The sequence below is a fragment of the uncultured Paraglaciecola sp. genome, assembly GCF_963977085.1.
Lineage (GTDB): Bacteria > Pseudomonadota > Gammaproteobacteria > Enterobacterales > Alteromonadaceae > Paraglaciecola.
Genome location: NZ_CAXBNC010000004.1, coordinates 1 through 57671 on the forward strand (window position 1 = coordinate 1; position 57671 = coordinate 57671).

The 57671-nt window shown below is 40.8% G+C and carries 44 protein-coding genes and 1 tRNA gene; 24 read left to right on the top strand and 21 right to left on the bottom strand.

Features of this window, described 5'->3' with window-relative positions:
• Window positions 1–54: 54 nt before the first annotated feature.
• The 5 genes from AAC000_RS05860 to ccoG form a co-directional block, all read right to left on the bottom strand.
• Window positions 55–678: a thiol:disulfide interchange protein DsbA/DsbL gene (locus tag AAC000_RS05860; RefSeq protein WP_339720930.1), complete on the bottom strand. Its 624-nt coding sequence runs from the start codon at window positions 676–678 to the stop codon at window positions 55–57.
• A gap of 158 nt (window positions 679–836) precedes the next feature.
• Window positions 837–2108, bottom strand: a complete 1272-nt coding sequence (locus AAC000_RS05865) for a porin (RefSeq protein WP_339720932.1) — start codon at window positions 2106–2108, stop codon at window positions 837–839.
• Window positions 2109–2122: 14 nt separating this feature from the next.
• Window positions 2123–2551 (bottom strand): phosphate ABC transporter substrate-binding protein, encoded by a 429-nt coding sequence (locus AAC000_RS05870; protein ID WP_339720934.1) that lies wholly within the window; start codon window positions 2549–2551, stop codon window positions 2123–2125.
• Between the two features lie 439 nt (window positions 2552–2990).
• On the bottom strand, window positions 2991–3956 hold the full coding sequence (locus tag AAC000_RS05875; RefSeq protein ID WP_339720936.1) for a serine/threonine protein kinase: 966 nt from the start codon (window positions 3954–3956) through the stop codon (window positions 2991–2993).
• Window positions 3953–5392 carry a cytochrome c oxidase accessory protein CcoG gene (ccoG, locus tag AAC000_RS05880; RefSeq protein ID WP_339720938.1) on the bottom strand — a complete coding sequence of 480 codons (1440 nt, stop codon included), beginning with the start codon at window positions 5390–5392 and terminating at the stop codon, window positions 3953–3955. Before ccoG ends, AAC000_RS05875 begins: the two co-directional genes overlap by 4 nt.
• Before the next feature lie 235 nt (window positions 5393–5627).
• On the opposite strand from ccoG, the gene AAC000_RS05885 reads away from it, so the two are divergent.
• Window positions 5628–5987, top strand: a complete 360-nt coding sequence (locus AAC000_RS05885) for a hypothetical protein (protein WP_339720939.1) — start codon at window positions 5628–5630, stop codon at window positions 5985–5987.
• Window positions 5988–6003: 16 nt separating this feature from the next.
• Here AAC000_RS05885 and AAC000_RS05890 read toward each other — a convergent pair whose 3' ends face one another.
• From AAC000_RS05890 to AAC000_RS05905, 4 genes are read right to left on the bottom strand one after another with little or no spacing between them, the layout of a single operon-like run.
• On the bottom strand, window positions 6004–7233 hold the full coding sequence (locus AAC000_RS05890) for an ATP-binding protein (protein WP_339720941.1): 1230 nt from the start codon (window positions 7231–7233) through the stop codon (window positions 6004–6006).
• Between the two features lie 6 nt (window positions 7234–7239).
• Entirely contained in the window at window positions 7240–7941 is a 702-nt protein-coding gene (locus tag AAC000_RS05895; protein ID WP_339720943.1) for a response regulator, read from the bottom strand.
• Window positions 7941–8306 carry a DUF3019 domain-containing protein gene (locus AAC000_RS05900; protein WP_339720945.1) on the bottom strand — a complete coding sequence of 122 codons (366 nt, stop codon included), beginning with the start codon at window positions 8304–8306 and terminating at the stop codon, window positions 7941–7943. Before AAC000_RS05900 ends, AAC000_RS05895 begins: the two co-directional genes overlap by 1 nt.
• Window positions 8307–8318: 12 nt before the next feature.
• Entirely contained in the window at window positions 8319–9086 is a 768-nt protein-coding gene (locus AAC000_RS05905; RefSeq protein WP_339720946.1) for a MipA/OmpV family protein, read from the bottom strand.
• 299 nt (window positions 9087–9385) lie between these two features.
• Between AAC000_RS05905 and AAC000_RS05910 the strand changes: the two genes are divergently transcribed.
• The gene (locus AAC000_RS05910) at window positions 9386–11395 is read left to right on the top strand and encodes a beta-propeller domain-containing protein (protein WP_339720947.1); all 2010 of its coding nucleotides are present in this window, start codon (window positions 9386–9388) and stop codon (window positions 11393–11395) included.
• Window positions 11396–11592: 197 nt separating this feature from the next.
• On the top strand, window positions 11593–12150 hold the full coding sequence (locus tag AAC000_RS05915) for a DUF3016 domain-containing protein (RefSeq protein ID WP_339720949.1): 558 nt from the start codon (window positions 11593–11595) through the stop codon (window positions 12148–12150).
• Here AAC000_RS05915 and AAC000_RS05920 read toward each other — a convergent pair.
• The 5 genes from AAC000_RS05920 to pepA all read right to left on the bottom strand — a co-directional run bounded on the left by AAC000_RS05920 (window position 12134) and on the right by pepA (window position 20208).
• Window positions 12134–13768 carry a diguanylate cyclase gene (locus tag AAC000_RS05920; RefSeq protein ID WP_339720951.1) on the bottom strand — a complete coding sequence of 545 codons (1635 nt, stop codon included), beginning with the start codon at window positions 13766–13768 and terminating at the stop codon, window positions 12134–12136. The two genes, AAC000_RS05915 and AAC000_RS05920, sit on opposite strands and share 17 nt — an antisense overlap.
• Window positions 13765–15261, bottom strand: coding sequence for a 5'-nucleotidase C-terminal domain-containing protein (locus tag AAC000_RS05925; RefSeq protein ID WP_339720952.1), 1497 nt, complete (start codon window positions 15259–15261; stop codon window positions 13765–13767). The genes AAC000_RS05920 and AAC000_RS05925 overlap by 4 nt, the downstream gene beginning before the upstream one ends.
• A gap of 101 nt (window positions 15262–15362) precedes the next feature.
• Window positions 15363–18215, bottom strand: coding sequence for a valine--tRNA ligase (locus AAC000_RS05930; protein WP_339720954.1), 2853 nt, complete (start codon window positions 18213–18215; stop codon window positions 15363–15365).
• Window positions 18208–18675 carry a DNA polymerase III subunit chi gene (locus AAC000_RS05935; RefSeq protein ID WP_339720956.1) on the bottom strand — a complete coding sequence of 156 codons (468 nt, stop codon included), beginning with the start codon at window positions 18673–18675 and terminating at the stop codon, window positions 18208–18210. Before AAC000_RS05935 ends, AAC000_RS05930 begins: the two co-directional genes overlap by 8 nt.
• A 27-nt stretch (window positions 18676–18702) precedes the next feature.
• Window positions 18703–20208 carry a leucyl aminopeptidase gene (gene pepA, locus AAC000_RS05940; RefSeq protein WP_339720958.1) on the bottom strand — a complete coding sequence of 502 codons (1506 nt, stop codon included), beginning with the start codon at window positions 20206–20208 and terminating at the stop codon, window positions 18703–18705.
• Between the two features lie 248 nt (window positions 20209–20456).
• Between pepA and lptF the strand changes: the two genes are divergently transcribed.
• Together lptF and lptG are read left to right on the top strand one after the other, a co-directional pair.
• On the top strand, window positions 20457–21566 hold the full coding sequence (gene lptF, locus AAC000_RS05945; protein WP_339720959.1) for an LPS export ABC transporter permease LptF: 1110 nt from the start codon (window positions 20457–20459) through the stop codon (window positions 21564–21566).
• Window positions 21559–22626, top strand: coding sequence for an LPS export ABC transporter permease LptG (gene lptG / locus AAC000_RS05950; RefSeq protein WP_339720961.1), 1068 nt, complete (start codon window positions 21559–21561; stop codon window positions 22624–22626). The genes lptF and lptG overlap by 8 nt, the downstream gene beginning before the upstream one ends.
• 235 nt (window positions 22627–22861) lie before the next feature.
• Here the strand turns inward: lptG and AAC000_RS05955 are convergent, their stop codons facing one another.
• Window positions 22862–23377 (bottom strand): RDD family protein, encoded by a 516-nt coding sequence (locus AAC000_RS05955; RefSeq protein ID WP_339720963.1) that lies wholly within the window; start codon window positions 23375–23377, stop codon window positions 22862–22864.
• 384 nt (window positions 23378–23761) lie between these two features.
• On the opposite strand from AAC000_RS05955, the gene AAC000_RS05960 reads away from it, so the two are divergent.
• Entirely contained in the window at window positions 23762–24508 is a 747-nt protein-coding gene (locus AAC000_RS05960) for an SDR family oxidoreductase (protein WP_339720965.1), read from the top strand.
• 287 nt (window positions 24509–24795) lie between these two features.
• On the opposite strand, the gene AAC000_RS05965 is transcribed toward AAC000_RS05960, so the two are convergent.
• Complete coding sequence (locus AAC000_RS05965) at window positions 24796–25527, bottom strand: FadR/GntR family transcriptional regulator (RefSeq protein ID WP_339720967.1); 732 nt, start codon at window positions 25525–25527, stop codon at window positions 24796–24798.
• A 266-nt stretch (window positions 25528–25793) separates the two neighbouring features.
• Between AAC000_RS05965 and AAC000_RS05970 the strand changes: the two genes are divergently transcribed.
• From AAC000_RS05970 to AAC000_RS06005, 8 genes are all read left to right on the top strand, one after another.
• Window positions 25794–28853 (top strand): TonB-dependent receptor, encoded by a 3060-nt coding sequence (locus AAC000_RS05970; protein ID WP_339720969.1) that lies wholly within the window; start codon window positions 25794–25796, stop codon window positions 28851–28853.
• A gap of 138 nt (window positions 28854–28991) precedes the next feature.
• Window positions 28992–31244: a polysaccharide lyase 6 family protein gene (locus AAC000_RS05975; protein ID WP_339720971.1), complete on the top strand. Its 2253-nt coding sequence runs from the start codon at window positions 28992–28994 to the stop codon at window positions 31242–31244.
• A gap of 241 nt (window positions 31245–31485) precedes the next feature.
• A complete protein-coding gene (locus AAC000_RS05980; RefSeq protein ID WP_339720973.1) occupies window positions 31486–32787 on the top strand; it encodes an MFS transporter in 1302 nt (433 codons plus the stop codon).
• Window positions 32788–32846: 59 nt separating this feature from the next.
• Window positions 32847–33782, top strand: coding sequence for a sugar kinase (locus AAC000_RS05985; protein WP_339720975.1), 936 nt, complete (start codon window positions 32847–32849; stop codon window positions 33780–33782).
• Window positions 33783–33947: 165 nt separating this feature from the next.
• On the top strand, window positions 33948–35120 hold the full coding sequence (locus AAC000_RS05990) for an NAD(P) transhydrogenase subunit alpha (protein WP_339720977.1): 1173 nt from the start codon (window positions 33948–33950) through the stop codon (window positions 35118–35120).
• Complete coding sequence (locus AAC000_RS05995) at window positions 35120–35401, top strand: NAD(P) transhydrogenase subunit alpha (protein ID WP_339720978.1); 282 nt, start codon at window positions 35120–35122, stop codon at window positions 35399–35401. Before AAC000_RS05990 ends, AAC000_RS05995 begins: the two co-directional genes overlap by 1 nt.
• A gap of 9 nt (window positions 35402–35410) precedes the next feature.
• The gene (locus AAC000_RS06000) at window positions 35411–36814 is read left to right on the top strand and encodes an NAD(P)(+) transhydrogenase (Re/Si-specific) subunit beta (RefSeq protein ID WP_339721413.1); all 1404 of its coding nucleotides are present in this window, start codon (window positions 35411–35413) and stop codon (window positions 36812–36814) included.
• A 150-nt stretch (window positions 36815–36964) separates the two neighbouring features.
• A tRNA-Leu gene (locus AAC000_RS06005) sits at window positions 36965–37049 on the top strand.
• A gap of 364 nt (window positions 37050–37413) precedes the next feature.
• Here AAC000_RS06005 and AAC000_RS06010 read toward each other — a convergent pair.
• Complete coding sequence (locus AAC000_RS06010) at window positions 37414–39180, bottom strand: alpha/beta hydrolase-fold protein (protein ID WP_339720980.1); 1767 nt, start codon at window positions 39178–39180, stop codon at window positions 37414–37416.
• A 582-nt stretch (window positions 39181–39762) separates the two neighbouring features.
• Between AAC000_RS06010 and AAC000_RS06015 the strand changes: the two genes are divergently transcribed.
• The 10 genes from AAC000_RS06015 (at window position 39763) to AAC000_RS06060 (ending at window position 55305) form a co-directional block, all read left to right on the top strand.
• Window positions 39763–42033 carry a TonB-dependent receptor gene (locus AAC000_RS06015; RefSeq protein WP_339720982.1) on the top strand — a complete coding sequence of 757 codons (2271 nt, stop codon included), beginning with the start codon at window positions 39763–39765 and terminating at the stop codon, window positions 42031–42033.
• 131 nt (window positions 42034–42164) lie between these two features.
• Complete coding sequence (locus AAC000_RS06020; RefSeq protein ID WP_339720984.1) at window positions 42165–44330, top strand: SUMF1/EgtB/PvdO family nonheme iron enzyme; 2166 nt, start codon at window positions 42165–42167, stop codon at window positions 44328–44330.
• A gap of 149 nt (window positions 44331–44479) precedes the next feature.
• The gene (locus AAC000_RS06025) at window positions 44480–45694 is read left to right on the top strand and encodes a CoA transferase (protein ID WP_339720986.1); all 1215 of its coding nucleotides are present in this window, start codon (window positions 44480–44482) and stop codon (window positions 45692–45694) included.
• An 84-nt stretch (window positions 45695–45778) separates the two neighbouring features.
• A complete protein-coding gene (locus AAC000_RS06030) occupies window positions 45779–47161 on the top strand; it encodes an ADP-ribosylglycohydrolase family protein (protein WP_339720988.1) in 1383 nt (460 codons plus the stop codon).
• Between the two features lie 299 nt (window positions 47162–47460).
• Window positions 47461–48336: a CoA ester lyase gene (locus AAC000_RS06035; RefSeq protein ID WP_339720990.1), complete on the top strand. Its 876-nt coding sequence runs from the start codon at window positions 47461–47463 to the stop codon at window positions 48334–48336.
• A 34-nt stretch (window positions 48337–48370) separates the two neighbouring features.
• Entirely contained in the window at window positions 48371–50842 is a 2472-nt protein-coding gene (locus AAC000_RS06040; RefSeq protein WP_339720992.1) for a sodium:solute symporter, read from the top strand.
• Between the two features lie 52 nt (window positions 50843–50894).
• The gene (locus tag AAC000_RS06045) at window positions 50895–51773 is read left to right on the top strand and encodes a LysR family transcriptional regulator (RefSeq protein ID WP_339720994.1); all 879 of its coding nucleotides are present in this window, start codon (window positions 50895–50897) and stop codon (window positions 51771–51773) included.
• A 117-nt stretch (window positions 51774–51890) separates the two neighbouring features.
• On the top strand, window positions 51891–52862 hold the full coding sequence (gene rbsK / locus AAC000_RS06050) for a ribokinase (RefSeq protein WP_339720996.1): 972 nt from the start codon (window positions 51891–51893) through the stop codon (window positions 52860–52862).
• A 214-nt stretch (window positions 52863–53076) separates the two neighbouring features.
• Window positions 53077–54240, top strand: a complete 1164-nt coding sequence (locus AAC000_RS06055) for an ADP-ribosylglycohydrolase family protein (RefSeq protein WP_339720998.1) — start codon at window positions 53077–53079, stop codon at window positions 54238–54240.
• 87 nt (window positions 54241–54327) lie between these two features.
• Window positions 54328–55305: a calcium/sodium antiporter gene (locus AAC000_RS06060; protein ID WP_339721000.1), complete on the top strand. Its 978-nt coding sequence runs from the start codon at window positions 54328–54330 to the stop codon at window positions 55303–55305.
• Window positions 55306–55417: 112 nt separating this feature from the next.
• Here AAC000_RS06060 and AAC000_RS06065 read toward each other — a convergent pair whose 3' ends face one another.
• The 4 genes from AAC000_RS06065 to AAC000_RS06080 form a co-directional block, all read right to left on the bottom strand.
• Window positions 55418–55642, bottom strand: coding sequence for a hypothetical protein (locus AAC000_RS06065; protein ID WP_339721002.1), 225 nt, complete (start codon window positions 55640–55642; stop codon window positions 55418–55420).
• Window positions 55643–55650: 8 nt separating this feature from the next.
• Window positions 55651–55980 (bottom strand): hypothetical protein, encoded by a 330-nt coding sequence (locus tag AAC000_RS06070; protein ID WP_339721004.1) that lies wholly within the window; start codon window positions 55978–55980, stop codon window positions 55651–55653.
• A gap of 248 nt (window positions 55981–56228) precedes the next feature.
• Window positions 56229–56453 carry a hypothetical protein gene (locus AAC000_RS06075; RefSeq protein WP_339721006.1) on the bottom strand — a complete coding sequence of 75 codons (225 nt, stop codon included), beginning with the start codon at window positions 56451–56453 and terminating at the stop codon, window positions 56229–56231.
• Between the two features lie 12 nt (window positions 56454–56465).
• Window positions 56466–57626 carry a Na/Pi symporter gene (locus AAC000_RS06080; protein ID WP_339721008.1) on the bottom strand — a complete coding sequence of 387 codons (1161 nt, stop codon included), beginning with the start codon at window positions 57624–57626 and terminating at the stop codon, window positions 56466–56468.
• Between the last annotated feature and the right edge of the window lie 45 nt (window positions 57627–57671).

Genomic DNA, 57671 nt, shown 5'->3' on the forward strand with positions numbered 1-57671 from the left:
TAGAAGCTAGAAGCTAGAAGCTAGAAGCTAGAAGCTAGAAGCTAGAAGCTAGAATTATCTTTTATTCGATAAGAATACAATCAAATCAATCATGTCATCTTGTTTCATGTCGCGAGTAAAAGTTGCTTGAAACTTGCCGTTAACAATAAAGGTTGGCACGCTTCTGACGTGTTTACGGTATTCTTGAATCGCCTTATTGTTCATTTTTAGCCTACTATTTACGCCAAAGCTCGACATCATTTTGTCAAAGTCTTCTGGTTCTACACCATTAACAACAAAGATATTTTTTAAGTCTTTAATACCAGATACTGGCGAGCGTGACACGTGAATATACTTAAAAATGGCAGCATTAAGCTCATCACCCTTTTTCAACTCTCTGGCGACCATCATAGCTTTGGTGGCATCGTCTTGTATGGCGGCGCTGGTAAAGCCCATAAAGTTGACGTGAATTTTCTTAAATTCAACATCATCGGCCAATTTGGTTTTGATGTCTTTAACTAAAGGTTCAAAATTAAAACAGTGGGGGCACCAAAAAGAAAAGAACTCTAATACTTCTTTTTTCTCAGTGGCTTGGTCAGCTATCACATTGTAATGTGTACCTTCGCGCCATTTTTCTTGAGCACAGGCTTGAAGTGGAATGAGTAAAGCTAAACTGAGTAACAATAATATTTTTTTCATAACGTCTCACAACTATTTCTAAATATGACCGCAGATTAGCATAGCCAAGAAAAAAATCCGATAGTACTTTGTAAAGTGATGTTAATTAAAAACCTGATTTTCCATCAAGATATAAAAAAAGGCCGCAATAAATGCGACCCTTTATTATTGAACGCAATTTAGAAAACGTAGTTCGCACCAAAACGAATTAATGTGACATCATCGTCGCTTAAATCGTCAGAATATTTAGTTATGTCTACCTTTAGTGCAATGTTGGTATCATAGTCATATCTCAGAGTTGCTGATAGTGTGCTGTTTTCACTCACAGTCGCGCTCAATAATCCTTGAACTACAAAGTCATTTAAGGCCCCAGTCACAAGTGGGCTAGAGGCTTCTGTGGGGAGTGCCGTAAGTGGAGCGCCCAGTTGAGCTTGCACGCCTTGGTCAACTAACATGCCAATGGGTGTACCCGCAAATGCTGCAATTTCTGCTTCTGAGAATTGCGTCGATAACATTTGATTTATCTGAGTTTGAAATTTCGGTTGGTATTCACTTTTAGATTTTTCATAGGTAATAGAAGGGGTCCAAGCCCCTACTCTTAGACCAGCAGTAACATAATATGCATCTGTTTTTGCTATAAATGAATCAGCTACATCTATTTGGGTTATTTCTGCACTAACAAACCAATCAAATTTGTCTATTTGTATGCTTAAGCCTAAAAATTCACCTTTGTCTTCGCTCCATTGAAGAGAGTCAGATAAGTTGCCAAACCCAAATGCATTTAATAACGTTAAGCCTTCAGAGGCCTCTACTAGACTATCAGTTGTAGAGTTACTAATATTTAAAGTTGTTTTACCCGTGCCAGCAACACCACGAATCTTAAACCAGTCGTAGGTTGCTTCACCAGAGAATAGAACGACGTTGTCACCTTGTAGTTCTGATCCAAAGGCTGGTCCAGTAAAGGCTCCTGCAGCAACACTCATTGCGTATTCCCAGTCTCCAGCATAGTTGGAGTAGTCGACGCGAATTCCTTCTATATTATTGAAAGGCACATCGTAAACAGAGCGTGGCGTGTTAATCCAATGATAGGAATAGCCTACATCTTTAGATGCAGAGTAATTAAACAAAGGCATGCGTAAACGACCCGCGGATAGGTTGATATTGTCGGTTGCGGCATAGGTTATATATGCCCATTCGAAATCAGCGTTGTAATCATTGTCTGCACGAGCCACAAGTTGTCCGGTAGCTGTCATTTTATCGTTGACGTCACCACTTACTTGTATGGCAAATAAGCTTTCTTCAGAAAAACTTATATTGTCTTCGTAGCCAAACAATAATTCGTCACTGCTGGCAATTCCGCCAATCAAATTTGCAAAACCGTTAATACGTACTTCTGCTTGAGCAGTCAATGTGGTTGCAGTCAAAGCCGCGAAAGTTAGTAATTTTTTCACAATAATACTCCTAATTAGTTCAACGAAATGACTTTAACTGCGTCAGAAACTGATGCACTGTCTACATAACCAATGGCATTTTGGTTGTCTGCAACAATCGCTAACACCTCTGCATCGTTGTCTAATTCTTTTGGCGGTATGCCTTTGCCAGTAAATACAAGTTTTGACCAGTAAGCTGCAATTTGAGTTGAGCTTCGGCCTAACGTGTCTGTATCGAAGGAGCCCCGAGCGTTTGAAGAGGGAACTTGGTTTATGGGTAATACTTCTTTGCCATTAGAGAACTTCTTCTCTTTACCTAGAAATATTCTTTGGACATCCTTTTGGCTCAGTGCCGCGTCGTTACTCGGATGCACAATGACGACAACATCCGCTAATGAATAAAGTGAAATAGAACAGCCAGCAGCTATGCCTATTAGAGTTTTTAAAAAAGACTTTATGGACATATTATTTACCTATGTGCAAGTTTATTAAGTATGAAAATTTATAGCATTTTAGTGCCAGTAACCAAATCTTACCTATTACAGTTTTTTATTAAAATCTCCAACAACTCCTTTAAAAATAAAGGTTTACATCAAAGTTGCTATAGTGCCGCTGATTTGGACGCGCATATTATGATCTAAAAACTACATCAGTGCTGAATTTTTAGGTATGTTAAGTTATACATGCATATGCAAATCAGATGCTTTTATAAGCAACGACATATCTTCAAAGTACCTTTGATTTTTCAAGTTGAGTGAGTGTTCCTTTATGACTCGCTTAAATTCTAAAAAGCTAACTCTTTGAAGAACTTTGTAAAAGTAGTAGATAAATAGCGACAAAACAATGCGCTTTTTACATCAGGGGAATGGTTTGGAAAGTAAGAGTAAAACACTCAATGGTGGCTTAGAGTGAAAGTGGGGGTTCTTGTAACGCAGCGAGTTGCTCTTTTAGCCCTAATATTTGTTGTTCCCAATATTTACCATCGGCAAACCAAGGAAAGGCCTGAGGAAACGCTGGATCTTGCCATCGTTTTGCTAACCAAGCCATATAATGCACCATACGCATCGCCCGTAAAGGTTCAATTAATGCTAATTGAGACACATCAAAGTCACAAAACTCCTCGTAGGCTTCTACTAGGGTATCCATTTGAATAAATTGTTGTTGCCTATCTCCTGACAACATCATCCATAAGTCTTGGATGGCTGGCCCGCTTCTACAGTCATCTAAATCAACAAAGGTTGGTCCATCGCGCCAAAGTATATTGCCAGGGTGACAATCTCCATGGAGCCTAATGTTATTCGTGCTCCTATAAAGTGATAGCGCTAAATCCACAACCTGCTGCAAAATCGTAAAGAAGGCTTGATGTAAACTTGCAGGTATCAGTGGGCTTTGTAACAGCTCTTGTAAGGGGGTTACCAAAAACGCTTCAACACTTATTGTTGGCCTATGAACAAAATTACTACTTTTGGCAATACCATGAATTCGACCAATAAAACGACCCATCCATTCGAGTTGATTTAGGTTATCGACTTCAAATTGTCTGCCTCCAACCGAAGGGAAAAGCGCAAAGTAGTAGTCGTCATAAAGGTGTAGGCTTTGTTTGTTGCTGACTATCGGAGCGACTACAGGGATTTCGTGAGAAGCTAGCTCAATTGAAAAATCATGTTCTTCTTGAATCTGTGCTTGGCTCCATCGTTGTGGTCGATAAAATTTGGCAACATAACGTTTATTGTCTTCTGCCACAAACTGATAAACGCGGTTTTCATAGCTGTTGAGTGCCAACAGTCCTGACTCAACACGAATATCCTGTGATTCAATGGCGTCGAGTATCAGGTCTGGCGTGAGTCCTGAAAAATCGAAATTACTCACAAATCGGGATACAAAAATTTACTGATTTCTTGCACCTTGACTGGGTTGGTTGCGTCGCCTACAGATTCAACTCTAAATTGAAACTCGGTAGACTCTTGCGTTAATTTATTTGGATTGATTGCAATACTAAGAGGTAGATTAAACACTTCTCCTCCTGCAACTACTGCTTCATTTTCGCCTATGTATGTATGCCCTTCAAGATTATCGACGTATATGTGGTAACGTTGTGTGAGTTGCGATTTATTGAGAATTTTTATGGTAAATACATTCTCTATAAGTCCATTGCCCGTTTCACGATACATTGGGACTCTGTCTTTTATAATGTCGATTTCTACGGGTTTTCGAGCTGCAATTTCATAGACCAGCAGACCCGACATTAGCACTAACACTATGGCGTAACCAATTAACTTAGGTCGAAATATTTTTGTGGTACCGCCTGCCAATTCAGTTTCAGATGTAAAACTTATCAACCCCTTGGGGTAATTCATCTTTTCCATTACGCCATTGCATGCATCTACGCAGGCTCCGCAATTTATGCATTCGTATTGTAAACCGTTGCGAATATCTATGCCCGTTGGACAAACTTGTACACATAAATGGCAATCAATGCAGTCACCTAAACCATTTTGTTTGTTTTCTTCGCGGCTGACCTTTCTAGCTCTTGGGCCTCTTTTTTCTCCTAAGGTCGCGTTATAAGCGACCGTATAAGTGTCTTTGTCAAACATCGCTGATTGAAAACGGGCATAGGGACAAATGTGCGTGCACATGATTTCTCGCATCCACCCAGCATTACCATAAGTACAAAATGTGAAAAACAGCACCCAAAACACCACCCAAAAACTGCTTGAGAAAGTGAAAAACTCAACAAACAACTCATCGATTGGTATGAAGTATCCTACAAAGGTTAAAGAGGTTAATAAAGCGATGCTTACCCATGCAAAATGTTTAAGAGATTTGCGCCAAAACTTATCAAAATCCATTTTTCTTTGATCTAGTTTCATGCGTTTATTGCGGCTACCTTCAATGGCTTCTTCAAACCAGATATAAATAAAGGTCCAGGTTGTTTGTGGACACATAAATCCACACCAAACACGACCCGCAAAGGTCGTTACAAAAAATAGAGCAAAGGCTGCCACTATTAAAATCCATGCTAATAATGTCAAATCTTGTGGCCAAAGCGTTAAGCCGAATATATTAAAACGTTGGGCACCGATATCAAACAATACTGCTTGACTACCATTAAACTGAATCCAAGGTAATACCGCAAAACTGCCTAAAAAAAACAGCCCAAAAAATCGCCGAATATTTTCCAACATGCCGGTAACGGCTCGCACGTATATTCTGCTGCGAGGTGTATATTCATTATCATGTTTAGATTTATCTGGGCGATGTACTTTTACGGGTGAGATGTTTTTAACGGGAATTCGCTCACTCATTAGGGGTCCTTGGTATGTCAAAAAGGCAAAAACTGAGAGTCCAACAGACTCTGATAACTTTACAAGTATACCAGTATGTTAACTGCCATGCTTGATCTCGGTCAGGATTTTTATTGATTCATTGTTGGTTATTCGTTGTTATCAAATCACATAACTATTGACTGTATTTTATTACTGCGTTGTCGCGTAGCATCAGCAATCTTCTAATAGTTGAATGTATTTAGAGTCTCAGGGTATGTTGCGTTTTGTTGTAGTTACGTTTGAAATTTTGGCATTGATAATGATTTTGCGCAGTGCTTTTGTGCAATTTTGGCTGTCTGATATACAAACCACCACTTCCCAGTGGATGCACGGCATTTCTACAACCATAGATAATCAGCAGTTAGCCAAGTTTAGAAATGAGATTTCGGAACATGTGCAAGATTTAAGTGAACCACAAACAGAATATTTGCATAGGATCACTAGTACAAAAACGGAACTCAACAACTTTAATATGCACTATTGTCAAGCACGAGATAAAAATCCTTTTATCTACGGCAACAATTTACATTATGTGTGTGGCGAAATTAGTCGTAAAGGGATCCTTGAAGTCTAACCCGAGTGCAGGTGACCTAAAAATGGTTGGGCAGGCTGATAATAAACTTCGCTCCACCTAATTCCCCTTCGGTTACATAACACTGCCCTTGGTGCCAATCGACAATTCTTTTGACTATGGCTAAACCAAGACCCGCTCCTCCTTGTTGTCTATCACGACTTTCATCTGGTCGGAAAAAAGGTGAAAATATCTTTTTACGCATACTCTTTGCCACGCCAATTCCGTCGTCTTCTATGCATATCTGAATCACCTTCTTTTGTCTAATAACATGGATTTCTAGTGCTTTTTTCGCAAAACGTGCGCCGTTTAACACTAAGTTTTCAATCGCTCTTTCGATAAAGTGTTCATCGGCTAACACATGGGGATCATCACCATATACTCTAATGTTTAGGTGAGCCAGATGGGTTTCTTTCAATCTATGCATTAATTGCTGACACAGTTGTTTAATGGGAATTTCAGATAGGTTCATTTCTGGAATTCGCGCATCTGTGCTGGCGTAATCCAGCATTTCTTGCACCAGATTTTCTAATTCATTGACGTCTTTTTGCATATCCAGCCAAGGGTTACTTTGTGCTGGGGGATTCATTGCTAGCGCAAATTTCAACCGGGCCAGAGGAGTACGAAACTCATGGGTGACCGCGCCACTTAATTCCCGTTGATTTTGCATAAGTTGCGTGATCTGACGACCCATGTTGTTGAGGGATTTTGCAATAGGATAAATCAGAGAGGATTTATTGATCGTATTTTGCTCAATGCTGCCATCGGGCTTAACATTTGAAACTGTTTTTTCAAGACTTGATAGGTCACGCCATAATGGCCGTATCCAAAATGCAATAACCCCACCTAACAACAAAAAAAATAGCACACTGTATAACAAAAACTGACCGGAGCTGGGCCTGCTAATAGGTAATGATATTTCTAGTAACTGGGATTGATTATCGATAATGTATATTTGCTCAGTCACATTAGAGTCACTTAGCACTATAACTTGGCCATTGTGTAACTTTTGTAAATTGTTATCGGACCATGCGATATCGCCTATCGAACGTACTTCAAGTGTGCCTCCTAAACTTTGAATAAAACTTCGCATATCTATGTTTTGTTGCAGGGCTGCTTCAAACACAGGGCCTAATAGTTGCATATTAGATGACTCTGCCTGAGTGAAAAATATACGTTCAAGACCTGCGCTTAGACCCACTAAGGATACGGCAATAAAAAGATATAAACTGATAAACAGGCGCGCCATAAAAGCTTAATCGTCCCACGCGTCAGCGACAAAAAAGAATCCCTTGCCCCAGATTGTCTTAATTTTGTAAGGGTGTTGGGTGTTGTCTTGTAACTTTTTACGAAGCCGAGAAATTCGCACATCGGCACTACGATCTAGCCCATCATATTCACGACCTATAACATCCCTATATAAGGTTGTTCGGTCTACCAAAGTGGAGGGGCTTTCTGCTAACTTCCATAACATGTCAAATTCATGACTGGTTAATTGTACGTCAACACCTTTTAGACATGCCGAGCGAGTTGAACGGTCAATAATGAGATGGCCATATTGCAGTCTTTGATGTGTATTCCCTGTTAACGCCGGCTCTACCTTACGTCGTAATAAGGCGTTAATTCGTGCCAGTAATACCCTAGGCTCTACGGGTTTGATGATGTAATCGTCGGCGCCAATTTCTAACCCAAAGACTTGATCGAAATCATCGTTTTTTGCGGTCATGAATAACAAAGGGCCGGGGTAATAAGGTCTTATTTTATTACACAAGGTAAAACCATTTTCACCCGGAAGCATCACGTCTAACAGTAAGATATCAGGTGGTGACGATTGCACCTGTTTCAGTAAGTTTTCACCACTGGCTAAACGCTGGACGACAAAGTCGTGTTCAGTTAGATATTGGCAAATTAGGCTACTTAGCCTATCGTCATCTTCGACAAGTAATACTTGTTTCATCAAAAAAGACTCCATGGGGGGCGGATTCGCCGGCGTTGTTGTGGTTCAATATATTTAATCTGTAACTTTTTAGAAAGAATAGTTTCTTGGGCTTTATTTTTTAATTCAATCAAGGCATTTTTCTTAATTAAAATAGAAGTTGCATTGTAGAAGTATGCCTGTTGAGAGCAGGCTAATAATTCTCCATCAAGATAAAGACAGAGAGGCTCTGAAGGCATATTTTGTGTCTCAATAGTAAAAGTCAACAAGCACTCGTCACCCACTCTCTGAGCAACACATATATTCGGTTGTATGGTCCATTCAGGCGTTTTTGCAGAGACTTTACTGCAAAAAATGATGCCCGCAATTATTACAACTGCTCTCAATTCCCTTGCCTGCTAAAAACGATACGCTACACCTAAAAATACACTACTAATACTATTCTGTTCTATCAGTGGGCTGTCTGTTAACGAGTTTGGCAGCCTTCGATAAGACATCTTTGCTAACCATGACCAGTTTTCATTGATCGGCTTAAGTACATTGAAAGACAGGTAAGTTTGCCACCCTGATTGACCATCAAAATAATATTCTGAGAGTGTTGTGTCTCTTTTTGAAACGCCATAATAATAGTCTAGTAAACGAGCACTTTTCCAGTCAGCGCCTAAGCGTAATCTCATTTGGACATCACGCCATAGCCACTTTTGGCTGTATTGCAGCGCCACTAACTGGCCTTTGTGTACATCGCTAATATCCTGCAATAATGCTAGTTGCCATTCACCAACAGTTGAAAAATAATGCCCTCGAAGACCACCATGAATCGCCCACTTACGGGTAGCTATATCGTTTATGGAAAGACTGCGTTGATTAATAAGTATATCTTCTTTATCAGAGTCAGTTGGGCCTGAGAAATCTGGTTTATCTGGGGAGCCAGGGGAAGCAATAGAAGAACCTTGTGTAGGAGCAAGGATGTTGGCTGGATGCAAAAAACTAAAAAAAGTACTTTCGCGATCAAGTGTTAGAAAAGTTTCAAATGCAAAATTGGGCTGACTCAGCCATTGATACCCCAATTCACCATTATCAAAATAAGCTTTTTCCCCGTACCAAGCAATGTCGGGTAATATAACAAGTGGAATATCTTCTCCATCCACCAATGGGTTGGTTTTCACACCAATACCTATGGCTATACCAAGATGCCAGCTACTTTCCTCGATACATGTGTCATCCTCAGAGCAAGCTAGTATTGTGCTCGAGACAAACATAGATAACAGAATTAGCAAACGAAAAAACCATAACACTGTGTACAAAAACAAAATCCTCACATCGATAATTTGTGTAGCCTAGCAGAGTTTTTGCGCCGCTTGTTACAGGGTTACAATTATTCACAATTCGATCCAAATTAGCACATATAAAATACACCAGATTCACTACACTAGCTTACATCATTTCAACAAAAAGGTATTTGACTATGCTTCAACCCAAAAAGAATAATATTGGCGATTTGTTGTGTTTAGCTATCATCGTTATGTTGGTTTTTGTATTAGCGGCTTGTACAGATGAAGATGAGATTGATGAGTCTATTATTGAACGCCCTACTGAACCTCCGAAGCTTAATACTGCTACTACTTTTGATGGTCCTTTGGTTAAGGCAGGTCAAGTCCCAGTTAGTCGCTTTATTAAAAATGGTATTTATTCTGCTGCCTTTGACTATGCCAATGGCTATAGAGTGGATGCCCCTGAATATGCAGTGACGCAAGATGCTGCCATTGCAAATACTGATTTCTCTACCACTAACACCCAAGAATCTGGGGTCGATGAAGCAGACCGAATGGAATACGACGGAAACATCTTGTATCTCGCTGCGTACCCACAGTGGTTTGATGGAGAAACTTATCAATCAAAGGTGAGAGTATTAGAAAGACAAAATGACTTTTCGTTAAATTCAGTGGCCGAATTACCATTGGTTGATGAAAATTCAAATATCGAGGGCATGTATCAACATAATGATAGGCTTGCAGTATTGAGTACCAATTTCCAAATTTATACTATGGATATTTTCACCTTTGCTCCAGAACCTTGGTTACCCAGCGAACAAAAACTAACCATAGATATATACGACACTTCTGTACCAAGTAGTCCTTCCACTGTGAGCAATATCAAGATCGATGGCTCTATAATATCGAGTCGAAGAATAGGTGATGAGCTCTATGTCGTCACCAGTTATACCGCTTATGTTGAAGGGCTCAACGCTAACGCCACTACAGAAGAAGAATTGTTGAAAAATTATTTAGCCATTTTGGACACGCCAGATTCTGAGCTTATGCCGAAGATCTATCGAAATGGTGATGAAGGTACACCTTTGAACTTGCCTGAAGATTGTGTTATTCCAGCTCAAGCTACTGACAAAGACGGTTATGCCAAGCTATTAACCGTCAGTAGAATTAACCTAACTGACCCTAATGATGTGCAATCTAGTTGTATCAGTGCTGTGGCAAATATGTTGTATATGTCAGAAGCAAACCTGTATCTAAGTGCAACTGTGGATAATCAAACTGTTTTGCATAAAGTGTCCTTAGACACAAATTTAACCTATCAAGCATCAGGTAAAATAGACGGTATTGTTGGCTGGCGGGGTGCGCCTAATCTGCGTTTAAGTGAACAAAACGAGTATTTAAGGATAGTTACCAGCGATTACACTAAAGAAGGGGCAGAACATAAACTTTCAATCTTAAATCAGCAAAACAATGAATTGTCTATTGTTGCGACACTTCCCAATGACGCCTCTCCAGAGCCTATTGGAAAACCAGGTGAAGATATATTTGCAGTGCGATTTTTGGGAGACAGGGGGTATATAGTCACATTCGAAAGCATCGACCCTCTATACGTACTTGATTTAGCAGATCCCAATAATCCACAGGTGTTAGGTGCACTGGAAATCCCTGGCTTCTCTAGTTATTTGCATCCGTTGGATAATGGTTATCTGCTTGGAGTCGGCCAGCAGGTTAATGTTAATAATATCCCGGAAAATGGTGAAGTGACCGAACAACCAGTAACGGAAGAGGGAATGAAGGTCAGCTTATTTAATGTCTCAGATCCTAGCAATCCTATTGAAGTCAATAGTATCATTAAACCTAGTGCTTTTACGCCAGTTGAGTATGATTATCGCGCCTTGTCTGTGCTAAATAATGCTGGCAGCTACCAATTCGCGTTACCCATTGAAAGTTGGTATACAACTACCGATGAATTGGTGCGTTTTTGGGCGCCTTCTAATAGTCTGCTGTTACTTGAAGTTGATACTACAGCAACCACGCCAGAGTTAATTCTAAGGAGTCAGGTCAGTCCGAAGATGAGTGAGTCTTATGCCAGTGGATGGAATGACAGAAGCGTTATTCATGGCGATAACGTTTACTATATCCATGGCAATCAGGTATGGCATACAAGTTGGGCAGAAGATGCCGCTATATTTGGGCCTTTTTAATCTGAGCAAGTGTGTTTGCTTCAATCTTTTTTGATGACTTGACCATAGTTGTCTAGGTCGGAGCAATCCGACCTTTTTTATTTTTGTGCTATAGAATAGTTGCAAATTAACCAGCACTTTTGCAGCTACTTAGAATTTTATTCAGACTATATTCATGTGTTATGGTGATACTGACAGATAAAGGTAGGGGATTTATTATGAAAATGTTAAACAAACTGATTATTTCTGCAGTGACATTAGGTTTGTCAAATCACGTTTTGGCCGAAGCAAAGGTTGAAATTGAATGGGATAAACCAGAAAAATACCGAGATGTAAGACCTAGCAATGAGTCGCGCAAAAGGTTCAGAGAAACGACCTTTGAGCGTATCGACGAATATATGAATAAACTAGCCTTGGCCTTGCCCGATAACAAAAAATTGCGAATGAAAGTAAGCGACCTTGATCTGGCTGGACAAGTGTTACCTGCTTCCTTTGTCGGCTTAGGACATAGTGCATCTGACGTACGTGTCATTAAGAATATAGATATTCCAAGAATGAAATTTAGTTATCAGCTATTAGATGGTTCTGGAGAGGTGTTACAACAAGGGGATGTGAATCTCAAAGATATGTCTTTTCTCGAACGCAGTAATAGTTTATTTAGAAATGAACCTTTGCGTTTTGAAAAAAACATGTTGAAACGTTGGTTTGAAGAAGAGTTTGAATTGCAGATAGCGCAAAAGGTGGCTAATAAAGAAGCAATTACTTCAAAGGTGTAGTGGATGAATAGTGATGATAGGTGTTTTTACCAGATTTTTTAGCCGTATATAAGGCTGTGTCGGCTTGTCTAATGATAGCTTCTGGCGTTAACAAGTGATTGGACTGAGACGCGGCAATACCGATACTCATAGTGATGTACTCAGCAACTTTGCTGAATTTATGTGGCAGAGCTATGAGTTTCAGTTTTTCAATGATATGTATGGCTAGCTCTTGCGCACCTTTTGCATCAGTGTTGGGTAGCACGCAAACAAATTCCTCTCCTCCATATCGAGCAACAAAGTCGCTGTCTCGGTGCAGTGCTTCACAAATAACCTTTGAGACATCCTTTAAACATTGGTCTCCTGCTGAATGACCATAATTATCGTTATACAGTTTGAAACAGTCTATATCCATAAGCAATACGGCAACGTTAGACTTTTGCCTAATCGATAACTCAATATCATGTTTTAAACGTATGTCTAAGGCTCTTCTATTCGCAATGCCAGTGAGTCCATCTGATAACGATAGCTGTTCAAGTTTTTGGTTTTGCATTTCAATCGTATGTGTAAACTCTTTGAAGGCCTCAACTAAATCAGTAATTTCATCGTTACCTGCTAACACAGTTTGATTTTCGAAGCCCTGAGTTTTGTTGCGGACCATTTGATTAAAAATTCTGATCCTTTTAAGTACTCTTTTTTGAAATAGGACAACAATCATTAGCAACACAACTACACCTCCAATCAAAATATTTCTAATTTGATGGGTTTGCTTTTTCATGTCCGCTACTGAATTGGCGACCTGATTCGTCATGTTTTTTTCTGTTTCGTTGGTCACAAACCCTAATTGAGAAACATAATCTTCAATTAAGTTATGAACAAAATTTGCTCGGCCAATCGCTCTGCCTTCTAACCGTAGGGATTTAATCTTCAAGGCTTGCATCCCATTGTCGCTAAAGAGCAATGTGTTAAGTTGCTTGGACAATGGCTGTTTAACACTTTTATGGCGTTCCTTCGCTGCAAGGGTGTCTAGTTCGAATAGCCGTGTTTTTAATTGGCTGAATAGAAACCTTACTGTTTGCAGTTTTTTTTCGTTCAAAGCCCTGCTAGCACTCACAGACGCTTGTGAAAAAACCAGCATCCAGGGGGACGACCCATTTTCCTCAATATTTACAGCTTGGGCATTCAGCTTATACATTTCGGCGGTTAAAAATTCGATTCTATTTAGTGTCTCTAAGCGAATATTTATAAGAGTGGAAAACTCTTCTAACTCTATAAAAATTGTGTTTAATTGAGTGTCTAAAAATTCATTTTCGAATATTTCTTTTGCCGCTTGGCGAATATTAGTGAGATTAGCTTGGAGTTGTTTTTCAGCTAAGCGTTTTGATGCGTTGGTAGATGATTTTGACAAAAGCTCGGTAGATTCTAATAGTGTCGCCGATTGGCTGTATAGCTGACTTATACGGATTAAGTTCGGCAAAGATCTATCAGATACATCAGTCAGCGTTGATTCGAAACTAAGTAAGCGAGAAAAGGTAAAATAACTGAGTAACACGAAAATAAATAAGATCCCGGCTAACCCAGCACTAAATACTGTTACTAATGAAATGCGGGCGCCTTTTTTGGCCTTTAAAACTGTCATTCAGGCATTCGCTTTATTCTGGATTCAAGCATTGGAAAAATTGTTTTTTGTTGTTGTATTACATGAATCACAATATCCGAAATCAAAGGTGTTTTTTGAGTGTTGTCCTCTTGCTTTACTGCCTTGTTGAAGGTGTCGTAACCGTCACCACCTCTTGCCAGATAATCAGAAGTGGCAACTGAGTATACTTGCTGCGAATTTAACTTGCTGCCATTAACCAGAATCGAGGTGACTCGCTCACCGGCAGGTTGTTTAATCGAATAGGTAAAAGAGAGTCCAGATACTTGTAAGAATCGGCCTTTGGCTAATTCCACTTCACTTACACTCTTTTCTAATAATTGTCTTATTTGATTGCCAGTTAAAGTAACAACATTGAGATGAGTCCTAAATGGTAACTCGGTCATAATGTCACTGCGGCTTATAATGCCTCCTTTGGTATAACTTTTATTACCACGGATAAAGCCTCCATTGATTAACGCAATATCTGTTTGTGCATAGTGTCTCAGTGAGTCGGTAATGAAATTTCCAAAAGGCATTTCTTGGGATCTTACTAGGTTTCTCGACGTGTTTAGTGCATTTCCAAAAAAACCAATTTTTTGATTGAGTAATCGAGTGAGCCTTTGATTATATTCATCAACCAGAGTTGAAGTGGTGTGCTCATTAGGTAAATCTGCATAGTCGATTGATGAGGTTTGTATGGAAAGATTTTTTTCTTGGTTGCTACTTTTCCAGCTGATTTGCAGCAGCTTGAAAGGCTCTTGGTAAGAAATTGCATAGACTTTGTTCAATGGGGAATTGCTACTGTCGCCTGTTGAGCTTAGGCGCAACGCAAAATCTATTTGCTTATCAGAAAGCAGCGTTTGGTAATAATCCCGTTCTTTTGTGTAAACTAACACTACTAGTTCAGCACCTTTTTGCCTGAGTTCAGCATTGAGTTGCCCGATAATCTTGCGTGGTTCAAATACTTTGATCCTTTTAAGTAAATATTCTTCAACCACTTCCTCATCAAGTATCGAAATAAAGCCCACTTTAATGTTGTCTTTTTCAACAATGAGACTGCTTAAAATACCTTCTAGATTATTATTAATCAGTGGATCATAAAGGTTACTGCTAACGATAGGGAAGGCTGCTTCGTAGGAGCGTAAGGTGAGTTCATCTTCGAAAAAGCTAAACTCCCTTTTGTTGAGAGTCATTAAATCGGGTTCTAGGGTATTAAGAATATCAATGATATGAGAACCCCGGTCTAAACTGGATAACGGACTCGGACCTAAACTTCCCCCTACAAAGGTAAAAATTGTCGGAGTGCCTGCTGTCCGCACTTTTTCAAGTAAACCTGCCAGGTCAGCATAACTACCGTAGGTATTGATACCAATATCAGGCATATTACCGGCAAATACTAAGGTAAGTTGTTTTTCATTTGAAGGTGCAGCACTAATGACCATGCTTAATAAAATTGCATGTAGCAAGGTTAAGAGTCGCAAGCGTTTGAACAATTATTCATTTCCTAAAAGATTAATGATTTAATGTAACACAATGACTGCAGTTGTTATGGATGTGTCATCATTATCGATAACACATCCTAGACTCAAGTTTATTATAATGACTCAATGCTGCTGCGCTGTTCGCGCAATTTACTCATCTGCATTGTAAAATCAGCCAATTTTGCCTTTTCTTTGTCAATAACTGCATCAGGTGCATTACTGACAAATTTTTCATTAGAAAGTTTACCTTGAGTTCGCGCAAAGTCTTTTTCTAATTTGTCTAATGCCTTAGTAATCCTAGCTAATTCGGCATTTTTATCAATCAAACCAGCCATGGGGATCATGATTTCAAGTGAGCCTAATAGTGATGTGGCACAAACCGGTGCTTTATCTTCTGCTCTTAACGCTGTTGCCGACTCGAGTTTGGCAATGGCGTTTAAGAACATGGTATTTTCTTGAAGCCGCCTTAAGTCTTCTGTCGATGCATTACGTAATAACACTGGTAAAGGTTTACTTGGGGCAATGTCCATTTCACCGCGAATGGTACGAATGCATAATACAAAACCTTTGACCCATTCCAAATCTTGCATGGCTGTAGCATCAACCTTAGCTGCATCATATTCAGGGTAAGCCTGATTCATGATAGTGGCAGAATGACAGTTGGCCAAAGGCGATACACTTTGCCAAATGGTTTCTGTTATAAAGGGCATAATAGGGTGCATTAATCTAAGCAAAGACTCTAGGACAGTAACAAGTGTATGCCTAGTCGCTCTCTGTTGCTCTGCATTGCCTTGTAATAAGACAGGCTTAGTTAATTCAATATACCAACCACAGAATTGGTCCCATGTGAATTCGTACAATGTATGGGCGGCAATATCAAAGCGATAGGTATCCATAGCACTGCGATAGGCTTTAATGGTGTTTTGGTACTGCCCCATTATCCACTTGTCCGCAAGGGAAAAGCTCATAGTTGAGTCTGCGTTAAATCCACAGTCAAAATCTTGGGTGTTCATGAGTACAAAGTTACTGGCATTCCATAACTTATTGCAGAAGTTTCTGTAGCCTTCTAGGCGTTTCATATCCCAGTTGATATCTCTACCAGTAGAGGCAAGTGCCGCAAGAGTGAAGCGTAATGCATCTGTTCCGTGAGGCTCTATGCCATTTGGAAATTGTTTCGCAGTTTGTTTTTTGATTTTTTCAGCCATTTTGGGCTGCATCATATTACCAGTGCGCTTTTCAAGTAAATCTTCTAAGGATATGCCGTCTATCATATCTAAAGGATCGATAACGTTACCTTTAGACTTAGACATTTTATTGCCGTCGTCGTCGCGAATAAGGCCGGTTACGTACACTGTTTTGAAGGGTACTTGTGGTTTGTTATTTTCGTCTTTAAGAAAGTGCATGGTCATCATGATCATTCTGGCGACCCAGAAGAAAATAATGTCAAAACCTGTAACCAATACATTACTTGGGTGGAAGGTTTTTAAATCTTCGGTATTTTCGGGCCAGCCTAAGGTAGAAAAAGTCCAAAGTGCAGAAGAGAACCAAGTGTCTAATACATCCTCATCTTGTCTTAAGTTAATATCAGCCGCTAAGTTATTTTTTGCACGTACTTCGGCTTCGTCCCGACCCACGTACACATTGCCCTGTTCGTCATACCAAGCAGGTATTCTATGACCCCACCATAATTGTCTGGAGATACACCAATCTTGGATATCATTCATCCAAGAAAAGTACATGTTTTCATATTGTTTAGGGACAAATTCAATTTCACCATTGGTCACTGCGTCTGCGGCAACTTTGGCTAAAGGAGCGGCTCGTACGTACCATTGGTCGGTTAACATAGGTTCAATTACCACACCACCCCTGTCACCATAGGGTACAGTTAGGTCGTGCTCTTTGACTTCTTCCAATAAACCTATTTCTTCAAATTTGGCGACTATGGCTTTGCGGGCGGCAAAACGTTCTAAATTTTGAAATTCTTCAGGCAGTGCTGCACTGAGTGCATCACTTGCTTCACCATTGGTATCGAAAATTTCAGCCTGCTGGCGAATTTCACCAGAGAAGGTCAAAATATTGATCATTGGCAGTTTATGACGTTTACCTACTTCATAATCGTTAAAGTCGTGGGCAGGGGTTATTTTTACGCAACCCGTGCCTTTTTCCATATCCGCGTGTTCGTCGCCCACAATAGGGATGCGACGATTAACCAATGGCAAATCAATAAACTTACCTATCAAATCCTTATATCTAGGATCTTCTGGATTAACGGCAACGCCGGTATCCCCTAATACGGTTTCCGGTCTTGTTGTGGCAACGACAAGATAATCTTTACCGTCTGCAGTTTTGACACCATCTGCCAATGGATAACGGAAGTGCCACATGTGGCCTTTTTTGTCTTTATTTTCGACTTCTAGATCTGAAATGGCAGTCAGTAACTTAGGATCCCAGTTAACTAATCGTTTGCCGCGGTAGAGTAAATCCTCTGAATGCAGGCGCACAAACACTTCATTAACAGCATTTGAAAGACCTTCGTCCATGGTAAAACGTTCACGCTCCCAATCAACAGATGCACCGAGGCGACGCATCTGGTTGGTAATAGTGTTTCCAGATTCGGCTTTCCATTCCCAAATTTTGTCAATAAAAGCGTCTCGGCCTAATTCTTTGCGAGTGGGACCATTCTCTGCCGCTAATTTGCGTTCGACTACCATTTGTGTGGCGATACCGGCGTGGTCAGTACCTACTTGCCATAAGGTATTATTCCCCGACATACGTTTGTAACGCGTTAAGGTATCCATAATGGTTTGTTGAAATGCATGGCCCATATGTAGGCTGCCAGTTACGTTTGGAGGCGGGATCATGATGCTGTAGGGTTCGCCTTCTCCAGACGGTTTAAATTGTCCGCTGTCTTCCCATTTTTGATAAATATCACGTTCTATATTTTGTGGATTAAATGTCTTATCCATTATTTTGTGTCTCGTTAATGCTTGAGGCGGGCAAGGTATCTAATTGATTTCCAGCCGCTCTATATTGTTTATATCGTTCTCTGGCCTGAGGTTTGAGTTGCTCTTTTGCAGGCACAAAATCAATGACTTGTCTAAATCGTTGATGAAAATCGGGGGTGGTATCGGCCAAATTAATGAGGATTGGACGATTAAATTGCTTGGGAGTTTGCCAGCTAATTTCAACAGGCGCGCCACCCATTGGGCCTTCACCTGCCAAATTGTGGGGAACAAATGCATCGTTAGGCAATTGCCATAACAATTCATCAAATTGTTCAGCCTGTTTTTGATCTTGGCAGTACACCAAACATTTTTGTTTTTGTCGATAACTACGGGTTGCCAACAAACAAGCCAGCGCAAAGTGCGCTGGCTGTTGGTGTGTGTCGTTTGTTTCATCAAGTAGATAAAACGTTACATTTGACATAGTTGAAGTGGATCCTTAAAGGCGTAATTAATCTTCTGTTTCAATACCAGCTCGGTTCATTAAGAACTGAGATAACATAGGCACAGGCCGACCAGTTGAACCTTTGTCTTTACCACCCACCCAAGCTGTACCTGCAATATCCATATGGGCCCAATTATATTTACGTGTATAACGAGATAAAAAACAGGCCGCGGTGATAGCACCTGCAGGGCGTCCACCTAGGTTACTCATGTCAGCAAAAGGACTTTCGATTTGATCTTGGTATTCATCCCATAGTGGTAAACGCCAAGCCTTATCACCACTTTGTTCAGAGGCATTGATCAATTCATGAGCCAGTGGATTATGGTTACTAAATACCGCACTGGCATGTTTACCTAATGCTACAACACAGGCGCCAGTTAAGGTAGCAAGGTCTACGACTAATTCAGGGTCAAAACGTTCTACATAGGTTAATGCATCACATAATACTAAACGCCCTTCAGCATCGGTATTGAGCACTTCAACTGTCTGCCCTGACATAGTGGTTAGAATATCACCAGGGCGGTATGCATTAGCGTCGGGCATGTTTTCACAACCGGCGAGTACACCTACTATATTGATGGGAAGGTTGAGTGCACTAATGGTATGCATTGCGCCTAATACGCCCGCTGCGCCGCCCATGTCATATTTCATTTCATCCATGGCTTCACCAGGTTTGATAGAAATACCACCTGAGTCAAAGGTTAATCCTTTACCCACTAAAACGATAGGCGCTTGACCTGAAGGACCACCTTTATGTTCCATGATTGTCATGATTGATTCATTGACAGAGCCACGGCCCACGGCCAAGTAGGTATGCATACCTAATTCAAACATTTGTTTCTCATTCACTGAGCTCACGTGCAGATTGTCGTAAGTCGCAGCTAAACCTTGTGCTTGTTCAAGTAGGTATTTGGGATTACAAATGTTGGGTGGCATATTCGCCACATCTTTTGCCGTTTTTACACCCTGAGCGACGGCTAAACCATGCTCAAGTGCGCGTTCGCCAATCGATAATTCACGGCGAGTGGGTACATTAAATACGATTTTTCGCAGTGGTCTGCGTAACTCGCCTTTTTTTGTTTTTAACTGCAAGAAGGTATACAGGGAGTCTTGCGTAGCTTCAACGGCTTGACGCACTTTCCAATAGGTATCGCGACCTTTAACATGTAATTCAGTTAAGAAACTGACCGCTTCCATAGAACCTGTTTCATTTAAGGTTTTAATGGTTTTGGAGATAATTTGTTTGTATTGACGCTCGTCTAGTTCGCGCTCTTTGCCACATCCTACCAATAAGACTCGCTCACTTAAGATATTAGGCACGTGGTGAAGTAGTAACATTTGGCCGGCTTGACCCTCTAAGTCACCTCTTCTAAGCAGGTTACTGATATAACCATCACTAATAATATCGAGCTGTTCGGCAACAGATGTTAGACGTCTAGGTTCAAATACACCTACCACAATACAGGCACTACGCTGCTTTTCTGGACTGCCACTCTTTACGCTAAATTCCACTTTGACCCCTCGTTACATGATGAGTAATACTGTAACCCGTCGCCCTTTTAATGAATAATCGCAAGGTGATATTGGGTAATACAGCTATATTATTGTAAGATTAACTTCAGCCGGACATAATCTGTAAATAAGATAGAGGCTGAGTGCTTTAAATTCGCACACTTTATAAATTAAACTTGTGAAAACGTTAAGTTTACTTAAAATTTCCCATAGTGCCACTAAAATACTACTTTTCCCTTGGATGTGTTGTGCTGATTTTCCGCTATTTAATGAAAGAAACTTTAAAGTCGCAAGTAGCAATTTTTATGCTGCTGATGGCTATTTTTATCACACAAAAATTTGTGAGAGTCTTGGCTGAAGCGTCTGAAGGTGAAATCCCCGCTGGATTAGTGCTGGGTTTTTTGGCTTTACACATGCCGGTATTAGCATCTTTAGTGTTACCCCTTAGTCTGTTTTTGGGGATCATGTTGGCTCATGGTCGTTTGTATGTAGACAGCGAGATGAGTGTTATGCGAGCCTGTGGCATCAGTGAGTGGTATGTCACTCGTGTTATGTTAATTTTGGCTTTGATTATGTCTGTTTTCACTGCCGGCCTAACCATGTGGCTAACGCCCTTATCTGTGGAAAGTACTTATCAATTAGAAGAAAAGGTCGGTGCCCAAAGCGGCCTAACTAGTCTTATCCCCGGGCGTTTTCAACAAACCGTTAATCAACAAGCGGTAATATTTGTACATGATATTGATAACAGCCCCAATCCATTAAGAAAAGTTTTTCTGGCGCAAAGAGATAGCGACGCTGATTCTGAAAACGTACGCATTGTGTATGCCTCTAGTGGCGGCATACAGGAGCAAGCAAACGGCGCACAAAAACTGATACTTAATCAAGGTAAACAGTATGAAGGTGAGGTGGGGCGTCAAGATTATCGTGTGGTTGAGTTTGAAGAGTATCAAATTCAAATTGCTGAACAACAGGCTGAGAAAAAGCGTAGGAAGTTAAGTGCCTATTCAACTAAAGTCCTGATGGATGACCCCTCTATCTATGCCTTAGCCGAATTACATTGGCGTATTGCTATTCCCTTGTCTTTGCCGTTTTTGGTGCTTATTGCAGTGCCTCTGAGCGCTGCCGATCCTAGGCAAGGTCGTTTCGGAAAAATGTTCCCCGCTTTGATGTTATATCTTGGCTACTTTATGTTATTGATGGCGGGTCGAAAGGCCTTAGAAGATGGCAATATACCCCCACAATTTGGTTTGTGGTGGGTACATGCAGTGTTGTTTTCTATTGGTATCGCCTTGTTACTCAAAGGCAGACCTTTTGGTGTGAAGATGCGGGCGCGATTAAAAGGGGAAGCCCGTGTTTAAAATACTGGATGTTTACATTGCTAAAACATTGTTAGCGACAACGGCACTGAGTTTGAGTGTGTTGGTAGGCTTGAGTGCCTTGATTAAATTTATTGAGCAAATGAAACAAGTTGGTCGTGGCAGTTATGATATGACAGTAGCCGCTGTGTATGTTTTGCTTAGCTTACCCAGAGAATTAGAGCAGTTTTTCCCTATGGCCACATTAATTGGTGGCTTAATAGGTATGGGGATTTTGGCAAGCAATAGTGAATTAGTGGTGATGCAAGCTGCAGGTCAAAGCCGTTGGAATATTATTATATCGGCCATGAAGTCAGCACTACTAATGGTGTTATTTGTTATGTTTATTGGTGAATGGGTCGCTCCTGTCACCGAAACTAAAGCGAAAGAGATCCGTACCCAAGCTATTTCTGGAGGTAGCCTATTTGCTTCTGACAGAATAACCTGGGCAAAAGATGGCGATAACTTCGTGAGTATCGGAGAAGTAGTCGATACTAAAACTTTGCGCAGGGTAAACGTTTACGAATTTGATGAAAATTTAGTACTAAGGCAAATCACCAGCGCCTTAGAGGCCAATTACAGTGAGAGTGGTTGGCAATTAAAGCAAGTGAAATATACCTTTATAGGCGATCAGCGGATCCGCTACCAACAACTTGAAAAAGGTGTATGGCAATCGACACTTACCCCGGATAAATTAGGTGTGGTGACGGTTAAACCCGAAGCTTTGTCTATTCGTGGATTAGCAGAATACGTAAATTATCGCAATAATAACAGCCTAGATCCTAGCCGATACGAGTTAGCCTTATGGCGAAAAGTGCTGCAACCTTTGTCTGTTGGTGTGATGCTGCTAATGGCATTATCGTTTATTTTTGGCCCATTGCGCAGTGTGACTATGGGCGCTAGGGTGATCTTAGGCGTGTTAACAGGCTTTGGTTTCTTTGTCAGTAATGAAGTGTTTGGGGCCGTAAGTTTGGTTTATCAACTTCCGCCTTTTTTGGGGGCTGCCCTGCCAAGTGTTGTTTTTGCAGCTTTCTCAATATTTTTGTTACAAAGGAAAGGTTAGGCTAAACCCGTGTTTTCGCTGTGTACTTTGTGCACACTGTGGTTTAAGTACTCCGTTGTTTGGTTTTTTATCAATAGAGGTTTTGCGTCACGAAGGACGCAGAGTATTGGGTGCTGAACGTTGAGCACCTAAGAGCTCGCAACACAGACACAAACAACTAATATGCTTTGCTGTTATTCCGCTTATTTTACACTCTAAATGAACTCGCGAACTGCGAGGGTAAGAATAGTTAAATCTACTCTTGTAACTTTTTCCATGCTTGATGATGGTTGTCTTCCTTACTCAGCACCAAAATTTCCGTACCAGCAATCCTATCTTGCAATGACTGTTTTGATTTGAAATCGAACAACACTAATAATGTGCCTAAACCTCCAAACGAACACAACAAACGCAAAAAAGCTCTGCCATAGCCAAAGGGTTTGTCATTGGTGCTGAATAAGCGTAATCGCCAGGCTCTCATGCCGATAGTTTGACCACCATTACGCCAAAACCATAAGAAAAAGCCCACAACCCATAAGGAAACCCAAACCTGTACAGCGAGTTGGTAGCTAAAGGAGTGTTGTATTAAATCACTAAAATGCGCATAACCTTGATTATCCAATATATTATTTTCTACTAATAACAACATAGATACCAAGATAACCATTGCCGCACACATACCTACAGCTACGGCTACTAATAGGTCATAAACCATGGCTGCTAGTCTGCGAAAGAAGCTTGCTCGAGAATGTTTTGGGGTTGTAGATGCCACAAATAAACCTTGAAAAATAAATCAGATATTACCAGTAAAACAGCGCCAGTATAAACTTTGAGACAAATATTATTGGTAATACAGTATTGCTTATTTATTGTTACATGGAATGTTAATAAAAGTATGTCTTTAGGCGTGTAAAAAGACGCTAAGGTGGCCCTTCGGGGATATTTTTTTACAGCATCTAATGTTAAAAATTAAATTTTAACGAGGTTATTGGTAATACCAAAAGCAATTAATTGGTTGACAAAGGGTGGGGCGTTGGTTATTTTTGTAAAGTAAACCTGATTGCTTGACCCACTTGATAAGGCTTTCTTCTTTGTCTATTGGTTACGAGTTGTAGGTTAAATGTTAATAATCTAAGTCGATGTAGTGGAGAGCTTTATGACAATGAAAGGCAAAGTGGCCATTGTAGCTGGTGGTGGTAGAGATATAGGTCGTGCTTGCGCAATTGAATTAGCACAACGTGGTGCTAAGGTAGTCATTACCTACCATTCAAGTGAAACGTCAGCCCAAAGTGCAGTAGCTGAAATTGAAGCTCTTGGTGGTAAAGCAATCGCTCTTCAAGCTGACCTGACAGATCAATCAAGTGTTGATGCGACGGTTAAGGCAACCTTAGATACCTTCGGTAAAATCGACTGCCTAGTACATGTTTCTGGTGGTTTATTAGCGCGAATTAAAATTGCAGATATGAGTATTGAACATTGGAACAATGTGATGAACTTGAATTTGACATCTTTGTTTATGATGAGCAAGGCCTGTATCCCTCATTTAGGTGCTGGTAGCTCAATAGTTACTCTTGCATCTCAAGCCGGCCGTGATGGTGGCGGTGGCGGAGCAGTCGCTTATGCAACGTCTAAAGGAGCTGTTATGACCTTCACACGTGGTTTGGCCAAAGAGCTCGGCCCAGATATCCGAGTAAACGGTGTGTGTCCTGGCATGATCAGTACTGGATTCCACGACACATTCACACCTGGAGAAGTACGTGAAAAAGTAGCCGGTATGACCTGTGCGAAACGTGAAGGGACGTCAGAAGAAGTAGCGAAACTTGTGGGGTTCTTGGCCTCAGATGAGTCTTCGTATATGACAGGAAACAATATTGATATCAATGGCGGAATGCTTTTTTCTTAGGATTCGCCATCACAACCAATTAATAATAAAAGTAGAATATTAGCTACTGTACCCTGCAAGGCCATGTTGATACATGGCCTTTTTTATTGGTTAGTTTTTTAATCAGCGTTCAATATATTTGAAATAACAGCAGATATAGCCGCGTGTTTTTTAAATATATAATTGAGATTTAATGTGGGAGTTGCAAAGGAAAACGGATGACTGCTATTACCCTATGGGGATGCAAGGGGATGTTTGAATAACGATTGTAAGGCACGATTTTAAAATCGTGCCTTACAAAACTAAACTTAAGAAACTAAATGACTCAGGGAATATAAGTCACGAGTTTGACTGGTTTGTCTTCTTACTTCTTCTAAGGCTCTTGCTTCGCTGGCTTCAAACAATGCATTAATAAGTCGATTAAAATGTAAGTGCATTGCCGCTCTAGCTGCTTGTGAGTCTCGATTAACCAATGCGCTATAAATAGCTTTGTGTTCGTCTAATCTCTTTGAATCACTCTGGCTGCATACGCCCTTATATGCCATTTTGACTGTTGGACTGGTTTCACGCATCGCCCATAAGCTAGTTACCGCCATCAAAACAGCACTGTTACGGGTCGCTGTTGATATGATCAAATGAAATTCTTTATCAGCCGCTTCAGGGTTGTCACCTTTTTCCATTTCAATCAGAGTTTGATTTAAGCGAACCAGTTCTTCTTCTGAAATGGTGGTAGCTGCAAGCGCAGCCGCTTCACCTTCTATCAATGCTCTGGCCTGAGTCAGTTCAAAGGCACTAATATTATGATGAACATTTTTCTTTTTGGAATTTTCTAATACGTACACACCTGAACCGGTTTTCACTTCAACTTTTTCAAGTACTTCAAGTGCAATAATGGCTTCTCGAATAGTCGGACGGCTTACTTCAAAATTTTCTGCAAGCTCTCTTTCTGGCGGAAGTCTACTGCCGGCAGGGTATTGTCCAGAATCAATAAGTGATTCTATCTTTTCGACAATAGTCCAAAACAGTCGCCTATTTTTCATCCTCTATTCCTCTCGTTATTTATACATACACTTATAATCGTATGATATATCGAACTGGTGTGTCACTTAAGCTTTTTTAACGTTATACCATAATGTTAACTAAATACCAAATTGGTAACATTAAATAAAGCTTAAATGTTATTACCAATAAAAACTATATTGGTAATATATCAAATGTAAAATTGGTTAATATTTGTTTGACAATGTATTTAACTATTGGTTACATTGTGCTGTCTGTACACTAAAAGTATAATGCGAGAGCACACATGATAAAACTAAATAAGATCAGTCGCGCTATGAGAGAAGGCACGTCTAGCCGTCTACTTAGCAAAACCGTATATGCATCAACGTTAGCTTGTATGATGGGGATGCCTGCAATGGCACAACAAACTGACACCGCTCCTGCCGTTGATGATTCAACTGAGGTGATTGAAGTTACCGGTGTTCGTAAAACCATTCAAGATTCTATTAGTATTAAAAAATTATCTACTAGCATAGTTGACGGTTTGTCGGCTGAAGATATTGGTGATCTACCCGCACTTTCAATCGGTGAAGCACTAGAAACGCTAACTGGTGCCTCGTCTCACCGTGAGCAAGGTGGCGCGACTGAAATATCTATTCGTGGATTAGGTCCGTTTTTAGGCAGCACAGTATTTAATGGTCGTGAAGCGGCTAATGGTAGTGGCGACCGATCAGTTAACTTCTCACAATTCCCATCAGAGCTTTTTAATAAAATAGCAATTTACAAAACTCAAGAAGCCAGTTTGATAGAAGGGGGTGTTTCTGGTCAAATTTCATTAGAAACCATGAAACCTCTAGACTACGGGAAGCGCCGTTTCCAAGCTGAAGTCAAAGGTAACTGGAATCCTGCTGAAAGTGATATAGATAATAGTGCCCGTGATTTTGGTTCACGTATTACCCTAAGTTTTGTGGATCAAATTGAAACCGACAAATTGGGTGATATTGGTTTTTCTATCGGCGCTCAAAAGAATTTAGCGACTAACCCTGAACAAGAAGCTCGAACTACAAGTGGTTGGAGAGATTGTCGTGTGGACCCTAGTTCTACAACTGGTGTATATGACGATGGTGGAGATTGTGACAATGGTGGCATAGACAATCAAGTCGACCCAGCTACAGGCGTATCACCTGATGCAGGTGTCCCTTATGTTTTTGTTCCTAGTTCGTATTCTTATCGCCAAAATACGACTGATGATGATAGACAATCTATATTCGGCGCTGTGCAGTGGCGACCAAACGAACAGTTTGAAATGAACATAGACGCTGAATATTCAAACCGTGACTTCAGTGAAATTAGAAATGATTTGGTCTTTGCAAGCAGCAGAAGATTAGATGACCCAACTGTTTCCCGTGATGGACAACTGCCTGTTGATCTGGTTATTACGGATGATGGATCTTTAGTTTCTGGAACATACAGACAAAGAATTGAAACCCTTAGTACTTACTTAGAACGTTTAGAGGAATATAAGGGGGGTGGTGTTTCATTTATTTATGACGCCAGTGACGTTTTGTCCATTAGTGCTGATTTTTCTGTTTCTGAAACAGAACGAGTAGAAAACCTTTATCACACACGTTTACAATCTGAACCAACTGATATTTTGGGAAATCCAGTATTAGGTGCAGCAGACGAAGGTTATATCAACACAGCCGTTGAAATTGGCCAAAATGGTTCGCTGATCCCCATTATGACAGTGCGAAATTTTGATGTGTCGAATCCTAATAATTTTGCAGATGCTGCTCGCACACGAGTAGACCTTAATCAATTCCGTAATAATAAAATAACCGCTTTTAGAACTGATTTTGAGTATTTAGCTGATAGTGAATTCATCAGTCAGTTAAAAGGTGGCCTACGATTTTCAAAATTGGAATTTGATAGCGCGCCGCGAGCTCGTGATGAATATACCAATAATGATGACACCGTGATGTATGAAGCCATCGCCAATTGTCAAAATAGTAGTTTTCCTGAGAGCGGGTTTTTATCTGCTGTTACTGGTGGCCAACCTTTGATCACTAACGTTGATTCACAAGGTAACGTCATCGCGCAAGGAACGGGTAATGCTTTTGCTTCTTTTGACCCCTTATGTATTGCCACTGCGGTTATAGGTGGCACGCCTGTGATTCCGGAACCAGAGCAGACGGTTGCCAATGTAGATGTACAAGAAGAAACATTCGCTGCTTATATACAAGCTGACTACGATACTGTCATTGGCGATTACCCTGTACGTGGTAATTTTGGGGTGCGTTATGTTAAGACAGACGTTACGTCAATTGGCCTAAGAGGACCTTTAGAAACGACCATTACCGATGTTGATGGTGTGCCTAGTATCACTAGCATTGATTTAGTGAGTGGAGCTGACTTGATTGCGGTTTCTGGCGGTAGTAGTTACTCAGAATTGTTACCTAGCCTCAATGTTGTCATGGAGTTGAATGATGATGTCTTATTAAGAGGGGCTTTATTTAGAGCATTGTCTCGCCCTTCTCCGTCAGATATGGGTTTTGGACGCACATTTACTGGTCTTACCGACGAAAGCGAAGGGGTTGAGTCAATTGATGTTGCCATAGGTACTGCCGTCGCTAACGGTAATCCAAACATCAAACCATTTACTTCTTGGAATGCTGATTTAGCCATTGAGTGGTATCCCAACGACGATACTATCCTAGCGTTTGGTGGTTATTACAAAACCTTTGAAGGCGGTTTTGAAAATGTTTCAACTAATGAAACCTTTACTGTAGATGGTCAAGCATTAGATACCTTAGTGACTGTGCAACAAACCACTAAAGACACTAGCACCATATACGGTGTCGAAATGACAGCGAGTCACGCATTTACTTACCTGCCAAGCTTTTGGAGTAACTTTGGGGTTAAGTTAAGTTATAACTGGGCTGATTCTGATTTCGAAGTAGAAGATGCGATTTTCGGTGCGTCTAATATTGTCGGTGCAGATGGGTCGGTTACAGAACGCATTGGACTAGTAGATTCTGCTGAGATCTTTGGCTTTTCAGATACAGTCATGTCAGGTCAGTTTTATTATCAAGATGGCGGATTTAACGCGCAGTTAATATACAAATACCGTAGTGAATATTTCCAACAATATGTCTCAACGCCAGGTAACTTGAGATATGTAGGTGACACAGGTGTGTATGAAGCGCGCGTTAGCTATAAGCTGAATAAAAACATTAAATTGTCTCTTGCGGGCATTAATTTGTTCGATGAACCTAAAAGACAATTCATCCCATCTCGAGAAAACTTCGGTGAGATCAATGTTTACGGACCTCGCATTTTTGCAGGGATCCAATACAAGCTATAACAAATGGCTAAACACGCTCTGATAGTCAGAATTTGTTTAGCCTAGTTATTAAACAACATGAGCTCTCTGTAATATTGAGAGCTCATTTTATTATTTTCACTATCTAATATTTAATTTATTAGTCACAAGAGCAATATTATGCCACGCAGTTTTTCCTATATCGTTTTTACCTATGTAGTTATTGTTTTATTCAGTCAAAATACATTTGCTAAAGAATATTTAGTAAAAACGCCTGACGAATATAAAAAAGTCACTTCAGACCTAGACGCTGGCGACGAAGTCGTTTTAGCAAATGGTGTTTGGACAGACTTTGAAGTTTTATTTAAAGCAAAAGGCACTGCACAAGCACCTATTACTTTGCGTGCTGAAACCCCAGGGCAGGTTTTCTTAACTGGTTTGTCTAACTTACGTTTAGCCGGTGAATATTTAGTGGTATCGGGTCTAGTGTTTAAAGACGGTTATACCCCAACTGGCGAAGTTATTTCTTTTAAGCAAAATGACGATAACTTGGCCAATCACAGCCGTGTCACCCAAGTGGTCATCGATAACTTTAGTAATCCAGAAAAGTTCGAACAAGATAAGTGGGTGGTCATGTATGGTAAACATAACCGATTTGACCATAGTAATTTGGTAGGAAAACGTAATGCAGGTGTCACCATGGCCGTGCGTCTACCCAATGAAAACAGTCAACAAAATTACCATCAAATAGACCATAACTATTTTGGTCCTCGACCAATATTAGGCTCAAATGGTGGCGAGACCTTACGAATTGGCACCAGCCATTATTCTTTAACTGATTCTTTTACCACTATCGAAAATAACTACTTTGACCGTTGTAATGGTGAAGTTGAAATTATTTCTAACAAGTCGGGCAAAAACCGCATTTTAAATAATGTGTTTTTTGAATCTCGCGGCACACTGACACTTCGTCACGGCAATGGTAACTTAGTCGAAGGCAATGTCTTTTTTGGTAATGGCGTAGATCATACGGGTGGCATTCGGGTCATTAATCGCGATCAAATTATTCGAAATAACTATATGGAAGGGTTAACCGGTTACCGTTTTGGCAGTGGCTTTACTATTATGAACGGTGTGCCTAATTCTACTATCAATCGCTATCATCAAGTTGATAACGCATTAATTGAAAATAATACCTTAGTTGATGTTGATCATATTCATTTTGCAGCAGGTAGTGATGCTGAACGAACTGCGGCCCCTATCAATAGTCAATTTCAAAATAACTTGATTTTTAACAGTAAAAACACTGATGGAATTAGTATCTTTGATGATATCAGTGGTGTGAAGTTTACGGGGAATTTAGTCTCAAAGGGTATCGAACCTTCAATTAATAATGGTTTTAAAGTGACTGACTTGACCATGGAACGGGCTGAAAATGGCTTGTTATATCCAGTAGGTAAAATGCCAAAAGTAGGCAGCTCTGAGACATTAAAGCCAATACAAAAAGACCAAGTCGGCGCTAGTTATTACCCAAAAACGGAACCTGATATAGATTTTGATTCTGGAAAAGTTATCGAAGTCACAGCCACTGAAAATGCACTGTTTAATGCTATCAATAATGCCAATTCTGGTGATGTACTCTTATTAGAAAATGGTGATTACTATATTGGTAAAGTTATCAAGTTGAATAAAACTATCACTATAAAGGCCAAAAATAGAAAACACGTTACTTTATATCCCGAACGTTCAACTTTTGTTGATATCAATAATTTTGGTAGTTTGAAGTTAGTTAACTTAGTTATCAGTGGAAAACGTGCACCGGACTCTGCAGGCAACACTTTAATACGTACGTCTAGAATTCCTATGCAACGCAATTATCGTTTAGAAATTGCAGGGAGTATTATTAAAGATCTGAATGTTAATCATTCATACCACCTTTTTGACGCTGGTCACAGAAGCCTTGCCGATTATATAAAAATTACCAATACAACAATGAGCCAAATCACCGGTGATATCATGCGCCTAAACAAAGAAACCGATGATTTAGGGATTTATAACGCAGAGTACATCTACTTCAACAATAATTTACTTGAAAATGTAGAGGGTGCTGTTGCTAAAGTGTACCGAGGTGGCACAGATGAAAGTACCTTTGGACCGCACTTTATAATGAAAGGCAATGTGCTTAAAAATGTTGGTAAAGGTAAGCGTAATAAAAATGCGGCATCGGTATCTCTGCACGGTGTACAAGTTGCACAAATCAGTGAAAACAAATGGTTTGATTCAGCCCCGGTAGACATTGAGCATACAGTAGGTGAACCGATAACAGCTGTGGCTAACAATGAGTTTACCGCTACGCTTGCGCCTAAAGTGGTTGAGCTGCGCGCCAGTGGGCCGCACACTGCCACCTTAGATAACAATATTATTAACAAGTAACAGCAAAGTTAGTTGCTAAATGAAAAGACACGAGTAGTGTTGAGTTAGGTTAATCGTTTAGCCAAATGAAAGTTGCTGTTATCACCAAAGAACAAACCCGATGTGATTCATATATGGTGAATGTGAAGAATTTGAAGTGTAAATAAGATTTGAGTGTTAATTGATAAAAACAGTAGTTTTTAACTAATTGTTTAATTCTCATAGATAAGATTTTTTAGCCAAATAATACGAGTAGAAGTATATGAAAATGAAAAATTTACGCTGGTGGGTAATAGCGTTAATCGCACTAGCCACAGTTATAAACTACATTGACAGGCAAGCGCTGAGTGTTCTTTGGCCTTATATGGGCAGTGAAATTTATCCTGAGAAAAATGCCGACCAACTAAAACAAGTTTTAGGAACCGTAAGCGTAGTCTTTTTATTCTCTTATGCGATAGGTCAGGCAGTATTCGGCAAAATTTTTGATTGGATTGGTACCCGTCTAGGTTTTGTTTTATCCATTGGTGTATGGTCTTTAGCAACAGCATTACATGCATTTGCTCAAGGCATTTTAACCTTTAGTATTTTCCGTGCACTCCTAGGTATGTCAGAAGCAGGTAACTGGCCCGGTGCAGCAAAAGCTAACGCCGAGTGGTTTCCAAGTAAAGAGCGTGCTTTAGCTCAGGGGATTTTTAATTCGGGCGCAGCAATCGGTGGTATTATCTCAGTGCCACTCATTGCGTATTTAGCATTATTCTTCAGTTGGAAGATTATTTTTGTCTTAATAGGTCTTGTGGGGCTTCTATGGTTAATTCCATGGTTAGTGTTAGTGAAAGCGCCACCCATTAAGCATCCTTGGATAACCGATGAAGAGCGTGAATATATCTTATCAGGCCAGAAAGCGGTTTCTGCTGATGGAAGTGAAGAAAAAGCAAATGAATACGTACCTACTTATGGAGAGATGTTGCGCCGTAAAGAAAGTTGGGGCGTAATTATTGCTACAGCTGCTATTGATCCCATTTGGTGGTTATTTATTGTGTGGATCCCCACCTATCTTGTAGAAGTTTACAATATGGACGTTAAAGGTTTAGCCATTATTGGTTGGGTGCCGTATGTAGGCGCCATGTTTGGCGCTTGGTTTGGTGGTCTATTATCTCAAAACCGAATTAAAGCCGGTTGGAGCGTTAACAAAACCCGAAAAGCTGTGATTGTGCTGGGGTGTTTAATCATGCTGCCTTCATTGTTATTGTTATCTAATCCAGGAAGTGCTAACAGTGCAGTTCTTATTATGGCTGCAATATTATTTGGTTTTCAAACGTCCATTGGTAGTATTCAAACATTACCTAGTGATATGTTAGGTAAAGACAGTGTGGGTTCGTTAGCGGGTTTCGCGGGTATGGCTGCGAAATTTTCAGCTGCAGGTTTAACTGCAACGGTTCCATTTTTGACCGCTGGGGCAAACTACCACAACGTTTTCATTCTTGGTGCGGCGTTGGCTACTATAGTCATGCTAAGTATTTTGTTCCTTTGCCCTAAAATAGAGCCTCTAAAAAGTAATAAGTAAAAACTAATTTTAATTAAGGTTCGCAAGTTTTTACTTGCGAACAATATCCAAGGTTTACCATGCAAAAAATAGTATTAATGGGCGAATGTATGCTTGAACTTCGCCAAGCAAAAGATGGGGTAATGAATCAGTCATTTGCTGGTGATACTTTTAATACAGCAGTCTACATGAAGCGACTATTTGCACAGCAAGACATCGCTTTTATGACAGCAGTTGGGCAAGACACTATTAGTCAACAAATGGTCGCTGCATGTAGTGCAGAAGATCTTAATAACCAGTATGTGCTTGCTAAAAGCGACAGAAATCCTGGCATTTATTTAGTGCAAACAGATGAGCAGGGTGAGCGTTCATTTTTATATTGGCGCGATAGTTCTGCCGCTAAACAAGTGATGCAATATGTCGATCAAGGCGTTATCGATGCGCTTTGTAAAACTGATTTGTTTTTCTTTTCGGGTATCTCTATAGCGATTTTAGAGCCCCAAGATAGAGATGCGTTTTGGGCGATGTTAGCGCAGCTAAAAGCAGCGGGTGTAAAAATTGGTTTTGATCCCAATTATCGCCCTCGTCTTTGGAATGGCCCAGACGAAGCCAAAGCAGAATTTGCCAAAGCCTATGCTGCAAGCGATATCATGCTGCCGGGTGTGGATGATTTTAAACAGCTTTACAACATAGAAACATTAGAAGACATCCTAGCGTTTTGTAAGCCGTTTGATATCACTGAATTGGTGCTTAAAAATGGTCCAGAGAGTGTTTATTGCCAGTTAGCGGATGAGCTCACACATGTGGCCATTACACCAGTAACCAATGTTGTTGATACGACCTCTGCCGGTGATTCCTTTAATGGTGTTTATTTGGGAGCCAGATTAGCAGGGCATGATGTTACCGCCTCTGTTGAACTTGCAGCTGCCTCGGCGGCCATTGTGATCCAGCACCCTGGTGCTATTGCGCCAAGTAATGCATTCGATACTATCCATTCAGCCTTAGTTCAAAACTAGCATTAACAAAATTAAACCAGCCACCATGCTGTAAATACAGCTGGTGGCTTTTTTTTGCCTCATTAAAAATCCTGTCATTATCATATTGAACATAAATACTGTGAATTTACATTCTATTCTTAAATAAGACATATTTATTATAGTGCATTTAATTTTGAGGTATTTATGACGATTTTGGTGTTCCCTGCTGAACTAAAGCCACAGGAAAAGCGCTGTGCTGTGTTACCCGCTAACGTTAAGGCGTACAAGTTATTAGGTGCGACCGTGCAGGTGCAGGCGGGTATAGGCGCGTCTCTCCATGTGAGTGATGAAGACTATGTGGCAGCAGGTGCCGACGTTGTGGCAAGTCGCAGTGAGTTATTAACCCATGCTGACATAGTGCTGAGTTTGCATAAGCTTAGTGAGGACGACTTAGAACATCTAAAGCCCCACACCGTCATTGTCAGTTACTTAGACCCTTTCAATGAGAAGGCGTTTGTGACGCGCTTATGTGACAAAAACATTACTAGCGTTAGCATGGAAATGGTCCCCCGCATTAGTCGCTGTCAAAAAATGGATGCCCTTAGTTCTCAGGCCAGCTTGGCGGGTTATGTAATGGTGATGCAAGCGGTGAATCACCTAGCCAGTGTGTTACCTATGATGATGACTCCGGCTGGCACACTTAAACCCGCAAAGGTCTTTGTTATTGGAGCTGGGGTCGCTGGTTTACAAGCCATTGCCACAGCAAAACGTTTAGGTGCCAGCGTAACTGCTTTCGATACTCGAACTGTGGTTGCCGAGCAGGTGCAATCCCTAGGGGCAAAGTTTTTACATATAGATTTAGGCGAAACCGGTGAAACCGGGCAGGGATATGCGCAAGCTTTGACCCCAGAGCAGATGCAAATTCAGCAGCGAGAACAAGCCAAATGTATTGCCGATTCAGACATAGTGATCACCACTGCACAATTGTTTGGACGTAAACCGCCACAGCTTATTGATCTGCAAACAGTGGAGTCTATGCAGGCTGGCAGCGTGATCGTGGATATGGCTGCCGAAAATGGCGGTAATGTTGAAGGCAGCGTGTCGGGTGAAGTTGTTAAACACCAAGGGGTGACCATTATTGGCACAGGCAGTTGGGCTAATGGTGTGGCTAAACATGCTACCCAGATGTATGCCAACAACCTGTTTAATCTGATCAGCGAATTTTGGCACCAAGAAGATAATATTTTCACCTTGCATCTTGAAGACGAAGTGCAGTCTGGCTGCATCATTACCCATAAAGGGCAAGTGGTGAATGCCATGCTTCAGTCTATTTATGCCGCAAATGTTTCATCCACAAAAGAAAAAGAGGAAGCCTAATGGACGCCGTATATTTACTGTTTATTTTATTATTGTCGATTTTTGTTGGTTTTGAACTGATCCAAAAAGTCCCTGCGACCTTGCATACACCTTTAATGTCGGGAGCAAATGCCATTTCTGGTATCACAGTTGTGGGTGCACTGGCCTTGGCTGGCAGCGACAACATGGCCGACTATTCCACATACTTAGGTGCATTCGCCGTCTTTTTGGCAACCATAAACGTTGTGGGTGGCTATTTAGTTACCGACCGAATGCTCGCCATGTTTAAGAAAAAGCACTAGGAAAATATGATGATTGAAACCAACACCACTGATCTGATAATTAACTTCAGCTATGTGCTTGCCGCGGCTTTATTTATTTTTGGTCTAAAGTTACTGGGCCATCCTTCGTCAGCTCGCAAAGGCAACTTACTCTCTGCCGTAGCCATGCTAATTGCCATTGTTGTGACTATGTTCGACAACAATATTGTGAGTTTTCAGGTGATAGCCATTGCGATGTTAGCGGGCAGCGTATTAGGTGTGCTTGCTGCGAGGATAGTAGCCATGACCGCCATGCCTGAAATGGTGTCTTTATTAAATGGTATAGGTGGATTGGCCAGTTTATTTGTAGCTTGGGCGACAGTTGCAGGTAACAATGAGATCTCTGCTTTTACTATGATAGTGACTTTTTTGGCCTTGTTAATTGGCGGCGTGACGTTTTCTGGAAGCCTGATTGCATGGGCCAAACTCAGTGAACGTATTACCGGCCGCTCAGTCACTTTTACTGGACAAGCTGTGTTTAATAGCCTGCTAGTATTGACCATTATTTTTACTGCTTACCTCTTTGTGGCGCAACCTACAATGTTAAGGGGGCTGAACATTGATTTTAATCTGGTGTTGTATGTGGCTATAGGATTAGCTTTGTTATTTGGCATTATGCTGGTATTACCCATAGGTGGGGCTGACATGCCAGTGGTTATATCACTGCTTAATTCCTACTCGGGACTGGCCGCCTGTGCCGCCGGGTTTGCCTTGCACAATAACATCCTAATAGTTGCCGGTTCATTAGTGGGGGCCAGCGGTATTATCTTGACCAATATTATGTGTAAAGCCATGAATCGCTCGTTAACTAATGTGTTATTCAGTGGTTTTATGCCTGTGACCAAAACAGACATGGTGATAGAAGGAGAGGTGAAACCCCTCTCAGCCGAAGATGCCTATTACGTGCTCGAAGCCGCTCAGTCTGTGGTTGTTATCCCTGGTTACGGCATGGCAGTGGCACAAGCGCAACACGCCATGAAAGAGTTACAACAACTGTTAGAAGAAAACGGCGCCGAAGTGGCCTATGCCATTCACCCTGTCGCGGGCCGAATGCCAGGACACATGAACGTACTCTTAGCCGAGGCCGATGTATCGTATGAGCAGTTATTTGAAATGGACGAAATCAACAAACGTATTCAAAACTTTGATGTCGCTATGGTGATTGGTGCCAACGATGTGGTCAATCCCGCCGCCCGAGAAATGAAAGGCAGTCCCATTTACGGCATGCCAGTCATTAATGCGGATCTTGCGAAAAACGTCTTTGTACTAAAACGCGGCATGGCCTCGGGTTTTGCAGGTATCGATAACCCACTGTTTTTCAAACCCAACTGTCGCATGATATTTGGTGATGCCAAAGAAACATTAGGCTCGATGATTAGGCAATTTTCCGATTGAGTCAGCCGCAATAGCGTGATGACACCTTGGCTGATTAAAAAGTCAGCAATGAGTCATGATAATGTCACAAAAAACTTGCAAGGCAGGCGCTGCTCGCTATAATGCTCGCCTCTTGTCGTTTGGTTCAACCAAACGACAGATGTTTGCAAAGCCAGTGTGATGGAATTGGTAGACATGACGGATTCAAAATCCGTTGCAGCAATGCGTGGCGGTTCGAGTCCGCCCACTGGTACCACTTTGCAAATAACAATAAACCGACTTATGTCGGTTTTTTTGTGTTTGGGGTTTGGGTAAATAGGAAAGCTTGGATTACCCGATTATAGGGATTAATAGCATAGCCTGTCTGGCACCTGCATCTATGCAGGTTTTGACTCGAATCCTTTCGAACTATATTGTGCTGTTTTTAAGACTGCTCGTAATATTAATTGCTGCAAAATAGGCTCCCAGCCTACCAGGTTTCAAAGTATATTTGTCGCATTCCAACTAGAATTTCTGTTGGAAGAAAAAAAGTTAATTCGGCTTTTAGAGCAACTTTATGGGCGAATTAGCTATCTGCTTCATTTTGTTTAAAGCGAATGCAAAAATTGAGTTACTCGTTGTTAAAAAGATCGAGATAATCCATTCGCAAACATAAATTGTATACCTTGTTGAAAACCTACAGCCCAAACATCAAGGTCATGGCCACCATTCAGAATACTTAATTGCACTTGGCTGGGTATGCAATGGGCTTTTTCTTGCTCGGCACATTGGGTGAGTTGCTGCTGCAAAGTGACTGCCTGTACTTCCATATTATAACGATGTGCATCTTTTGGCAGATCATCTTTTTCACTTATATGGTTCCAATCGTCATCTCCAGTAATAAGGTAAATTGGGACTCTATGTTTTTGTGATAGATAAGACCGCAGCGCAACTGGGTAGTTGAGTGTGTTCCATTTGGATAGGCTAAAAGGTTCGCCAAATGCTCCCCGTGTCACTGCCCCAGATGTGATGGGCGCATCGTCATGCTGAATTGCTGGACTTAATAACACGGCAGAGCTAAACAGTTTTGGATAAACAAGGGAATAGCGTAAAGCGCCATACCCTCCCATAGAAAATCCAACTATACCCCTTCCTGATTTTTGGCTTATCGTTCGATATTTGGCATCTACTTCTGGTATCAGTTTTTGAATAACTATTGACTCTATAGGGCCATATTTTTTCGAATCAATCCAGTAGCTATTGCCGGTGATAGGTGCAATAGCAACAACGGGAGGGATCCTTTCTTGCTCAATCATTGTATCTAAAATCGGCCAAAATTCGTTCCAACTTGTTTCATTTCCAGCGCTACCGTGTAGTAGATATAAAACAGGGTATTTAATATCGCTATTACCGTTGTAGGCATAGGGTAAATAAACTTTATAAGATAGTTTTATTGGAGTCTGTTTTAGTGAAGTCTCACCACTTAACTGATTGGTCAGTACCTGCCCTTTGTTGGCTGCCTGAAATATTGAAGGATCATAGAGGGGGGGCGCTAAAGGCCTCTTTTTGTAATCAAAAAAGAATTTCAAGCTTTCTTCAATCCCGTTTATCCAAGCATTTTTTGTCGGACTTCCGTACAAAATTCTTAATTCGGCAGGATTTGCTGGGACATCATTGTATTTACTAAATTTTTTCTGAAACACGTTGGCTTTATGCAGTTGTTGGTATAACTGTACTGCTTGTATGTTGTTAGTTACATCCTCAGTTTGCGAATGGTGTAATTGATGGTCTGGGTATGAGTCCTCAATATCTTTCCCTGCAATAATAAAAAGCGGAATTCGCACTGATTGCTCCACATAGCGAGCAATAGAACGAGAGACTAATTCTTCATCCCATTGATTTTGACTAAATAGGCCTGGAAAATTGAGAGTGACAATGCCCTTAAATAACTCAGGATGAGTAAGTCCAAATACCGTGCTGACTAGCCCACCAATCAATAATCGTCCATCAGGTTGTGAGCGTGAGTTATAATGCTTGTCCACACAGTTAATCGCTTCCTGTATTACTTTGTATTGAGACAAAACAATATTTTTTGTATCACCTATAACAGTATTTTCTACTTCCACTACCACAACGATGACAGGTTCAATAACCCCTTTGCTTATCATATTATCGAAAGTGTCATAAATTTTGTTGCGCTTGTTGTCGCTTAATTTCTCAGAACTTAATATATATATAACGGGATAGCCGAGACTGCGATTTTTATCATACTCTTTAGGAACAAGAAGCTGATGAACAGTGGGTAATTTACTTGTCACAATATCCTCAACAGCGCAATTGAGGGCGTTCGCAGGCAGCCAAATGTCCATCAAAAAGACCAGCATATATGCGCAACATGTTTTAGACATCAAATCTCATTGTTAATTTATTGTAGGTTTCCATGTTTTTGAATATAACTAAAAGTTGCTAAAGAGTTAACTCAGTGGCTCTTAATTCAAAACATATGGATACTATCGTTTTTCGCAATATCTACCAGACTTTAGTAAAAGGCTAATAGTTTTTGACTAACTTCTCAGATATAAATATGACAAGTGACATTAAAAATTTTACAAGTTAGTACCTTAAAGTAATTCAAGTTTGAGCAAATAAAAATTCAATTTCACGTTATTATGCCCCTTTGGCAGCGCTATGATGCGCATTTCATCTCAAGTTTATACGTTTTTCCCTATCCAATTTATCCTCCATATGGCTAGTTTTGCAGCCCTTGATGTAGGTTGTTTTATTTGTATAAGACTTGAGAAGTAACTTTATCTTTATTCTGAAGATACTGTTGAGGGATTTTGTTCATCATTTGGTTACCGTATATTTTTTGTGTGAAACATATTCTTTACATAAATTTTACAGCTTGACGGTTATTTTCATTGATTGTTTCAGGCTAGTTGAACTGGCTTTTGTTAAGTCGAGAACACATATTTTATAGAGGCTAAAAAATGCATAATAAAAAAATGAAAAAATTGTCCGCAATAATTATTGCTAATATGGCGATGCTGCCATTATTGCCCACGACTTCTTTTGCGCAGCAAGCCGCTGAAAGCACTGAAAACTCTACTAGTGATGAACAACAATCGATAGCTAGCGTTGAGAAAATCATTGTTACTGGTTCTAGACAGCCCAAAGCTGCAAATAAAATTCCCGGCGCCATTAATGTTATTTCTCAAGAGGAAGTGAGTCGCAATATCGCTTTGACCTCTGATGCAACATCGTTACTAACCAGAACCATTCCTGGGTATTCAGAATCCACTCAACAAATGTCTAATTCAGGGGAAACCCTTCGTGGCCGTGTCGCATTAAGGTTATTTGACGGCGTACCTCAAGGCTCTCCATTACGAGAAGGGAATCGGGCAGGTATTTTTACTGATATGGGAATTATCCAACGCGTAGAGGTTATTAATGGTCCTTCAGCCTCTGAAGGTGTTGGCGCCGCGGGTGGGATTATTAATTACATTTCACGTACTCCTACTAAAAGAGGGACAGAAGTCACTTTGTCATCTCAATATCGAACTCAGTTTGAAGACGATAGTGAAAGTTGGAGACTAGGTTTTAATGTGGCACACCTAGAAGATAATTATGACTTAGTTTTGGCTGCGTCTTTTTCTGAAACAGGCATTGGTTACGATGCAGATGGCCGTCGCATTGGTTTAGGCACTAGTGGTTCTGCAATGGATTCAGAATCTGACAATTTGTTTGTAAAAGTGGGGACCAATTTTGGCGATCAGGACGAGCAACGTCTAGAACTGTCTTTAAGCCGTTTTAACATAGCTGGCCAAGGTAATTATATTTTAGTCGATGGTGACAGAGAGACAGGCCTAAGTAGCACTTCAGAGCCTGGACGTCCATTAGGAGCAAGAGCAAGCTTTAACGATTTTAGTCAACAGAGCCTGACCTATACCCATGACGATTTTCTTGGCGGTTCTTTTTGGGTTCAGTATTATAGCGCTGATCAAGGAATGCGTTACGAGGCCGAAAATAGTATTGACAAACAAGATCCTTTAATTGCACCAATAGCACTAGATGAAAATGGTGTGCCAATTAGTGATTTTCCATTAATTGATCAGTCGGAGATCCATTCTGATAAAGAGGGCTTGAGATCTTCTTGGACGAAATTAGATATCTTTGGAGTCAGAGATTTAGAGTTACAAGTTGGCTTGGATGTTGTGACAGATACGGCTCAGCAACTCTTAGCACTGACTAATCGTGTTTGGGTCCCGCCTATGGAATACACCAGCAAAACGCCTTTCTTCCAACTTTCTTATGACTTAGGTGATGTTACTGTAACCGGCGGAGTTCGTCGTGAAGATGGTCAATTAAAAGTGGATGACTACACTACAACCTGGTACCGCGACCGTCGTGAAGTCTCTGGTGGTACCTTAGATTATCAGGAAACATTAACCAATTTGGGTGCAATTTGGCGAATAACTGACGATTTTTCCGCATATATTTCTACAGCTAAAGGCTTCACACTGCCTAACGTTGGTATTCCTCTACGTAACATTAGTTGCTCCAACGATACCAGTGAAGGTGGTGTGCCGTTTGGCGGCACGCAACCTGATGGATGTCCTAACGATGATCCTATTTCAGTAGATGGAATTCTTGACTTACAACCTATAGTTGTACAAAACAAAGAGATAGGATTTAACTGGAATGGTGAGCGGGCCAACTTTGGGGCATCGTATTATCTGTCTGACTCAGAATTTGGGGTGAGCTTAAGAGTCGACCCTGAAACTGAAGATTATATTATGCTGCGTAGACCGACTGAGATTAAAGGTTACGAGATGACTGCGGGTTACAAAGTCACCGACGCCATTGAACTGAATGCTATGTATTCACATACTGAAGGTAAAACTCGTACCGGAGATACTGGACCCCTTGATCGCGAAATGGGAATACGTGATGTTGGTCCAGACAAAGTGGTGCTAACCGCAAACTGGATGTTTTCAGATGAAGGTATGGTTGTACTTGGTGCTCGCACTGTACTTGATAATGATATAAACGAAGGTCAAGCAGGTGAAGAGCATATAGACGGCTATACTCTTTTTGACTTAAATGCTAATTATCAATTAGACAATGCCACGTTCAGCGTAGGGATAGATAACCTGTTAGATAAGTCATATTTCTTAAGTCATTCTCAGGTTGACCAGTGGAGAAATTATTTTAAAGGTCAAGGTCGTATAGTTAGTTTGGGCTATACGTTAAAATTCTAAGGTTATAAAACTTGCCCTCGGAATAGGCCGAGGGTAAGACAAGTTCCACTGCATATCTGATATATTATTAAAATAATTCTGTTACTCCAGTTAGTTACGCGGAGTCCACACAATAAGCTGCATGAGTTTCTATGACTGATAAAAAGTACAACATACCGGCCCCAAAACCGAAGATAGCTGAATTTGAACAACCCCATACTTTACCAATTCATTTACCGACACCGGGCGAACCAACACCTTGGCCATTTCATAAAATTGGTGAGTGGAAAATTGACGTAAATGCAGGTGTCGATAAGTGGCGCCATGGTATGAAAGTTTGGCGCCAAGAGCATTTGATTAGAATGGGATATGACGATGCCCAATATAAACGTGAGGAACTACTCTGGTCACAGAGTAACTATGTTCATACGCAAATGATGGTTGAAGACCGTTACTTTTATGATCCTGTCGCAAGACAGTATACGGTAGATAAATATCTTGATGACTTGGAAGCTCGATTTGGTGGGATAGATAGTGTTTTGCTTTGGTACATTTATCCAAATATCGGTATTGATGATCGCAGCCAACATGACTTAGTTGATTCATTGCCAGGCGGCCTTGAAGGATTGAAGCAGGTTGTTGCAGATTTCCATCGCCGTAATGTGCGGGTGTTTTTGCCCACTATGCCTTGGGACAATGGTACCAGAGATAATGGTAAAACAGATTGGCAAGCAATGGCCGAACTTGCTGCTGAAGTGAACGCTGATGGCATCAATGGCGATACGTATTTCAGTGTTCCCCATTCATTTAGAGTCGCCTCAGATAACACCGGTCATCCAGTAGTATTGCAACCGGAAACCTGGCCGTTGTCAGATGAAGCATTGATGTGGAATAACCAAACTTGGGGAAAAGCCTCGACCTCTTTTATACCTGCAGTGAGCAAATTAAAATGGTTAGAACCGAGACATTTAACTAATGTCGAGAACCGTTGGGCGAGAAATCGTACCGATGATTTTCACTATATTTTCTTTAATGGCCATGGTTATAACGCTTGGGAAAACATTTGGGGGATTTGGAATCAATTTACTCCCAGAGACGGAGAAACTTTGCGTCGTATCGCTACTATTTTCCGAAAATTTTCCACTTTGCTTGTTAGCCCCAATTGGGAGCCCTATGCACAAACTCTGCAACAAGGTGTCTTTGCAAGCGCGTTTCCTAGTGAACAAATGACCTTGTGGACTGTGGTCAATCGTAATGAATACGAATTATCTGCTGAGCAATTAGTTGTTAATCATCAGGCAGGTTCGCGTTATTTCGATATTTGGAATGGCGTTGAGCTAAAAGCCAGAATATCCAAAGAAAAGGCAATATTACATTTTGATATGGAGTCTAAAGGATATGGCGCTGTATTAGCGGTGAAAGAAAATAATAGTATTAATGGATTAACGGTCTTTTTAGAGCAAATGAAGCAGTTAGCTGCTAAGCCGTTGCAACACTATTCCGGTGCTTGGAAAGCGCTCGAACAAAAGATGCTAGATATTCCTGCAACTGCACCAAAAGCTGAAGCGCCTAAAGGCATGATTGCGATTCCTGGCGGTGGTTTTGATTTTAAGGTCGGTGGGATAGAAATTGAAGGTTTCATGTGGGCAGGCTTAGACTTCCAGTATCCTTGGGAAAACTTGCCGCGTCGTGCCCATCATCACTACATGGAAATTTCACCATTTTTTATGGATCAATATCCTGTTAGCAATGCCGATTATTTTAAGTTTGTCAATGAGACTGGTTATCACCCTCAAGATGATTTCAACTTCTTGAGGGATTGGCTCGATGGTAAACCCCAAAAAGGTTGGGAGAATAAACCCGTAACTTGGGTGTCCATTGAAGATGCAAGAGCATATGCAACTTGGGCAAATAAGCGCTTGCCTAACGAATGGGAATGGCAATATGCAGCACAAGGCACAGATGGGCGTTTGTTCCCTTGGGGCAACAGTTGGGATGCTGACGCTGTGCCAGCAATCAATCATCAAAGAGATTTATTACCTCCAGCCAATGTTGATGCCCATCCAACCGGCGCTAGTCCATTTGGCGTAATGGATATGGTTGGAAATGTTTGGCAATGGACAAATGAATTTATCGACGAACATACCCGTGCAGCAGCTTTGCGTGGAGGATCATCGTATCACCCAGCTACATCTCATTGGTATTTTCCACAGGCCTATCAGTTAGATCAACACGGTAAATATTTACTGATGGCGCCCTGTAAAGACAGATCTGGAATGCTCGGATTTCGTTGTGTTGTTGATACTAATCGAGATTAGTTGCTTGTTTTAATGAATGACGGGAATAAACATTTTGTATGGTTTGATGAAAGTACCATTCTATTTATTCTCGCTTTAAAGTCGTACAAACTTATCTGATTGGGTAATCAATTTTGACTATTCTCTCATTGGAGTAGTGGAGGAAGTTTATGAATTCTAAACCAGAATATTCTTTATCAACAAGAGCTGGAGCCGATGGACCGCTAAGTGGCGTTCAGGTAATAGATTTAAGTGCATATATTGCAGGGCCATATGGTTGTACCTTATTGGCGGATCAGGGGGCTGATGTCATTAAAATTGAACCTCCTAGTGGAGACAATATGCGTAAATATCCCACAACCTTGGAAGCTGAACACAGAGGTTTTCTTGGGATTAATCGCAGTAAACGTGGACTGGTCCTAGATCTTAAAAGTCAGGAAGGTCATGAAATATTGATGAAATTGGTAAAAAAGGCCGACATTTTAGTGCATAACTTTCGCCCTGGCGTACCTGAACGGCTCGGCATCGATTTTGAAACCCTAAATTTGATAAACCCCAGACTAATATATTGTGTAGTTACTGGTTATGGTGAAACTGGGCCATTAAAGAACAAGGCTGGCTTTGACCAGGTATTACAAGCGATGAGCGGAATTTGTTCTATGCAAGGGATACGTGGTAAAACGCCTGAAATAGTTAACGGTTCAGTTGTTGATTATTATGCTGCCGCATTAATCTCTGGTGGCGCTTCATCTGCTTTATATGAACGTGAACGCAGTGGGTTAGGGCAATATGTTGGGGTGTCGTTATTACGCAGTGCTTTAACGATGCAATCAGCTAGGCTTGTCTGGGCTGAAGGAGAGCCAGCTAACATTGGACGAGATTTCCGATCAGGAGGAATAACCGGCATCCATCCAGCCAAAGAAGGGTATATATATTTATCTGCTAATACACCACATTTTTGGAAAGCTCTTTGTAATAAAGTTGGGCTTCCGGAGTTAGCGGCTTCCGAGCGCTACGATAGTATTCGTAAAAGAGCTGAACATGCTGCAGAAATTGTACCTTTGTTACAAGCCGCATTGATGAATAAAACAGCCATTGAGTGGGAGACTCTATTTGGTAATGACGTGCCATGTGCCGCTGCTCGGCAAATTGAAGAAGTATTTAACCATGAGCAGGTTGTGGCAGAAGACATGATGACCACATTTGAACATCCATTGGTGGGTACATATCAGGGAATGACCCGAGCTATTAAATTTGGCCGTACACCAGGACCTAAACCTTTTGCTGCACCAGTGTTTGGGCAACATTCAGATGCTGTATTGGAGCAGCTCGGCTTTACCGAATTACAACGGAATAAACTGCGAAATGATAGCGTAGTGAAGTAAACCTATTCATGCCTATTGGTTTACTACAAGGCATAAAAATTATGACTATCAATTATTTGTTGTTTATATATTTAAGGAAATTTTGTGATTATTCGATACTTGGATCCTCTAGAACAGCTAGAGTTTGAAATTATTCAACGCACAGAACAAGGCGACGATGCCAGCGAACTTTCAAATGCTTTTAAAAAGATACAGAGCCAGCCGTTGGAGTTGGCCAGTCTGAATGCTCGTCAGTCGCTCATCGAATTGATGGCCACAGACAAACAGAGCAATCCCCCATCTTTAACTGAACCTGATGAATTGAATGCGATTATGGATGCGGCGAAACCAGCCTTTGTTCCTGAAACTGTTCAAACTCCTCTTAATGAAGCTGAACTTTATAATCGTATTCTGGGAGGGTGGTTGGGACGCTCTGCAGGTTGTTTACTTGGTAAACCTGTGGAGCGATATCAACGGCCTGTGTTACGAAAAATGCTAGAAGCTAATGGTACTTGGCCATTGGATAATTATTGGACCCAGAATGGGATGCCAGACGAAATCTTGAGAAAATATCCATGGAAAAGACGTGGTGGTTTAGCCAGTCTTAGGGAAAATATTCAATATATGCCCGAAGATGATGATCTTAATTACACTATGTTAAATTTACACGTATTCGAGACCCATGGTGAAAATTTTAATAGCGAAGATCTGGGTACGGCGTGGTTAGCAAAATTGCCAGTGATGGAGTTATTTACTGCTGAACGAGTGGCGTATTTTAACCTCTTAGCGGGACATAATGCACCTGAGTCTGGTCTGTATATTAATCCGTTTCGGGAATGGATAGGCGCTCAAATTCGAGCCGACCTATGGGGCTATATCTCTCCAGGTAAGCCACAACGGGCAGCAGAATTTGCCTGGCGAGATGCGCGTTTGAGTCATTCACGCAACGGTATCTACGGTGAAATGTTTTTTGCCGCTCTGATTGCTGAAGCTTTTTATGAATCAGATATACGTACCTTAGTGCGCGCTGCTTTATCATGTGTTCCGAGTGAATCTCGCTTTGCAAAAGCCATTAATATAGTGCTGGAACTCCCCCTCAAAGAAATGCAATGGGAGCAAGTGGTAGATGAAATTTACCATCATTTTGGCCACTACCATTGGGTACATACTATCAATAATGCGGCTTTGACCGTTGCAGCATTATTAGTGGGTAACGGTGATCTTGAAAAAACTATATGTAATGTGGTTATGGGAGGCTGGGATACTGATAGCAATGGCGCCACAGCGGGCTCCATAGTAGGAATTATCAATGGTGCCACCGCATTGCCTTATAAATGGATTGAACCGCTTAATAATCGTATTCGCTCTAGTTTGGGAGGGTTTGATAATGCCCAGTTTACTGATTTAGCCAGCAGAACAGTTGCTGTCATCCAAAGTTCATCGAACCAAAAATCAAATGCTGCTGTTCGTCAGGTAGATGATTTTTAACCACTTATACTGCTACTAACGACTGTTTCCAACAATAATTCAGTTATTGACTACGCGATCTGTTTTATTGATAGCAGTGGTCAATAGCTAGTTTGGGTCACATATTTATTATAAAGAAACAAAAAGTATGGTTTGAAGATAGAATTGAACTATTTTGTTAACTTTAAAAATAACTTAAATTTCCCCCTGTTACTTGTTTTACAAAGTTTTGAATGAAAATGTAAATTCTCAATTGTTAACATTTACAACAATCAAAATAAAATAAATATATCTTTTTAGTTAAGCATTAGAGGGTAATTATGCGCAGTAAGCTTTTTGTTCCCGGTATTAGACCTGAATTATTTAACAAGGCATTAGCCGGGCCTGCCGATGCAATATCTATAGATTTGGAAGACTCAGTAGTTGCTAGTAAAAAAGCTCAAGCCCGCGATATTATCAGCGAATTTTTGTTGTCTGAGGCAGTGTCTACATGCCTCAAAACTATAATAGTTAGATGCAACGGAATATATACTCGTTATTTTAAAGATGATTTGGCAGCGGTTATTCGACCCAATCTAAGTATGCTTAATTTACCTAAAATTGAATCAGCCAAAGATGTTTTATCAGCGGTTTCCTTGATTGAAAAAATCGAACAGGAAAACGCTATTGTTAGCCCCATTCCTTTACTTGTTAATATAGAGACTGCGACAGGATTGCGTAACGTAACAGAAATCTGCGCCGCCCATAAAAGAGTTGCTGGACTGCAACTAGGGTTGAATGACTTATTTGATTCAGCTGGAATCGATCGGGATGATAAAGCTAGTGTGCATTCTATCATGTTAACGCTTCGGCTAGCTGCCTGCGAAGCTGGTATCAAAGTTTACGATGGTGCATTTCCCGATATTAACAACATGCAAGGTTTTCACGCTGAGGTAGAAATGGCACGTCGCTTAGGATACAGCGGCAAAAGTTGCATACATCCGAATCAAGTTGCGATAGTGAATCGACTGTTTATCCCTGCAGCTGAAGACGTTGCTTTGGCAGCGCAGATTGTTGAAGCGGCTGAAAAAGCTGAAATTGAAGGTATTGGAGTTTTCACTGTTGCTGGAAAAATGATTGATCTACCTTCTATCCAGCGAGCTAAATCAGTACTTGCCGAATATAAGCGCTACATAAACCCCCAAACAACGGCTTAATCGACTTAATGGTAAGAATTTCAGGATGTACAAAATGAACCAAACTATGCCCAATAAAAGTGAAGTGTCAGGTCTTCGTTTCGCTCTTTTTTCTAGAACTCTAAAGCCATTTTTAACCTTGGTTTTCATGCTAATGGTAAGTCTTGGAGTCAAGGCTGAAAATCTGGTTGCCGTCACAATCGAACATGTGAAACCTTTACCTTCCGATGTCGCAATAGCAAAAATTTGGACATATCAACAAAATCTGGTAGCAGTTGATAGTAGCGGCAGTATTTGGAGTTTTGATCAAACAACAGATAAATGGGACAACACAGAAATATTTCTTCGTGGCTTAGTGAAAGGGACGGCCATTAGCGAAAATAGCACTTATTTGCTAATGGCTGACCCATCAACAGGCTGGATAAATAGAGTTGAGCCCTTTAGATCCTCTGACCACCCCCAGAGTTATTCAATACCTATCTTACCCGAGCCATTTAAATTTGCTGCTGCAAGCATTTTGGATGAAAAACTGTTTGTTGTGGGCACATCTGCAGAAGGCTCTTCGAAAATGTTGGCTTTGGATTTATCGTCAGATAATGCCGAATGGCAAAACTACCCCGTTTGGTCAGGGGAGGGAATTGTTACATCAGTTATTGCTCAAACAGATAGGTTACAAGTTACATTAAAACAAGAGGCAAGTAATGAAGAGCAAATGTGGCAATGGCTGCCCAAAGACGGATGGCAGGAGCGTTCGTCATTACAAGGCAATGTTATTGAAGGAACAGCTCGTCCTATGGGGCAAGGGCATACGCTTTATCTTGTAAGCAGTGTGGATGCTTCTAGCGTAAAATTAATGAGCTTTCAAACGATAACTGGGGCATGGGCTGAACTGAAACGTTGGGACAACCATGGCACCTTGTTCGGCACTGGATGGGAAAAAGGAATTCTGTGGGTCACATCAAAAAATAATCAAAACGGAACACAATTAGGGCTGGCGCAAGTGCAGTCCAGACAAAATCTATTATCGCTGACGGATTGGGTCATCTTAGTGGTTTATCTGATTGCGATGTTGGGGATGGGGTTATATTTCTATTTGAAACAAGGACAGTCATCTGAATCTAATTTTTTCTTAGGGGGGCGTTCAATTCCGTTTTGGGCGGCAGGAATAAGTATTTACGCTTCGAATGCCAGCTCCATTAGTTATATTGCTGTACCCGCAAAGGCCTTTGCCACTAATTGGCAATATTTGATGAGTAATATGATCCTTGTTCTTGGATTAATATTTGTTGCCATCTGGATAGTGCCATTATTGCGCAGGCTCAACTTAATCTCCGTATTTCATTACTTGGAAACCCGCTTCCATCCGTCTATTCGAGTGATCTCCAGTATTTTATTTATTGTGTTCCAGTTGGGCGGAAGAATGACGGTTATTTTATATTTACCTTCATTGGCATTATCCACAGTTACTGGGCTTGATATAACAATGTGCATACTTGTTATGGGCTTTGTAACCATAGGTTATACGGTACTAGGTGGTATGAAAGCGGTTATTTGGACTGATGTTTTACAATTGTTTGTCATGTTTGGAGGCACTATTTTTGCCATTGTTTTCATCTTAATGAAACTTGATGGCGGGACTGCCGAGTTTATATCCAGTGCCTTTGCAGACGACAAGTTTAAAATGGTTGACTTTAGTTTCAATTTAACTGACGCAACAATATGGGGATTTTTGTTTCTGGTCTTTTTCGACACTGTACTTACTTTCCCTAAAGACCAAGTGTTAATGCAAAGGGTATTTTCGACTTCTTCCGCTAAACAAGCTGGACGCTCTATGTGGACGTTTTCGGCAATTGTGATACCCGGTAGTGCCATGTTTTATTTGATTGGTACTGCCCTCTATGTATTTTATCAAGCTAACCCTGGGCGAATGGATCCTTCGTTGTCTCTTGACGCCACCTTCCCATTATTTATTTCTGCAGAATTGCCAGTAGGTATTACTGGTTTGATCATCGCTGGTATATTTGCGGCCGCAATGTCAACCCTGTCCAGCATTTTGAATAGTGTGGCTACAGTATCAACCGTGGACTTTTATGAGAAATGGTTCGAAACCAGCGATGAAAAGACCAATGTCCGCTTTGCCGAGGTTGTGACAGTGGTTGCTGGCTTAATTGGTATTGCTTTAGCGCTGTTGTTGGCAAGTTATAATGTTAACTCTTTACTCGATGTCGCACTTGAACTTTGGGGCTTATTAGGAGGTGGTTTCGCTGGTGCGTACACTTTGGGGATGTTTACTAAGCGTGCAAATTGGCAAGGCGTTATTGTGGGGGTGACTGTTAGTTTCATTGTGACCTTTATGGCTTGGACAGTTGATCTTGTGCACCCCTATTTTTATATGCCTCTTTCAGTCTTCGTCTGCATAGTTGTTGGATATACTTCTAGTTGGTTTTTCCCCGCTCCAGAACGTCTGGAAGGATTAACAATTTATGCGGACCAGGAAAAGTCTAAAGTTCAAGCAGTGGAGCAATAGGTGAACTCCATAAGCTATTTTTGCAACCTATTTTTTATGAAGGGGGATATAAGTGGATACTAAGTTTCTTAAAACCTTCGTTGCCGTTGTAGATTGCGGTTCAATGGCTGCAGCTGCTAGACAACTTAATCTCACCCCTGCTGGTGTGGCGCAACAGATCCGTACCTTAGAGCGTCAAATTGAAGCGCCATTGATTAGGCGCGCAGGACGCACAGTAACAGTCACCGAAGCAGGTGTTCGAATACTCGAACGTACGCGCAGTGTGATACAAAACGTTGCCGAGCTACGTTCAATGGCCATTGATGACTCTGTCGGGGGGGAGCTTAAATTAGGCGCTTGTAACACAGCATTGACGGGGATTTTACCTGACATTTTGGCGAGTGTTGTAGCAGACTTTCCTCAGATTGGTGTCGCCATTCAGCCTGGTTTATCCATCGACTTACACCGTTCTGTTGAAAATGGTCAATTAGATGCAGCGTTTGTATTGCAAGCCCCGTTTACACTTTACAAAACATGTTGTTGGCACCTGATTCGAGAGGAACCTTTAATTGTATTAGCCCCTGAGAGTATGAAGAATACAGATCCTCATGAATTACTTTCCACCCAGCCTTTCATTCGTTATGACCGAAATTTGTGGGGGGGAGACTTGGCAGACCAATACCTCAATCAAGTTGGGATTACACCAAATGAACGTTGCGAATTAGCAGCGCTAAATGCGATTGCCGTAATGGTGGACCGGGGATTAGGTGTTTCTCTTGTACCTGATTGGGCTAAGCCATGGCCAGAGGGCTTAAATCTTACTCGAATATCACTGCCCATTACATTTGAACCCAGAAGAATTGGAGTGGTCTGGTCCCGCTCTTCGATTAGAAGTCGATTGTTAGAAGCCTTTATTCAAGAAATTAAGAAAGCTAATTATGGTCGGCTCTGAGTTTTCGCCTATGAAGAAACATCGATCAAAAATCAAATGAGTAAAAATCGTAATTCAAGTGTTAGTTGAAGTTCAACTGATTACATTTTCTAAACTTATTTTAAAGACAAAAATTAAATGAAAAATACTCAAAATGACAACTTAGTCCTCCCAGTTAAAGTGATTGTAGTTGGCAGTATCAATTGCGACTTAACAACATACCTCACAGATTTCCCGTTGAAAAATCAAACGGTGATGGCTAAAAAGTCTACTTTATCTATTGGAGGTAAAGGGGTTAATCAGGCTATTGCGGCCGCTAAAGACGGTGCAAATGTAAGTTTTATCGGGTGCATTGGGGATGACCTATTTGCCAGCGATGCGCTTAATTATTTGCGATCACATCAAATCAATACCGACAATATTCGTTCTATTGAAAACGAATCTACCGGCACCGCCTCAATATTGGTAACTGATCAACGAGAGAATATTATTGCTGTTGCACCTGGTGCCAATTCCCAGCTGACTATTGAAGATGTTTACAAGGCTGAAGCGCTTATTAGTCAGGCAGATGTAGTCATCGTTCAGTTAGAAATACCAGCTGACGTGGTAAAAGCTACTTTGGAACTCTCTCGCAAGTACCATGTTTTATCTGTTCTTAATCCCGCACCTGCTGCCGACTATGCAAAGTCCTTATATTCACTTGCCGATATTGTTACGCCTAATGAAACTGAGGCAGCGGAACTAACTGGTATTGATGTTAAGGGGAACGATGGTGTTGTTGAAGCTGCAAATATTATGTTGTCCGAAGGGGTTAAACAGGTCGTTATTACATTGGGAGAAAAAGGAAGTTACATTGCGTCTAATAATACCCTGCAATTTATTCCCCCCTTTATAGTAGAAGCTCTTGATCCAACTGGCGCGGGGGATGTATTTAATGGCGTTTTAGCCACAGCAATAGCGCGAAAACTGTCCTTCACTGAAGCTGTGCTGCGTGCCTCAGCTGCCGCCGCACTGTCTGTAATTAAGCCTTTGGCGCAAGATGCTGCGCCCGATCACCAGCAGATAAATCAGTTTCTACAAACTACCTCAACAGCAACAACTCATTTTTAGTATGGAGAAACAACGCTGGAAAGAAAAAATACCTAAATAACTTATGTTACTGGTGCTTACTAGTTAAGCAAAAAAATAAAAAACAAGTCAAATGAAGACAAATTTTACGTTTGGCAAAATACACTGGACAGTTAAAAACATATTATTTTGGATGTTTAGCTGGTACCTACCTTAAACAATTACCCCCTTTTAAATGACGAATTTGGAGAAAAATATGCTGAGCTTTTTAGATAGAGTAAAAGGAGTGCTTTATGGCACTGCGTTTGGTGACGCTATTGGCGCCACTATTGAAAAGCTTACTTACGAGCAAATTTCAGAGAAGTACGGAAGAGTTGAAACCATATTAATGCCTTGGCATAAAGCAGATTGGTCAGCTTCAATGCGTAATAACCGTCAAAGAGGTTACGGCATTATCACCGACGACACCTTAATGACCATCGCCCTTATGAATATTTATAACGATGTGAAACGTCCACTTGATGCTTGGGATATGGCTGATGGAATGGTTAAAGAAATAGCATTTAAGAAAACTTATATTCCAGAATTAGGCAGGGAAGATCACATTATAGAACGACTCTTTTATCCTGAAAAATGGATATTTCAGCGTCATGCACTAGCTAATTGCGAACCACGAGAAGGAGGGATCGGCAATATGATAAATTGTGGTGCCGCTATGTATATCGCCCCTATTGGTATAGTGAATGCTTGCAATCCAAAGGCTGCTTATGATGAGGCTATTAACTTTGCCAGTGGTCATCAGGCAAGTTATGGACTTGAAGCAGCAGGTGTATTAGCCGCTTGTGTTGCTAAAGCATTTGAACCTGGTGTTGTAATTGAAGACATTGTAGCAACAGCTTTATCGCTGGCGAAAGATGGCACTAAAATGGCTATACAAGATATGTGTGAAAAAGCGCGGCAACTAAAAAGCCAAAAAGATGATCATGGGTTAGTGGTCGCTGAATTCCAAAAAACAATTTTACCCTATTCACCTATGGCTGATGATGTCAGTCGAAAAATAGAAAAGATAGGTGTGCCGTCAAATCATTACGTACCAAGCCGACTGTTCGCTATTGAGGAATTACCTTTTGCACTTGCCTACGCGGTATTACATGACGGAGACTTTAGACAGACCATTATTGGAGGAGTTAATTCTGGAAGAGACACGGACTCCATTGGTGTCATGGCTGGCGTAATTTTAGGTGCTATGTATGGACACAAATACATAAATGATGAAGAGTTGGACGTGTTAACTGCAACAAATAAAATACCATTCAAAGACATTGCCGAACAATTTTCAGAAACTGCACGGATTATGATTGAGAACAAATTAAAAGTGGAACGACAAAAACAAGAGCTACTAACAAGCTTGATGAATTAACGTTTTATTAATTCCAGCTCTCCAATGTTGATTTGTTCTTCTGAAATCTCACTTTTTTTAAATATGTTTACTTGGCAGGTGTTTTAAATGTTTTTAGCTTCACTGGCAATAATTATAGGTCTTAGTTTATTGGTATGGAGTGCAGACCATTTTGTTGATGGAGCTGCTGTTTTAGCCAAACACTTTAAACTACCTCCATTACTCATAGGTATCCTCATCCTTGGTTTTGGGACGTCAGCTCCAGAAATGGTCGTTTCTGCTATGGCTGCAATTGATGGTATTCCAGGGCTAGCTCTGGGAAATGCGATAGGTTCGAATATTACCAATATTAGCCTCGTTTTGGGTATAACAGCGGTTCTGTGCCCTATCACCATTCATTCAAAAATCATAAAAAATGAATTGCCCCTTCTAATATTTATAATGCTATTTTCTGGATATTTATTTTTTGATGATGTTTTATCAACCTTTGATGCTTATTTGCTACTCACTGGATTTGCGCTGATAATAATATGGTCAGTTATTGCAGCAATGGGGCACCGTTGTGACGCCTCAGACCTAGACTTTTCTGATGATCTACAGTCCTCTCCAATACTTATTCGCCGTGAAATAGTCTGGCTTATTGTTGGTTTAGTTGTGCTTATTGGTAGTTCTCGATTACTTTTATGGGGGGCTGTTGAAATTGTTTCAGCTCTTGGAGTCAGTGACTTAGTTATTGGATTGACTATTGTTGCTGTAGGTACTTCATTGCCAGAATTAACCACTACTATTGCAGCAGTTCGCAAAGGCAATCACGACATCGCTATTGGTAATCTCATCGGTTCTAATATGTTCAATATTCTTGGAGTGGTTGGACTTACCGGAGCAATTGCGCCAATATCCTTGATTCCATCCGAAGTTATGAGCCGTGACTGGCCAGTCATGCTTGCATTAACTCTAATTTTACTAGTAATGGTATGTGGTTTTGGCAAGGGGAGCAGGATTTTTAGGAAAGAAGGTATTTTCTTACTAGCCATTTATTGCTCCTATAATGGCTATTTGGTCTACGATGCACTTTTAACAAAATAAAGACACTTGAAGTAACTTTAGTCGCTCGCAAATAATTAAATTTATGTCTGTCCAGAATCGGAATAATTGGTCAATGGGATAGAAACGAGGTTGTTGATTTAAAATGGCGGGTTTAATTTCGCTTAAGTCGTAGATTTAACAATCTCAGGGTTTTGGCTATCCAGCTTTGTAGTTTGTGCCAAAATGTCAGTGGTGGCTCAATAATTATGCTCACTATTGCAGCTTGACTAGAATTTCCGGCTTGATCAGTGACGACTAGTTGGAATTGATATTCACCAGCGCTAACTAAACCACTTACTAAGATATCGGGATGAGTTGAACTGAAAGCTTTATTCAATTCTAATCTTATGGGGTTTTTATTAGTGTCCATACGAATTTAGTCAATTCTCCTCCTATATCTATTGAACGTTGACCACTTAAAGAAAAATCCTTGGCAAAACCGACCCGACTAGGAGCGTCAATGACAGCAGTGGGAGCTTGGTCGTCTGCAATTGTTATCTTAACTGTCGCCGGATTTGAATTGTTACCAGAATCGTCGACCACCACCAACTGAAATTCATAACTTCCAGTTTGCAGGGGGCTTTGACTATCAATAGTGATATTGAGCAATGCATCAGGTGCTGCTGCAGAAATTTTCTGATTTACAATGAGATCTGAAGATTGAATCGTTGGCATAATGAAATCACAAGTTGTCGACTGTGATATTTAGGTTAGTTTATGATTTTAGAGTCTGCAAGGACACTTCAAATGGGCATTTGATAGGTTTTGGCAAAGGGAGGTGTAACTGGCGTAACGGGGCAGGGTTGTTGATTTAGCTTATCGTTTTAGTTAACAGACTTATTATCGCCCTATTAGCTGCTCTAATGCTCTAAACTCCATGTGATAAATACCTTCAGGTATTTAAAGTGAGGATACTGAAGCCTTTATTCTCGGTCTTTAAGTTCATTGATTAGATAAGCCAGAAATTGGCGAATAGTGTCTAAACTGAGTTCGGCGTCCTTCATATGCTCTTCTAAATGTTCGATTGCATTTTCTTGCTTCAAATACTCCCGTCTTTCCAGTTCAAGTGTGAGTTGTTTAAGTGTGCCTTCAGTATCTGCAATTAAAGTGCGTAGACGTTCGGTGCTTAGTACATTGACATTAGTCATATAGTTAACTCCTTACTGAAGTAGGTTTGAAACAATAATGCACAATGCGGGTACGATAAAAAATACACTTAGAATATAAACCAAAGCAAGCATCTTATTTTCAGAGGCGTTGTGCCCTAACCATTCGGCGCAACGCACTGGCACATAACGTAAAAGGGGCACGCCATATATTAATACCACACCTAAAATATTATAGGTGAGATGAATAAAGGCGATTTGTAACGCCGCTTCACTATTACCTGTTACTGCCGTTGCTGCTAACACTGCAGTAACACATGTACCAATATTCGCGCCTAATGTGAAAGGGTAAATCTGTTTTAAACTAAAGGAACCAGAACCTGCCAGTGGCACCATTAGTGAGGTGGTGGTTGACGATGACTGCACCAATACTGTAACCATTGTGCCAGAAAATATGCCAGAAAGAGGGCTACGGCCAATGGCAGCATGCATGATCTCTCGAGCTTTGCCTACCATGAGTTTTTTGAGTAGTTTGCCTATTAACGTAATAGACACAAAAATTAGGATTATACCGATAATAATCAAAATGATACCGCCAGTTTGATCGCCAAATGATTGCAATGTTTGTTTCACATTACTGACTACTGGGGCCGTTGCTGCTTTAACAAAATTAAAACTGTGCATAGATACTTCACTTCCCCCGTAAACTAACTGGGCTAGCATAGATCCTAACTTCTCAAGCAGTCCAAAAGCGATTTCTAGCGGTAAAAAAATAACGACTGATAACAAATTAAAAAAGTCATGAACCGTGGCTGCAGAGAAGGCTCTCGCAAATTCTTTTTTTGCTTTGACATGACCTAAAGAGACAATGGTGTTGGTAATAGACGTACCAATATTGGCACCCATAACCATAGGCACAGCAACCGAGACCGGTAATCCACCAGCAACTAATCCCACAATAATAGAAGTGACAGTTGAAGATGATTGGATCAATGCCGTGGCTACCGTGCCAATCACTAAGCCTGCAAAGGGGTTACTGGCAAATTCAAAGAGTTCCTTTGCGTGTCCGCCTGCGGCCATTTTAAAACCACCACCAATTATACTCACGGCACATATAAGTAAATACACCAGTGCGGCAACGGCTAGCCATTGTGACAGATTATTTGACGCGCGATCTGAATTGCTCGATTCAATTGTGCTAGCTAATTCACTCATATGACCTTCCAATATTGTTTAACTATGGAAGTGTACGAATGAAAT

Coding starts and splice junctions, on each gene's coding strand:
- AAC000_RS05985 (WP_339720975.1), top strand. CDS start 32,847: ATGCAAAAAATAGTATTAATGGGCGAATGTATGCTTGAACTTCGCCAA.
- AAC000_RS05980 (WP_339720973.1), top strand. CDS start 31,486: ATGAAAATGAAAAATTTACGCTGGTGGGTAATAGCGTTAATCGCACTA.
- AAC000_RS05960 (WP_339720965.1), top strand. CDS start 23,762: ATGACAATGAAAGGCAAAGTGGCCATTGTAGCTGGTGGTGGTAGAGAT.
- AAC000_RS06020 (WP_339720984.1), top strand. CDS start 42,165: ATGACTGATAAAAAGTACAACATACCGGCCCCAAAACCGAAGATAGCT.
- AAC000_RS06060 (WP_339721000.1), top strand. CDS start 54,328: ATGTTTTTAGCTTCACTGGCAATAATTATAGGTCTTAGTTTATTGGTA.
- AAC000_RS05990 (WP_339720977.1), top strand. CDS start 33,948: ATGACGATTTTGGTGTTCCCTGCTGAACTAAAGCCACAGGAAAAGCGC.
- AAC000_RS05870 (WP_339720934.1), bottom strand. CDS start 2,551: ATGTCCATAAAGTCTTTTTTAAAAACTCTAATAGGCATAGCTGCTGGC.
- AAC000_RS05935 (WP_339720956.1), bottom strand. CDS start 18,675: ATGTCAAATGTAACGTTTTATCTACTTGATGAAACAAACGACACACAC.
- AAC000_RS05895 (WP_339720943.1), bottom strand. CDS start 7,941: ATGAAACAAGTATTACTTGTCGAAGATGACGATAGGCTAAGTAGCCTA.
- AAC000_RS06015 (WP_339720982.1), top strand. CDS start 39,763: ATGCATAATAAAAAAATGAAAAAATTGTCCGCAATAATTATTGCTAAT.
- rbsK (WP_339720996.1), top strand. CDS start 51,891: ATGAAAAATACTCAAAATGACAACTTAGTCCTCCCAGTTAAAGTGATT.
- AAC000_RS06055 (WP_339720998.1), top strand. CDS start 53,077: ATGCTGAGCTTTTTAGATAGAGTAAAAGGAGTGCTTTATGGCACTGCG.
- AAC000_RS05890 (WP_339720941.1), bottom strand. CDS start 7,233: ATGGCGCGCCTGTTTATCAGTTTATATCTTTTTATTGCCGTATCCTTA.
- AAC000_RS05910 (WP_339720947.1), top strand. CDS start 9,386: ATGCTTCAACCCAAAAAGAATAATATTGGCGATTTGTTGTGTTTAGCT.
- AAC000_RS05975 (WP_339720971.1), top strand. CDS start 28,992: ATGCCACGCAGTTTTTCCTATATCGTTTTTACCTATGTAGTTATTGTT.
- AAC000_RS05995 (WP_339720978.1), top strand. CDS start 35,120: ATGGACGCCGTATATTTACTGTTTATTTTATTATTGTCGATTTTTGTT.
- AAC000_RS06025 (WP_339720986.1), top strand. CDS start 44,480: ATGAATTCTAAACCAGAATATTCTTTATCAACAAGAGCTGGAGCCGAT.
- AAC000_RS06010 (WP_339720980.1), bottom strand. CDS start 39,180: ATGTCTAAAACATGTTGCGCATATATGCTGGTCTTTTTGATGGACATT.
- AAC000_RS06080 (WP_339721008.1), bottom strand. CDS start 57,626: ATGAGTGAATTAGCTAGCACAATTGAATCGAGCAATTCAGATCGCGCG.
- AAC000_RS05860 (WP_339720930.1), bottom strand. CDS start 678: ATGAAAAAAATATTATTGTTACTCAGTTTAGCTTTACTCATTCCACTT.
- AAC000_RS06070 (WP_339721004.1), bottom strand. CDS start 55,980: ATGCCAACGATTCAATCTTCAGATCTCATTGTAAATCAGAAAATTTCT.
- ccoG (WP_339720938.1), bottom strand. CDS start 5,392: ATGAGTGAGCGAATTCCCGTTAAAAACATCTCACCCGTAAAAGTACAT.
- AAC000_RS06000 (WP_339721413.1), top strand. CDS start 35,411: ATGATTGAAACCAACACCACTGATCTGATAATTAACTTCAGCTATGTG.
- AAC000_RS06035 (WP_339720990.1), top strand. CDS start 47,461: ATGCGCAGTAAGCTTTTTGTTCCCGGTATTAGACCTGAATTATTTAAC.
- AAC000_RS06040 (WP_339720992.1), top strand. CDS start 48,371: ATGAACCAAACTATGCCCAATAAAAGTGAAGTGTCAGGTCTTCGTTTC.
- AAC000_RS05915 (WP_339720949.1), top strand. CDS start 11,593: ATGAAAATGTTAAACAAACTGATTATTTCTGCAGTGACATTAGGTTTG.
- AAC000_RS06075 (WP_339721006.1), bottom strand. CDS start 56,453: ATGACTAATGTCAATGTACTAAGCACCGAACGTCTACGCACTTTAATT.
- AAC000_RS05970 (WP_339720969.1), top strand. CDS start 25,794: ATGATAAAACTAAATAAGATCAGTCGCGCTATGAGAGAAGGCACGTCT.
- AAC000_RS05930 (WP_339720954.1), bottom strand. CDS start 18,215: ATGGATAAGACATTTAATCCACAAAATATAGAACGTGATATTTATCAA.
- AAC000_RS05965 (WP_339720967.1), bottom strand. CDS start 25,527: ATGAAAAATAGGCGACTGTTTTGGACTATTGTCGAAAAGATAGAATCA.
- AAC000_RS05920 (WP_339720951.1), bottom strand. CDS start 13,768: ATGACAGTTTTAAAGGCCAAAAAAGGCGCCCGCATTTCATTAGTAACA.
- AAC000_RS05885 (WP_339720939.1), top strand. CDS start 5,628: ATGTTGCGTTTTGTTGTAGTTACGTTTGAAATTTTGGCATTGATAATG.